The organism is Emergencia sp. 1XD21-10 (genome assembly GCF_009936045.1).
GTDB classification, from domain to species: Bacteria; Bacillota; Clostridia; order Peptostreptococcales; family Anaerovoracaceae; genus Senimuribacter; species Senimuribacter intestinalis.
The window spans coordinates 1-56,096 of the sequence record NZ_QWEQ01000010.1 but is presented as its reverse complement, the minus strand read 5'-3'; the positions used below and the strand labels follow the sequence as shown (position 1 = coordinate 56,096).

Genomic DNA, 56,096 nt, shown 5'->3' with positions numbered 1-56,096 from the left:
CAATCTTAACCATAGTGTATGGCTGTCTGTGACCCTGTTTCTTTCTGTAGTCTTTCTTGGACTTGTATTTGTAGATGATGACTTTCTTAGCTTTGCCATTTTCTACTACTTCTCCAGAAACAACTGCACCTTCTACATACGGTGCACCTACCTTCAGGTCTCCTTCTTCAGCTAAAACCAGTACTTTGTCAAATGCGATTTTCTCGCCAGCTTCTACATTCAGCTTCTCGATGGTTACTACATCGCCTTCCTGAACTCTGTACTGCTTTCCGCCTGTTTCAATTACTGCGTACATTGTGTTCTTACCTCCTCTATCCAGTCTCGCCTTATCGGGTAGCGCTAGATGCGCTTTGCATGAAAAATAAACCCTTTCCGAGCGGTCTAACTCAATTATCATAGCATATCCCAAAGGGATTGTCAAATGTTATTTGCCGGAAAACTTTTAAACTCTTGCCCGCTTTTATCCTCTTATTTGTGTTTCCTATCCTGCACACTTTTTGACAAAATAAACTCAATCTGCCCGTTGATAGAGCGAAAATCCTCTTCCGCCCACCTTGCGATTTCTTCCCAAAGAGACGGCGCAATTCGCAAAATAACCTGTTTCTTGGCTTTTTCAGCCTGCTTCACAGCCTTTTCTTTTGCCTTAATTTCCTGTTCCATCTGCTGAAGCTTAGACAGACGTGTTTCTAATTCTTTTTCCTTTTTTAAAATGTCTTTTTCGCTCGTCATTGCATCCGACCTTTCATCTCTCTAATCCTCTTGCTGTTTCAAATTCATTTCCCCTGCTATTTGAACTTAGTAGATACTGCCGCTGTTGACAATGGGCTGTGTATCTTTATCAGAGCACAGTACTACCATCAGATTGGATACCATAGCTGCCTTTCTCTCCTCATCTAAAAATACTACTTCTTCCTCACCTAATTTGTCAATAGCCATCTTTACCATGCTGACTGCACCGTCAACAATCTTCGCTCTTGCAGAAATCACAGCCTCAGCCTGCTGTCTTCTCAGCATTGCCGCCGCAATTTCTTCTGCATAGGAAAGATGTGTAATGCGAACTTCCTCGATTTCAAGTCCTGCAAAAGCCACCTTATTGTTCAGCTCCGCTTTCATGTTATCTGCGATTTCCTGAGAACTTCCTCTGAGCGTTTTCTCGTTAGCATGCTCATGATCTTCCGTATTTAAGCTGTCGTAAGGATACATTCTTGCAATATTTCTGATGGTAGAATCGGTCTGAATCGACAAAAATTCGGCATAATCTTCTACATTAAATACTGCATTGGTCGGATTTACAACTTTCCAAATTACCACTGCCCCAATGATAATCGGATTACCCATCACATCATTAACCTTCTGTACCCCGTTATTTAAGGTGTTATCTTTCAAAGAAACGGTTTTCTTTGCACTCACTTTAATAGAACCTAGCGAAAACTTTCCGTTCTTTGCCTGCGTTTCGGCTTCTGCTTTTGCTGCAGCAATCTCTTTCGTATAGGTCGGATTGGTATAAGTAGAAAACGGATTCACAAAATAGAAACCCTGCTTCAAAATCGTACCGTGATAATTACCAAACAAAGTCAACACCAGCGCCTCGTTAGGTCCAACTACTCTAAGACCCGCATATAAAAGCGGAAGAATAATTGTTCCCAGTCCTCCTGCGATAATCATTGCAATTCCAACTGCTCCAAGATTGATACAGCCAACTACAATCATTGCAATGGCTGCCAAAATGCCCAAAGTAATGAGTATCAGCATACCCATGCCGTTGATTGGCTTAATCTCTTTCTGTGTAAAATTCGTCTTTTTTTCCATAACGTTACTCCTCTTCTCCCTTTTGGGTTTTATGATATCAATTTGATATCATATTTATATCACATAAAATCATCCATGTCAATAGCACCCAGAAATTTTTTCCGCAAAACAAAACCACCGCACAGGCTTTCCGTGCAGTGGTTGTCTGTTTCTATATTATAACTTTTCTATTACAGATAGCTGACAAGTTCGTCTGCCTCTTTTCTCTTTGGAGCAGCCGGTGCTTCCGCATCCAGCGGATATCCCATCGGAATTAATGCTGCAACAGTCTGTCCCTCCGGCAGATTAATTGCTTCCGCAACCTTTTCATCATCAAAGATACCTAAAATTACAGTACCGATTCCTTTATCATGGGCGGCCAGACAGAAGGTCTGCACTGCGATACCTGTGTCAAAATTCTGCCATCTGTCTTCCTTTCCGGTGGTATAAGAACCGTCTTTCTCAAAGCCGGATCTCCCATTGATATAAGTCGCAACAACAAGCTGCGGCGTATTCTTGATAATCTTTGCATTGTAAGTAAAGCCTAATACGCATTCATCAGCGATTTTTTCCTTTACAGCCTCGTCCTCAACTACAATATATCTTGTAATCTGTGTATTTTTCCAAGACGGCGCAAAAGAAGCAGCTTCTACGATTTCTCTTACAACCTCGTGATCCACAACTTCTGGCTTAAACTTTCTGATACTTCTTCTTTGCTTTATACAAGTAATTGCTTCCATAGTTTCTCCTTACTCAAATTTCCTAAAGTCACTTTAGTATACCTATTTTTTATAGTAAAGTCAATACGAGAAAAGCCTGCTTAGAAAGGTTACGAATATTGGATTTTCGTACCTATGCCGCTTTTCTGCAAAAAAGGTATCAAAAATTAGGAGTCACTTTATACTAACCAAAAGGTTTTAAGCAAATACAACGAAATAGAATTGAAAGTCTTCGTTCTTTTTTCTTTTCTATGGTTCCATTTTCGTACAAACCTTTCATTATACAGAAGTAAATTCCTTATTTTTCATATAATGGATATAAATAATTTGCAGGTTTTCGTACCTTTTTCGCAAAAATCGCTTAAAAGTACTAATGGTGGTTTTCAAACTTTACCATGACAGCCATATGGCTGATTATGAATTGAACAGTGACCAGACACAAACTTTTGTATATGCGTGCCTTGCAGGCGTTGCACTTAATAATATTTTAAAGCAGTCCGGCATAAAATTTGGTATGAAATTAACAAATGGACTCATCAAAAAAATACCCGGTAGAGTTTTAACTAGAATAAACCAAAAAGTAGGATTTAGATTTATAACAAAGTCAGGAACAAAAGGAATTTTTAATTTAACAAAAATGTTTCCAGGCGTTGGCGCTATTGTCGGCGGAGATCTTGATTTTACAGAAACTAAAATTATAGCTAACCGCGCATATAAATGGTTCTTTGATAATGACTTTTCAGTTGACACTGATACCAACTATTTTGATAATGAAATAGATATTCAAGATATCGACTTTAATGCTCCAGTACATGATGATGAAAATGAATTATAAAAAACAGTATTCACAAAAAGCTGTGCGTCTTTCTCTTAAGGAAAAATGCCGCACAGCTTTCGCTTGCTGTAAATAAACTATTCGATTACCACACCGTCTTCATCAACCATCATGCCATCCATAGATACAGGTGCTGCTTCCCCTTGCTGTTCTTGCAGTGTTTCTAAAAGCTGATTCTGAACTTTGTCCAGCATGTCTGGATTCTCCTGCAGCCACTTCTTCACATTCTCACGCCCCTGTCCGATTCTATCACCGGCATAGCTGTACCAGGAGCCTGCCTTGTCAATGATTTTCAATTCTACTGCACTGTCCAGAACATCTCCGGCCTTAGAAATGCCTTCTCCATACATGATATCGAATTCTGCCTGTTTAAACGGCGGAGCAACCTTGTTCTTAACAATCTTGACCTTAGTTCTGTTTCCAAGCATCTGGTCGCCGCTTTTTATAGTTTCTACTCTTCTGACGTCAAAACGCATGGAAGAATAGAATTTAAGAGCGCGTCCGCCTGTGGTAACTTCCGGACTTCCATACATGACCCCGATTTTCTCACGGAGCTGGTTGATGAAAACCACACAAGTGTGAGAACGGTTTACATTACCTGCAATCTTTCTAAGTGCCTGAGACATCAGTCTGGCATGAAGACCCACGTGATTATCTCCCATGTCGCCTTCGATTTCGGCTTTAGGAACTAGCGCTGCAACGGAGTCGATTACGATAACATCCAGCGCACCACTGCGTGCCAGCATATCACAAATCTCTAGTGCCTGTTCTCCTGTATCCGGCTGAGATACTAAAAGCTCATCAATCTTAACGCCCAAATTCTTTGCATAGACAGGATCCAGCGCATGTTCTGCGTCAATAAATGCCGCCTTGCCGCCCTTCTTCTGTGCTTCTGCAACGATATGTAGCGTCAATGTTGTCTTACCGGAAGATTCTGGTCCGTAGATTTCTACGATTCTTCCCTTCGGCACACCGCCTACGCCGGTTGCCAAATCCAAACTGATGGATCCTGTCGAAATGGTCTCTATGTTCATCTTGGTATTGTCGCCAAGCTTCATAATAGCGCCCTGACCGAATTGTTTCTGAATCTGATCCATTGCGTCCTGCAATGCCGCTTCTCTCTGTTCTTTCTCACTCTTCGGGTTCTTTGCATTTTTTTGTTCTTTTGCTGTAGCCATACTTTACCTCCAATAAAGAACGTTTGTTCTTAAATTATAATACCCTATTATTTGCTTTCGGTCAAGGCTTTTTTGCATAAAAATTTTTTACAAATTTTATTTGTTCCTTAAGTCTCTGTCCGTTCATACTCACTATAACATATTTTACATTATATGTCAACAATTGAATTTAATTCCATGTCTGGTCAATCGTCTTATTTATCATGTCAAACATGCTGAGCACAGCGTAATGCCGGTTCCATTTGCGGCTCACATTGCGCATTCTGACTTCTTTTACCTCTGTATGACCATCAAAAACGCAGCCGATATAAATCAGCCCCACTGGTTTTTCAGGGGTTCCGCCACCTGGTCCTGCAATGCCGGTTACAGAGATACAGAGTCTGCTGCCAGTTTTTTTTGCAAGACCCTCAGCCATTTCTTTCGCTACCTGACTGCTTTCCGCCGTATACGCTGCTAACGTTTCTTCTTTCACGCCCAGCTCGTCCATCTTTGCGCCGTAGGTATAAGTCACAAGTCCCCGGTCAAAGACCTTTGAAATCCCGGGCGTATCAGTCAGCGCCCCGGAAAAAAGCCCTCCGGTACAGGATTCACAAGCTGAAACGGAAATATTTCGTTCAAGAAGTTTCTTTGCAACCACATCTGCCAATTCCTCATCGTCAACGCTGTAAATATACTCGCCCACCTTTTCAGAAACCTGTGCAATCATATTTTCCACGGCTTTTACAGCTTCCTCGCAGGTCGCACGCTTGGAAGCGATTCTCACGCTGCACTCGCCTTCCTTTGCGTAGGTGGCAAGGGTCGGATCCGTCTGAGCATCAATCAAGTCCAAAAGCTTGGTTTCCAACAGTGATTCGCCAATGCCGAACATGCGCAGGGTTCTGTAGTAAATCACGCCGGTCTGCAGCTTTTCCAGGTATGGACGCACTCTGTTTTCCCACATCCATGTCATCTCCCGCGGCGGTCCCGGCATACAGATAATCATTTTTTCATCCTCGCAAAGGGCTAGTCCTGGCGCACTGCCCACTTCGTTGCTGAACACCTCTGCCCTGCTAGGCATCATCGCCTGCTTATAATTATTAGGAGTCATCGGCTTTCCGTATGCCTTTGCTCTGGCAACCAGCCTCTCCATACTTGGCTCATGAAGCACCAGTTCATCGTGCAAAACCCTGCAGGCTGTCTCTTTTGTCAAATCATCTTCTGTCGGCCCAAGACCTCCCGTGGTGATTACCAGGTCACAATCGCGAAAAGCCATTTCAATCATCTCAGAAAGGCGTCCTGAATTATCACCCACCGTGTAATGATACATAACGTCAAAACCCAGCAGATTTAACTGCTGGGAAAGATATACAGTATTAGTGTTGGTAATCTGACCAAAGAGAATCTCCGTTCCGACACTTAAAATTGCAGTCCTCATCGCATGCTCCTCCACTTCCATGCAAAATCTTGATTATGCGTAACTCTCACTGGTTTACATAGAGAACACGCTTTTATTCTTCCAAATATATTCTATCCCGGAATATACCGTCATAATCAGGGAACCCCACAGGAATATTTCTCCTGCAAGCCCGCAGTACTCCTGAATCTGCGGCATACTCCCAAGAGCAGAAGTCAGAAGCAAAAGCGGCACTGCAATCATCTGCAGAACAGTTTTGATTTTACCACTCATGCCAGCAGCAATGACCGTTCCTTCAGACGCGGCTACCGTTCTCATACCTGCGATAGCAAATTCTCTCGCCAAAATGACAATCAGCATCCATCCCGGCACTGTCCCGTCCTCTACCATCAGGCAAAAGGCAGAATAAACAAGAATCTTATCTGCCAGCGGATCCATGATCTTCCCAAAATTAGTAACCAGTTGATACTTTCTCGCAATTTTACCATCTAACATGTCTGTAAAAGACGCTACAATGAACAGTACAAAGGCAACGAGATTATATCCCATCATGTATGCTGCAATGAAAAACGGCACAGCAACAATTCTGCCCACAGTCAATTTGTTCGGTAAATTCATTCTTAAACCTCCGTTCCAACTAAATCATAGTCGAATGCATCTTGAATCAAAACTTTTACCATATCGCCCGGCAGAAGGTTCTGTGAAGATGTAAAAATCACTGCATTGTCGATTTCCGGTGCGTCATAGCGGGTTCTGCCGATGAAACTACCTTCTTCCTCCATTTCTTCTACCAAAACTTCCAGCGTCTTTCCGACTTTAGCCTGGTTGCTTTCCAGGGAAATCTCAATCTGCCTGCGCATGATTCCATCGAGGCGCTCTGCCTTGATTTCTTCATCAACCTGATTTTCCATCTCGCCTGCCGGCGTATTTTCCTCCTGCGAATAGGAAAAAACTCCTAGTCTCTCAAATTTTTCTTTTTCAATAAACTCTACTAGAGTCTCATAATCTTCTTCGGTTTCGCCCGGAAATCCTACAATCAGCGTCGTTCTGATGTGAATATCCGGAATTGCTGTGCGGAGTCTTTGTAAGGTGTTTGTGATAGATGCCGATGTCGATCGTCTGTTCATGGCGCGTAAAACACTGTCGCTTCCATGCTGAATAGGAATATCTAAATAATTGCAGATTTTTTCTTCTTCTGCCATTACCCTAATCAACTCGTCTGTAATTCTGTCCTCATAGCAGTACATGAGGCGAATCCACTTAATTCCATCAATTTTGCAAAGCTTTTTCAACAGTTTGGCAAGACGAAGCTCCCCGTAAAGGTCCTTGCCGTAATAGGTCACATCCTGTGCAATGAGAATCAGTTCCTTGCAGCCAGCCGCAGCCAGTTGCTCTGCTTCGTTTAGAATGTCCTCTTCTCTCTTACTTCTATATTTGCCGCGAATTTTCGGGATAATGCAATAAGCACAAATATTATTGCACCCTTCTGCAATTTTTATGGTCGCAGTATAAGGATTTTCGGAAAGCTTTCTCGCCTGAGATTCCAGTACGTCGGAAACGCAGTTGCTGCAAACAACAGCCCGTGTAGAAAGAGACGAGAAAAGTTCTGGCAATTTTTCGTATTCGTTGACACCGACGAACAAATCTACCTCCGGCATTTCCTTGTAAAGATCGTCTGCATAGCGCTGTGACAGACAGCCGGAAACCACCAGTTTTTTGCCGTCAGCCTTGTACTCCGCCATCTCCAAAATCTTTTCGATAGACTCAGTCTTAGCATCATTAATAAATCCACAAGTATTCACCATGATGATATCTGCGTCTTCCGGTTCGTTTACAATAATATGATTCTCGTTTTCCAATATGCCTGCTGCCACCTGCGAATCATTGAAATTCTTAGGGCAGCCCAGGGTTTCTATATAAATTCTCATTCAGTCTCCACTTCGTTTTTCATTTCGTTTAGTTCGTCTTCAGACAGCAGCACCTGCCTCGGTCGGCTTCCGTCCTGCGGTCCTACAATCCCTCTTGCTTCCATCATATCTACAATTCTGGCAGCGCGATTATAGCCGATTCTGAACCGTCTCTGCAACATGGATACAGAAGCTTGTCCTGCCGATACGACACATTCGATTGCTTCCTGTAAAAGCTCGTCGCTCGTCTCGTCCTTTCCACCTGCCTGCGGCAAATTTCCCTTTTCGATGGTGTTCATTACCTCACCAGCATATTCAACGTCTTCAACTTGTCCTTTTACGTGCTGAATGACGTCATGCACCTCGCTGTCAGACACAAAAGTGCCCTGGACTCTAACCGGTTTCCCCATGCCCAGCGGATTAAAGAGCATATCGCCCTTTCCAACCAGCTTTTCGGCGCCAGCCATATCCAGTATGGTTCTTGAGTCAAACTGGGAGGATACTGCAAAAGCAATTCTGGAGGGAATGTTCGCCTTGATAACACCGGTAATAATGTCCACAGACGGTCTTTGGGTAGCTACAATCAGGTGCATGCCCGCAGCTCTTGCCATCTGAGCCAGACGGCAGATGGACTCTTCCACCTGAGACGGTGCAGCCATCATCAAATCGGCAAGCTCGTCGATAATGATGACAATCTGCGGCATTACCTGTTCTTCCTCACCGTTCATCCGCATGGTTTCGTTATAGCTTTCTAAATCGCGAACCTGACTTTCCGCAAACTTCTTATACCTATCTGTCATCTCAGCAACAGCCCAGTTCAGCGCTGCAGCAGCCTTTGCGGGCTCTGTCACCACCGGAATCAAAAGGTGCGGAATGCCATTGTAGTTGCCTAGTTCTACCACCTTCGGGTCAATTAAGACCAGCTTCACCTCGTCAGGGTCAGCCTTGTATAAAATACTAGTGATAATGCTGTTGATACATACACTCTTACCAGAACCTGTCGAACCTGCAATCAAAAGATGCGGCATACCCTTCAGGTCTGCCACAATGGCTTTTCCTGCAATGTCCTTTCCCACTGCAAAGGTGATTTTAGATTTTGCTTCTTTAAACTCCTTGGAGTCAATAATCTCACGCAAAGTGACCATATTGATTTTGTCGTTTTCCACTTCTATTCCCACTGCGGCTTTTCCCGGAATCGGCGCTTCAATACGAATGCTCTTAGCCTCCAGGTTCAGCGCAATGTCGTCAGCAAGTCTTACGATACTGTTAACCTTTACACCTACGTTTGGCTGAATTTCATATCGGGTTACTGCAGGTCCCTGAGTCACCTGGATAACCCTTGCGTCCACGTGAAAGTTCTTTAAGGTTTCCTCCAGCTTTGCCGCTTTCATCTTCAAATCAATATTGATATTGCCTTTGTTTTGAATCTTCGGCTTATTCAGCAAATCGGAAGACGGTTTTTTGTACTTGCCCTTAGGCTTTTGTACCGCAGACATCTCCGACGGATCCAGTGTAATGGAACTTGCCTCTTTTTTCGTAAGCTTTGCAGGTTCTTCTACCACTGCAATGCCGCTGACATCCTCGAGAGCGCTTTTCTTTGGCGCATCGTTGATATCGCTAAGACCATAGGATTTCTTTCCGTCTTTGACTCTGACAAAGCTATTTTCGGAAGTTCCCGTTTCAGATTCTTCCTTTGAAAAAACATCGCCTTCAAGACCGTATCCACTGTAGGATACTTCCCCAGTCAGTCCATATCCAGAAGGCGTAATACTACTTTCCAGACCGTAACTAATCTGGGTTTCCTTCAATACTGCCGGTTCTTCCTTCTTAGGCAATTCCTCTTTTTCGTCCCTGCCAAACAAATTATTGTCTGTCATATATTTTAGTACATTGTTTTTCTTACTTTTTTTCTCTTTCTTTTCCGGATTTTTACCCAGTAATCCAGCGTCGTCAAAAGGCGTAATAATATTGATATCACGTCCATTCTCCGCAAAGAGATCTATCTGCTCTGCGGCTTGCTCCTTCTCCTTTTCCTTCAAAAGCTTTCGTTCTTCTGCTTTATCAGAAATCTTTTCAATTCCTCTGGACACCGGGGTATTGGCAACAAGGAGAATTCCAATAATAATGACAACGATAGAAAATATGAAGAGTCCAACCTTACCGACAAGTTTTGTCAGAAAGGTTCCCAAAACCATGCCAAAAAAGCCGCCGCCTTTGAGACTGACGCCGTCCTCATAAAACTTCCCTAAATCATAAGCCAAAATCTCACTATCAATAAATCTACCACTGTTAAGAATGCACAGCATGAGAAGCATGACAAATATCAGGGCAAATGACTTCCCTGATATATGGGTCAGCTTATTGACAATGAGCATAATTCCCAGCGCCACCAGATACCACGGCACGATAAATCCCACAAGACCAAAAATTCCCTTTAATGCGTCTCCTATGGAATTGCCCAGATTTCCTGCCGCATGAAACTGTTCCGCCGCAAAGAGAAAAATACCAATAGCAATAAAGATTACGCCCCAAATCACGTCGATAACACGCTGGTCAGCCTTTCTCTTCTCCTGCATTTGTCTTATTTCAGCCTTGGCTTTGCTCTTTGCCGGACTTTCAGATTTTTTCTTTGTTGTTTTCTTTTTTTTAGCCTGCGCCACGTTTCTTCCCCCATGCGTTTTGTCTAATTTGTCAATGTGAGCCGCAAATTCGAATTTATGCGAAGAAAAGTCCGTAGCCGATTGTGCATAGACCTAAAATCCACACATAATAAGAGAAATAGCTCAACTTTTTGTTAGATACGATACGAATCATCGTTTTAATGGCAAAATAGCCCGAAACTGCTGCTACCAGCATGCCCGCCAGAATCGGTCCCAAAAGGGCTGTGTCCAGATCACCTTCCAGTGCCTTAGGTGCTTCTAACACTACAGAGCCCAAAATGGACGGAATAGAGATAAGAAATGCAAACTTTACTGCAAACTCTCTCTTTAGTCCTGTAGTCAAACCGCCTACCAGCGTAGATCCAGAACGGGATATACCCGGATAAATGGCAATGCCCTGCAGTACACCGATAAACAGTGCATTTCTGCAGTTCATCTTTCTGATATCACGGTTGGCAGAGCCCATTTTTTCTGCAAGAAACATGAGCACACCGGTAATTAAAAAACCTATGCCTACGGCTACCATGGAGGAGTAAAGCCCTTCGAAAAAGTCGTTGAACAAAAGTCCGATGACCGCCGTAGGAATGGTTGCTACAATAATCATTACGCCGAGTTTGCGAACCGGTCTTTCTTCGAGACGAAGTCCCTTGCCGGTGCACAAGTCCTTAATAGTTACGCAAAGTTCTACGATTAGTTCCCAAATATCTTTCCAATATACGACAAAGACCGCAATCAGAGTACCCAGGTGCAGTAAAACTGCAAAGAGCAACACTTTGTCTGCTTCTACACCGAACAGACTCTGCGCCAAGGCAAGATGTCCGGAACTGCTGATTGGCAGAAACTCTGCAAGCCCCTGCAATAAGCCTAATACGACTGCTTCAAAATATCCCAATCTCATTTACCCCCTATTTGCTTTTGATAAAGCCTTTTTCAGTTAACGCTTCTGCACACAGAACCGCGCCGCCTGCTGCGCCTCTGACAGTATTGTGCGCAAGACCGATAAACTTAAAGTCATAGACTGTATCTTCTCTGAGTCTGCCGATTGATACTCCAAATCCCTTCTCACAGTCCACATCTAGCTTAACCTGCGGTCTGTTTTCTTCTTCCATATAGTGAATAAACTGCTTCGGCGCATTTGGAAGGTCTGATTCCTGCGGAAATCCCTTGAAATTCTGCAGCTTTTCGATGAGCTGTTCTTTGGTCGGTTTCTTGCGGAATTTGACAAACACAGCTGCCGTATGACCGTCCAGCACCGGCACTCTGACGCACTGGCAAGTGATAACAGGCTCCTGTGCCTTAGCAATCACACCGGCTGTATCGTCCACATACCCCAAAATACGCAGAGGTTCCTGTTCACTCTTTTCTTCTTCTCCTCCGATATACGGAATGATATTTTCTACCATCTCCGGCCAGTCTGCAAAGGTCTTTCCAGCGCCGGAAATTGCCTGATAAGTGGTAACAACTACCTCATAAGGCTCAAATTCAGCCCATGCAGCAAGTGCAGGCACATAACCCTGAATGGAACAATTCGGCTTTACTGCAATAAAACCGTTCTTAGTGCCCAGTCTTTCCTTCTGATATTTAATTACATCAAAATGATCAATATTGATTTCCGGTACAACCATCGGCACATCCGGTGTCCATCTATGCGCGCTGTTATTAGAAACAACCGGTGTTTCAGTCTTTGCATAGGCTTCTTCAATTGCCTTAATCTCATCTTTAGACATATCAACTGCACTGAACACAAAGTCCACGCCAGAAGCTACAGCCTCCACATCACTGACATCCATTACCTTAATGTTCTTTACTGCATCCGGCATAGGTGTTGTCATCTTCCATCTTGCTCCTACTGCTTCTTCGTATGTTTTGCCTGCACTTCTTGCGCTGGCGGCAATGGTGGTTACCTCAAACCAAGGATGATTCTCAAGAAGAGAAATAAATCTCTGCCCAACCATTCCAGTACCGCCTAAAATGCCGACTTTCAGTTTCTTCTCTAGCTGTCTCATAAGTACTACCTCTTTCTATCTTAAAATTTTCTTCTTTAGCAAATTGTATCATATTATTTTACCATTTATTCCTTGTGTTTTCAACACGAAAAGTCAGAAAAAGTATAATCAAAAACTGCCGATACAATTCAGGTTCTTGATATCGGCAGTTTTTGATTCTATTATACATTTTATGCAGAATGATTCACGCAACAAATACCAGAAGAATCATTTTTCCGCTCCATTAGTTCGAGAAGCAGACGACCATCGATATTTCCTCCGGAAATAATCAATGCTACATTTTTACCGCCGATTCTCTCCCTATAGTTCTGAACTGCAGCAACAGTAGTACAGCTTCCAGCTTCAGCAACAATTTTTTCTTCCATTGCCATAAAAGCAACAGCCCTCGCAATAGATTTCTCTGAAACTGCAATTAAGTCGTCCATACAGTCAATCATAGGCTGTATTTCTATGACCTGCCTGATATCCTCTTTACTAAGCACTTTGATATGATACATGTCTTTCACCTCTTTATTTATTTGGTATTCCGGAACATATTTGCGATAACGCCTTAAGAAAAAGAGCGCTGAACTTCATCCTCCGCAATAAAGCGGCCCTAGCAGAATGAAGTCCAACGCTCATAACCCTATACCCGGGGGTATAGGAAGCATCATCTTATTGAATTCGCTATTACATTAGCATATCTATTTTTTAATTGCAAGTTTTTTTACAATATTTTTTTAATTAACATTTTCCAGATTGAAAGAATATGATAAAGAAAAAAAGAAAGGAGTACTCCTATGTCAATATTTAAAGGTTCCGGTGTAGCCCTGGTTACGCCTTTTAAAGATGGCAGAATTGATTACGATGCCTTAGAACGCCTCATCGAATGGCATATAGAAGAAGGTACTGACGCCATCATCTCCTGCGGCACTACTGGTGAAGCCTCCACCTTAAGTGCTGTTGAAAAACTTTCCGTCATTGAATTTACAGTACAGAAAGTCTGTGGCCGCATTCCTGTTATTGCCGGCGCAGGTACAAATGATACATCCCATTCCATGTACTTAGCTAAAGAAATACAGTACGCTGGTGCAGACGGACTTTTAGTCGTAACACCTTACTATAATAAAGCAACCCAAAAAGGTCTGATTTCCCACTATAATATGATTGCCGACTACACTGATCTTCCAATCATCCTCTACTCTGTAAAAAGCCGTACCGGTCTCAATATCGAACCAGAAACCGTAAAAGAACTGAGCAAGCACCCTAATATTGTCGGTATCAAAGAAGCCAGCGGTGATATATCCCAAATTTGCCGAATTGCAGCTTTGTGTGGAAAAAACTTCGACCTATACTCCGGCAACGACGACCAGACCATTCCAATCATGTCTATAGGTGGTGTCGGCTGTATTTCCACAGTCGCAAACATCATTCCAAAAGACTATCATCAAATGACTGAAGACTTTCTAAAAGGCAGATATAAATCTGCTGCGAAGTTGCAGCTGAAAATGGTGCCTCTGATTCATGCTCTGTTTGCAGAGGTAAATCCAATTCCTGTTAAGGCAGCGCTGCATATGATGGGACGTATTGAAAAAGAATATCGGCTGCCAATGTGTGAGCCTTCCAATCAAACCCTCTACCAACTCTATGACGAGATGGCAAAATATGGGTTAAAGGTAAAATAGTATCCTCTGTACATTAAAAAAGCGCCTACACACTTTGCATAAAATCTCTCAGAGCTTCGAAACTTTTTAATAAAAAAGAGCAGTCAAAAAACTGCTCTTTTAAACACGTTATGAATCTTAAGCTTCAGCTACGACTTCTTTGCCATCATAGTAATTGCAATTCGGGCATACTCTGTGCGGAAGTTTCGGCTCGTGACACTGCGGACAAATCGAAAGTCCTGGTAATGCTTTCTTCATATTTGGGGATCTTCTCTTGTCTCTTCTAGCTTTAGATGTTTTCCTCTTTGGAACTGCCATTGTCTACACCTCCTCGTTCTTCTGGTTCTATGCTAAACAAATAATTTTCGTCAACTTCTAAAGTATATACTTAAACGCTTTAGATGTCAACATTATTTTGCATATTTCTTTGTAAGATTATAGGTGTCTCTTGCAATCATCAATTCTTCGTTAGTCGGAATCAACAAGAGTTTTACTTTAGAGTCTTCTGTAGAAACGATGGTTTCTTTTCCTCTTACCTTGTTCTTGATGATGTCAAGTTTAATTCCCAGATTTCCTAAATCTGTACAGATTAATTCTCTCATATTCACGTCGTTTTCACCAACGCCTGCAGTAAATACAATTGCATCTACACCGTTCATTTCAGCAATGTAAGCACCGATGTAGAATCTCACTTTTCTAGCGAATACTTTCAGTGCTAATGCTGCTCTTTCGTTTCCTTCTGCAACTGCGTCCTCCAAATCTCTGAAATCGCTGGAAACACCGGAAATACCCAGTACACCGGATTTCTTGTTCAGGATTTCGTTGGTAACACCCTGCGGCAGGTTTTCTTTCTGTCTGATATAAGTTACGATAGCTGGGTCAATGTCTCCGCAGCGAGTACCCATTACCAGACCTTCCAGTGGAGTAAATCCCATAGAAGTATCGATACATCTGCCGTGTTTGATTGCAGATACAGATGCGCCGTTGCCCAGGTGGCATGTGATCAGCTTCAGGTCGTTGATATTTACGTTCAACATAGAAGCTGCTCTCTGTGCTACGTATTTGTGAGAGGTTCCGTGGAAACCATATCTTCTGATACCATGCTTTTCATAGTATTCATAAGGAATTGCATATAAATATGCTTCTGGCGGCATAGTCTGATGGAATGCTGTGTCAAATACACCTACCATCGGTGTATTTGGCATTAACTCTTTGCATGCAGCAATGCCGTATAAGTTCGGTGTGTTGTGCAGCGGCGCTAATTCTACACACTCTTCTAGTGCTGCGATAACAGCATCATCGATGATAACAGAATCAGCAAACTTTTCGCCTGCATGTACAACTCTGTGTCCTACTGCACCAATCTCATCCATAGATGCAATAACACCGTATTCTGGGCTCTGAATTGCGTCCAGAACCTGCTTAATTGCGTCTTTGTGATCGTTCATAGGGACTTCGGTCTTAACCTTGTCCATTCCGATTTTCTCATGTGTAATAACAGAACCATCCATGCCAATTCTCTCAACCAGCCCCTTTGCCAGCAGAGACTCGTTTGTCATGTCTAATACCTGGTATTTTAATGAAGAACTACCACAGTTAATTACTAATACTTTCATTCCAATCCTCCGTGTTTCTCTTGTTGTATAATCGCTCCAAAAATTATACACCTAAAACATTCCAAAATCAAGGAAAATTTAGATTTCGATATATGGTTTCATAATATAATCCGAGTAATCATACAAATCGCTTTTTGTGATAATGTTATACATGTCCGTAGCCAGAATGTCCTTATCTAGCGTATCTGCTATCTGCGGACAGTCTTTCAATTCTTTATTGATATTGGTCAGAATCGGCAGAATTGCACATTCCTTTTTTTTGACCTCTTTGAGAAACTTCGCACCTATATCATCCAACGCTAAAATTCTGATGTACTTGGCACTGCCCAGCACCGCCTGTTCGTCAATGTCCAGCAGAATCTGCGTCAATAGCCTAGACACGCGGCTGTAGGTATAGACCTTGGACTTAATTCGCTCGATGAGCTGCTCCGTAGAAGATACATACCGAATCTCATTTTTCAGCTTGTTGCCCAGTCCTTCACCTGCTGAAAAAATTTCCTCAAGGCGCTTGCTGTCACTTTGCAGAATCTTGGCGCCAACAAGTTCCCAGTAGGAACGGTCAATTCGCTGAAATTTCTCAGGATTTTCCTCTCTCATTTCTTCTCTGATTAAAGTGGCAGACTGATGATATCCATAACCTCTGCGTTTCAGCGTATATGGCTCCATCGTCTTAATCTGTTTCAGATATTCGATTGCCAGAATATTATTGGGCTCCTTAATCAGATTCTCGTCAAACTCCGGACAAAGCTCCTGCACCGCAAGCTGTCTCGCTTTAGGATAGGAATGTCCCTGTTTTGTCAACATCTGAATCTTCTCGTGAATCTCCTCATGATGCGTATTTAAAAGCTCTGCCGCCTCAAGCAGAGCTGAAAGATCTCCGCTTTCACTGCCGAATGCAATCGTGTCAATACAGCCAAAGCCCTCCAGAATCCCTACGCCACCTTCTGCAAAATATTCTGCGCTGTTACCTGCAAAGACAGTGGGAAGTTCAACAACCAAATTAACACCATTTTTGACAGCATTCTCTGCACGGCTCCACTTGTCAGCAACCGCCGGTGTGCCCCGTTGCACAAAATTTCCGCTCATGACTGCTACACATATATCTGAACCGGTATCCTTCATGGCTTTTTCTATCAGATACTGATGTCCCTGGTGAAATGGGTTGAATTCTGCAATGATTCCTAAACTTTTCATTACGTTTACCTCTTAGTCTTTTCAATATACTTTTAGTATACCACAAAACTTCCCAAAGCAAAAGTCAGGATTGCACAAATCACGCCATGACTTAGTTTCATCACAAACAACTGGCGAAATGTTACATTGCAGCCGCGGAGCATGCTCATAGACTGCCCCATGACGGAAAGTCCTCCAAAAGTCACCACAAAAGCCGCCAGCGTAGTTTTGACAAGCGGTGCACACTGACACATGGCAAGACTGTTACAGCCCACCGTCATTTCAAGAAACCCCTTGACTAAAGCTGCAGCCTCGGCAGTCGGCAGAAAGCTCAGTACCCCGGAAAACTGGAGCAAATCAGTACCAATCATAAAAAGGATAATATAAGCCAGGATAATAGCAATTGCCCGAAAGCTGTCAATGATAGCGTCGGTCAGAATATTATAGTAAGTGTCCTGTCTAATAAATGCTTTCCGCCTTGGCGTACTCGCCTTTCCAGTAAGCCCTCCATAAAACAGACTGTTTATCAGAGCACTGACATAGTGACATACCGCAAGGAGCACGCCCAGCCCGTGAGAATGGAGAAACTCCACTCCCACAGCACCGATAAGAAAGGCTGGACCTGTAATCATGCTGTAGCTTAAAATTCTGTAAAGCTGCCTGTCGTCAATCATACCTTCTCTGTAATAATCCCCTGCTACCCTTGCGCCCATAGGATATCCAGATAAAACGCCCATAACAAAAGGATAAACACTGGGTGAAATTCGATTTACAACGCCGGTATGCTTCAAAAAATTTGCCGTAATAAAAAACGGCAGCAGCATTGGAACCACGGAGTTAAGCCACAGATTAATTGCCTCCTTTGACGCCGCCGCAGTAACCTCCGGATTCATAACCATAATTACACAGCACAGCACTGCGCTTCCTATTACAATTCTATTTTTCTCAAAAAATTTAAAACCCATAGTAGAGAGTATTCTCGCCGGCTTCCTTTTATGATATAATATCTTATCAACTTTTTTCAGGAGGGTAAAAATGGAACTTTATATCATCATAGGCGTCATAGTCCTGCTTTTCATCTGCTATATCCTCTGCTTTAACAAGGTGCGCAAGCTCCGTGTTAAGGTTGAAGAAGGCAGCTCCGGTATCGACGTGGCGCTGGAAAAACGCTTCGATCTTTTGAACGAAGAAATCGAAGCAGTCAAAAAATATTTAAACCACGAGCGCGAACTTTATAAAGATATCACGTCTTTGCGGCAAGGTACCGCCTTAGAAGAAAGAAAACTGGACAGACAAGAACATCTGTCAGAAGAAGCCTTAGACGCTATCAATACAGAAATTGACAGTCATGCAAACCGCATGGCGGCGCTTCGCAAGGACATGAAGCGGCAAAATCTATTAAATAAGAAAATCGGTCTGATGTCTGGTATTCACAGGGATCTTTCCGGTATCGGTTCTTCCGTCAATGCCCTTGCAGAGCAGTATCCAGTACTTTACTCCAGCATTTCCATGGAACATTTTCAGAAATCCATTTTCGATGCGGAAGAGCACCTGCAGGCTGCAAGAAGACTTTATAATGCCAATGCTTCGCTATACAATCAGGCACTGTCCGTCATACCTACCCTATGGATTGGAAAAATCCACGGCATGAAGCCAGCGTCCTTCTACGAAGTAGAGGAATCCAAGAAACAATTTACAGTAAATTTTAACTGAGGAGTGAAACGATGGAAAATCACGAAAATCATATTTCAGAAGAAGCACTTGAGAAACTTCGGCGCAAAGCAAAAGTCAGAACTTATGCGACCTACATACTGGCGCTTCTTGTGCTTCTCGGCTCCCTTCCCTGCTTTTACATGTTTTTAGAAGGCGAAGAGGACAGCACAATCCTTCGCATTTTAGAATCCGTATTCGGCTCTGCTGTCCTTTCCTGCGGCGCACTGGGACTCTTTTGGATAGTTCTTGCAAGAAGCGCCTATAACCGTTTTGACGAGACCTTTAAGACCCGTTATGTGCTGCCTCTCATCAAGACGCAAGCAGGCTTTTCCGACCTTCGATATGTGCAAAAAGCTGGCTTTGATTGGGACGAAATCAGAAATGCGGCTGTAGTTGCCTGCGGCGACAAAAAATACTATGAGAGCGAAGATTTACTCATGGGTAATTACGAAGGCATTCCCTTCAAGTTCAGCGATGTCACCACGAAACGAATCGTACACAGAAATAAAAAGAACCGTATTGAAGAAATCTTCAGCGGTCAGGTGTTGGGCTTCAAACAGTATGGCTTAAAAGAAAGCGACGGTCATCTGCAAATTTTCCAGAAAGAATTTCTTTCCAACATCAAAGGCTGGACTGCGGAACACAAAATCGAAACTGACAATGCCCTTTTCAATAAGAAATTTCAAATTTTTGCTGCCGATGAGCACAACGCTTACTATATTCTGACCCCGCAGCTTATGGAAAAAATTATCACTTTTTCTGACGCCATCGGGGAACAAATCGCGATTGCCTTTCGCGGTGGTTACATGTTCATCGCAATCTGCAGAGTAAGAAGCATGTTTAATCCATACGTGGATAAACCTGTCAGTGAACAAACCAAGCTTATTCTAGAGGATATTTCCATCCTGCAAAGAGCAAAGGAAATTCTCATAAAGCCTTCAGAGACTAATGAAAACGAAAGCTAAACAAGATCCCCTCCCTTCCGCGAAGCAAAACTTCAGGTGGGTGTCCGGAAACCTTGTTCTCTCAGACAATAAAAGACGAACCCCTTCATCTTAACTTGATTGGGTTCGTCTTTTAGCTCACTTTTAATTGCTTACGCATCCTGCGGCTCGCTTCTCAGGATGACCTCATCTTCTCCTTTCTGGGTACGATAGGCCATCGATTTTATTTCATCACGGTTGCTCTGCAGCACGCCGCCGATTTCCTCAAAGGTCTTCTCAAGATTTGCATACATCTCGCCGAAATATTTCAGATTCAAATCTTCCATTCTGCCCTGCATATCGTAAAGCATTTTGTCTACGTAGTCATAAGTACGCATTTTCAGCACCCTGGCGTATTCCTCAGACTGCATCCTGATTTCTTCTGCCAGCTTCTGAGCGCGAAGCGTAATATCGTCATGCTCTACAAGATAATCTGCCTGTTTCTTGGCTTCCACGATTACCTTTTCGTACTCGGATTTTGCTTCGCTGAGAATTCTTTCCTTTTCGTCTTTTACCCATTTAGCCTGCTGCACATCATCAGGAAGACTGAGTCTGATTTCCCGCACAATTTCCAACAACTCGTTGGCGTCTACCATAATTTTGCCTGTCAGCGGCAAACCAGGGGCAGTATCGACGATATCTTCAATCTCTTCTAATAATTCTAATACTGTCATATAATCCTCCTAATTACTTGCTGTATTTTTCTTTTATCCTTTTCAAAATAATTTCCGGAACCAATCCGTCTACACATCCATTCAGCGAAACTACTTCTTTTATCATGCTGGAGCTGATAAAAGAATACCTCGGACTTGTCATCAGAAATATCGATTCAATTCCTTTGTCGAAAAGACAGGCATTCATTTGCGCCATCTGAATCTCATACTCGAAGTCTGATGTTGCTCTAAGACCTCTAACCACTGCATCAAACTGATTTTTATTGACATAATCTGCTAGAAGCCCTTCAAATGAATCCACCCGGACATTATCAAGTTGTGCGGTCACCTCTTTAATCATAGCAACTCGCTCTTCTCTTGTAAAAAGCGGATTCTTATTAGGATTTACAATCACTCCCACTACCAGCTCATCAAACATCTTGGATGCTCTTGTAATGATATCCAGATGTCCGTTTGTCATCGGGTCAAAGGAACCCGTATACAAAGCTTTCTTTGTCATTATGCCTGTTCCTCCCCGTCATTGGCTTGCACAGCTTCTACAAAAGCGGCATGTCTGTAAATACTTACCATAATCTTGCCATATTTCTTTTCTTTTACTTTTATTAGATTGCCTGCCTGCTGCGGCACAGGGTCATGAACACCGTGTTCTGTTATTATTATACCTTCTTCGTCCAATAAATCAAGTTCATCTATCTGATTCAGGCATTTTTCATAAAGACCATCTTTGTAAGGCGGATCGATTAAAAATACCTGCACCTTTTCTTTTATTCTGCCGAGGGCTTTGCTGTAGTCTCCAGCAAGAACCACGGATTTATCTTGGGCAGTGCACTTTGCAATATTTACTTTTATCAAATTTAGGCTTTCTCTGGAATTGTCGCAAAAATAGCAGCGCTTTGCACCTCTAGACAGCGCCTCAAGCCCCAGATTGCCTGTTCCTGCAAAAAGATCCACGACCACAGCGTCCCAAATATCATTCATCAAAAGATTAAAAATCGCTTCTTTTACTTTATCGGTTGTAGGCCTTACATCGTAGCCGATTGGCGACTCAAGTCTGCGTCCCCTGTATTCACCGGTGATAATTCTCATATGTAATCCTTTCTGATTTTACAATCAGTCATAATGGTACTTTTCATGTTAACTATGAAATTATATCACAACTTCGCGCTCAGGGCAAACGTTTCTATCAATTAGAAGAAAAAGCAACGAAAAAGGACCATCTCAAAATAATTGAGATAGCCCCTTCTCCAGTGTGAGTTACAACGTAATCGTTATTTTCCAGCTAACTGCTGTTCAGCCATTTCTACAAGCTTCTTAGTCATATAGCCACCTACATAACCATTCTGTCTTGCAGTCATGTTACCCTTGTCAGCCTGTTCGTAGTTGGACAGACCCAGTTCGTTTGCAACCTCAGTTTTCAGGTTGTTTAATGCCGGTTTTACGTTGGCACTGTTTGTTTTCTGCTGTAAATTCATATCTTTCACCTCCTGTTTACGTTATTAATTTAACCCGTCAGGAGATTTATATGTCTTGTAATTTTTGGATAAATTACAGTTCCAGTTTTATGTCCTCGCCGAACATTTTCTGTATGCGCTGTTTCAGCTTTTGCAGTTCGCCCGCCTCAAGATTCGGATCGCTGTCAATGATTTTCTTCGCAGCGTCTTTCGCTTTTTCCAAGACATCTGCATGACGCACAAGGTCGCTTAAGTGCATTTCCGGAAGTCCGTGTTGTCTGGTTCCAAAGAGCTCGCCCGGACCTCTAAGCCGCAAATCCGCTTCTGCAATTTCAAAACCGTCAGTCGTGCTGCACATAATCTGATTTCTCTCTTTTGCTACTTCGCTGTCAGAGCCGCTTATAAGGAAGCAATAAGACTGATCGTCACCTCTGCCGACTCTGCCCCTTAGCTGGTGCAGCTGAGCAAGTCCAAAACGCTCTGCATTTTCGATGACCATAACCGTAGCATTGGGCACATTGATACCGACTTCGATAACAACTGTAGAAACCAGCACATCAATATATCCCTTTGCAAATTCCTGCATAATGAAATCTTTTTCTTCCTGTTTCATAGCGCCATGCACAAGCGCCACCTGAAAGCCCTTCAATTTGGCAGAAAGTTCCGTGTGAAGTTCCTCGGCAGATTTTGCGTCCACCTTCTCTGATTCTTCAATTAGAGGCGCCACCACATAAGCCTGTTTGCCGGCTGCCAGCTGCTTTTTCACAAAGCCGTAGACTCTGCCTCGTTCATCGCCATGAAACAGAGTGGTCTTGATGGCTTTTCGTCCTTTCGGCATAGTTCTAATCTGAGAAATGTCCAAATCTCCATAAAGAATCACCGCAAGAGTTCTGGGAATCGGCGTCGCTGTCATGACAAGAATATTAGGATTTTCCCCTTTTTTTGACAGTAAACTTCTCTGATTAACACCAAATCTATGCTGCTCATCTGTTATTACCATGCCCAAATTTTTAAATTTTACGTCAGGCTGAATCACCGCATGGGTACCAACCAGTACCTGAATCTCTCCTCTGCAAAGTTTTTCCAGCGTCAACCGCTTTTCTGCCGCTTTCATAGAACTGCATAAAAGACCTGTTTCTATACCGTAAGGCGCAAAATCCTTCGTCAGAGACTGTAAATGCTGCTTAGCAAGGAGTTCCGTCGGCGCCATCATAACGCTTTGGAATCCGCATTTTGCTGCTGCAAACATTACCATCTCCGCCACCACGGTTTTTCCGCTTCCTACATCGCCCTGTATCAGCCGGTTCATTACTTTCTCGGAAACTAAATCTTTCTTCATATCTTCCCAAACGGATTTCTGCCCCTCCGTAAGCGTAAAAGGCAGGTTTTCGATAAACGGCTCAGCCTTCCCGCCGTCGATAACGATACCGCCGGTGTCCTTTCGAGTTTCATTTTTAATATAGAAAAGACCTGTTTCCAGCGTCAAAAGTTCATCAAAAATTAGTCTGAACTTCCCTTGCAGCATACGTTTTGCATCCTTTGGAAAGTGAATATTTTCCAGAGCAAAGGCTTCGCTTGCCAGTCTGTTTTCCTGAATAATTTCTTCTGGCAGCCATTCTGTCATATTCTCGTAAAGCACCGAAATCTGCTTCTGCAGTTTTCGGATCTCATTCTGAGAAATGCCGGAAATTATTGGATAGACCGGAATAATCCCTCGAACATCTGAAGGATCTCCTTTCTTGTGGAATTCCGGGTGTACCATCTGCATTCTGTCATAATTAGCAGTCACCCTGCCGTAAAAGGTATATTCCTGATTGATATTGAAAAGATTCGCAATATATCTGCCATTAAAAAAGACTACTTCAACAGTGCCAGTTTCATCGGCAACCAGCAAGGTCAACGGCGTATTTTTTTTGTATGGATTTCCTGAATAGCGTCTTGAAAGAATTTTGCCGCAGACCAGCGCATCTTTGCCTGTCTGCAAAGATTCCATCGGAATCACTTCTCTTCTATCCTCGTATTTTCTTGGAAAAAAGCATAGCAAATCTTCTAAGTTTTGAATGCCTGCCTTGACAAAGCTCTGCGCTTTTTTGGGACCGATGCCTTTTAAAGTATCTATTTTATCAGTGAGCTGCATATCGTTTAATTACCTCTAAATTTCTTCTTGCAATTTGTCTGGATTTTACGCCAGTAATACGAATGACAATCTGTCTCGGCTTCTGCCCCAGTTTCTTCTCAAGCTGATTTGCAATATCATCACCCAGCGCATCGGTCAGACTGCGAATACTGGTTCCAAATTTAACAATCACCGAAAACGCCAAATCCACACTTTCTCCGTCAAAACTTTTCTCAGTCTCGATATGACCCGCAAATTCGCTAATACTGTATTTCTGGTCATTACCAATCTGTCGTCCTTTTTTGGTTGCAGGAAAAACACGACCCGAACAAATTTCACTTTTAAAACATTCCGATATCACCTGAGCAAACATGATATTAGAAAGGGAAATATCACCTAATTCTGTTTCTTTTAATATAGTCAATGGAGCACCTCTTTAAATTTCTCTACCTATTTCCTGTTTTTTCATATACTCTGCCATTTTGTTACATAATGGCTCTTTTTCATATAATGCATAGTATGCGTCATCAAATTCGTCAAAAGGCTGACGTTGCAACTGCTCTGCATAATCTTCCAATCTCTCAATAGAATAGGAATCTAATTCTGTAAGATCTATTTGGTTTTCTTCGCAAAAAGAATGGTACAAGTTATAATATTCGTCTGCACCGATTTCCTTTAAAGCTTCTCCAACATAAGGTGCAACTGCCCGACTGGAATTCACAAAAAACTGGCACAATCCCCCGTTCTGCATTTCCATATCGAAATAATCCAGAATATAGAAAGTACGTAATGCGCCTCCGATGGATTCTAAACATTCCTCCGGTTCTAAACAAATAGTTTCCGCATAAATGATTGCTTGCACACCTTCATAGAACATATCGTCATCTAAAGCATAAAATTCTTCTTCTGTCATCTCTTTGTATTTCTTTGCTTCAGCTTCTGCTTCTTTGATCATCCTTCTTGCAGCTAAAATATTTCTAATAATGCCCATGTTACTTTCCTTTCCTGCATATTTGCATGTTATGTATAGTTTACCCTCCCAAAGAAACTATCGCAAGTATTTTCTGTCGCCAGCATGGCTTTCGGATTGTACCTTCCCGGAAAACTGGAATTTATCGCATTACATTGGTGTCCCTACCTCAATCAAATTACCGTCCAAATCATAAAAACGAATCACCTTTTGTCCCCAGCTATGCGTCATAAGTCGATTAACATATTGAACCTCTGGGTATAGTTTTTCCAATTTTTCAACAAATGCTTCTATATTTTGTTCCTCAAAATACAATTCACAAGAATTGCTTTTCGAAATAATATCTTTTCCCAAAAATGTTTCCCAAATTTTTTCATCTTGGAGCACAAGACCTTCAGTTAAAATCATATTGCCATCATTATCGAGCACCATGTCAAGACCGAATAGGTCATGATAAAACTGTTTCGATTTTTCAATATCCTTGACAACAATCAATATATTCTTTAACTTCATTATTCACACACCTCAAATTCCGATATATCGATTTCTCCTTGCTAAAGCATAACACAAAGTCAATCGCCATTCAACTCTTGCTGCAGTTTCCTGCCGTCTCTGTGTAAATGCATAAAAAATCTGTCACCAGTTTCCTCTCTTTCGCATAAAATAAAGTCAGGTGAATTTTATGGGAAATTATCATAACTGCAATAAAAAAAGAAAGGCTTTCTGCCATTATAAAGAAGCTAGGGATATTGGATTTATTCTGATTGTATTTGGCGTAATCACAGTCTTCGCCTTTTTTCTTCCGCCAAAAGCCTGGATTCTGCTCCTCGGTGCGGTTCTTGTTATCTGTGGTATCAGTCTTCTAAGAAAATGATACAAGTCGCAAATTGGGTTAGATATCGCCGTAGCTTCTTGCTGCTCAGCCTTCGCCTTCGGCTCGTCTTTACAGAGAAGCCTCGCGTTTACGCACCTATCCCAATTCGATACACGAATTGTTGGAAGGTGCTATACAGGAATTGCCCAGCTTTAGCTGGTATGCAATTCTTCAGTTGACCTACCATCAATTTGCGTTGCAAATTGGGTTAGGTATCGCCGTAGCTTCTTGCTGCTCAGCCTTCGCCTTTGGCTCGTCTTTACAGAGAAGCCTCGCGTTTGACCTACCATCAATTTGCGTTGCAAATTGGGTTAGGTCATAAACAAAAAACCCACTGAATTCAGTGGGTTTCTCATCGCCTCATTAGATGGCACGGTTAATCTTGTTTGATCTGATGCATCTTGTACATACATTGGCTCTTCTTACTGTACCATTGTCATTGATTCTTACAGTCTGAATGTTTGCATTCCACTTTCTTCTAGTGTGTCTGTTGGAATGGGAAACAGCGTTTCCAGAAACCTGACCTTTTCCGCAAATTTCGCATTTTCTTGACATCTACCGCACCTCCTTATAATATGTTAAGCATGTCTTGCATTTCTTCATTTTAAATCTGTTCACATCGAACAAGCGATATTATATCACAGTTTCTATAGTAATTACAAGTATTTTTTCACAAATACCTTAGAAATTTTCCAAGATTACTGCCCTGCCTGCAAATAATGAAGCTGTAAGATCAATAACCCGCTGATTTCTGCTGCCTCGAAACAGTAGTGTCAAGTCTCGCAGGCTTTCCTCATACTTTCCATCAATAAGGATGTCCACTGCAGCAAGGAGTTCTGAAAGCGGCAAGTGTGCCTTTGCCATTTCAAGGAGCTCCTCAAAAGTATAGCCGGAATACATGATAATGGAAAGGTTTCTCTTTTTAATTTCCCTGGCAAGTATGAGAAATCCTTCCGGCTGACAAACAGGCTCTCCTCCACTGAAAGTCACGCCGTCCAAAAGAGGATTGGCATCGATTTCTGCTAAGATTCGCTCTATGCTGCAGTCGTAGCCGCCCTCAAAGTCATGGGTAACTGCATTGTGACAGCCTGGACAGTGATGTGGACAGCCCTGACTGAAAACGACGAACCGGATACCCGGTCCGTCAACAATTGATTCTTTTACGACCCCTGCAATGCGCAGAGTTTGTTCATTGTTATGTTCCATAGCTTATTAGATTCTTTCAAACCCTTCTCCGATTCCATGTTTTACACGATCCTTTTCCTCGGAGGTTTTTGCATCATTCCAGTGATCCATGGTTCCTACCAGATATCCAGTGATTCTTCTGATTCTTTCAAAATCAGGATTGCCATCCCCTTCTCTGCGTCCGCATGCCGGGCATTCATTATCAATAATGCCCGTATAGCCGCATACAGGATCTCTATCTACTGGATGGTTGATAGAACCATAGCCTACACCACTTTCTTTCATACATCTTACAACCTTTTCAAAGGCATCCACATTTTTCAGCGGATCTCCATCCAGTTCAATGTAAGAAATATGACCGCCGTTGGTCAGGGCATGGAACGGTGCTTCCTTTTTGATTTTATCGAAAGCATTAATATCATAGTAAACCGGTACATGGAAACTATTGGTATAATAATCTCTATCAGTTACACCCGGAATCACACCGTATTTTTCTTTATCAATTCTAACAAATCTGCCGGAAAGTCCCTCCGCAGGAGTTGCAATCAGAGACCAGTTGAGACCAGTCTTTCTTGCTTCTTCATCCATACGCTTTCTCATATATGCCACAATTTCAAGCCCCAGCCTCTCAGCTTCCTCAGATTCTCCGTGATGTACGCCGAGCAATGCTTTTAACGCTTCTGCAAGACCAATAAAGCCTATGGTTAAAGTGCCGTGTTTCAGTACTTCTTCCACTGTATCGTCCGGCTTTAAGCCTTTGGAGTCAATCCAAACGCCCTGTCCCATGAGGAATGGGAAGTTCTTGACTTTCTTCAGGCACTGAATCTTGTATCTTTCATTAAGCTGGCCGATGGCAGTGTCAATCATATGATCAAGACCGTCAAAGAAAATATCTATATCGCCCTTTGCCTTAATAGCAAGTCTCGGCAAGTTGATAGAGGTGAAAGAAAGATTGCCTCTTCCGTATACGATTTCCCTGGACGGGTCATGCACATTTCCGATAACCCGAGTTCTGCAACCCATATATGCACATTCAGTCTCTGGCCGTCCTTCTTTGTAGTACTGTAGGTTAAACGGAGCATCCAAGAAAGAAAAATTTGGAAACAGTCTCTTTGCAGATACCCTGCACGCCAATTTAAACAGGTCGTAGTTCGGATCTTCTGGATTATAGCTAACGCCCTCTTTTACCTTGAAAATCTGAATCGGGAAAATCGGAGTTTCACCGTTGCCAAGACCAGCTTCTGTCGCCTTCATGATGCACTCCATGACAAGACGTCCCTCCGGAGAAGTATCGGTCCCGTAGTTCAAAGAACTGAACGGCACCTGTGCCCCTGCTCTGGAATGCATAGTGTTCAGGTTATGAATCAATGCTTCCATCGCCTGATAGGTTTTTCTTCTGATTTCTTTGTCTGTAAATTTCTTCGCCATCTTCTGCAGCTTTACAATCTCCTCAGAAGAAGCATATTCTTTCAAAGATTCTGCCTCAAGTTCCAGATAATTGTTGTCCCATGCCATGCAAGGGGCAACGCCGTACTTTTCTTTGATAGTTGCAGTAATAGCCTTTGTCTTGGCTGCCCCGTCCTCTATATCGCAAATTCCCTCAAGGAGCTTTCCTAAATTTCTGTAGTAAAGCTTTATGAAAGATTTACGAACGCCCGGTGCCATGCCATAGTCAAAGTTTGGCACAGACTGACCGCCGTGCTGGTCATTCTGATCCGACTGAATCGCGATACATGCCAAAGCCGCATAGCTTTCAATGCTGTTTGGCTCTCTCAGATGACCGTGACCTGTGGAAAAACCGTCCTTTAACAGCTCTACAAGGTCAATCTGACAGCATGTCATAGTGAGCGTATAAAAATCCATATCATGAATATGAATATCACCATTTTCGTGTGCCTTTACGTATTTCGGATCAATGACGTACATCTTGTAGAATTCCTTGGAACCTTCGGAACCGTATTTGAGCATAGTTCCCATCGCGGTATTTCCGTCGATATTAGCATTCTCACGCTTTACGTCATTATCCTTTGCTTCTTTAAAAGTCAAATCTTCATAAACGCGCATCAGTTTGGTGTTCATATCACGAACCCTGGTACGTTCTGCTCTATAAAGAATATATTCCTTTGCTGTTCTGGCATGCCCTGCTTCAATCAAAACCTTTTCGACAGCGTCCTGAATCTGCTCTACAGTAGGCGTTGCATTGTGACAGATTTCCAGAAGATAAAGTTCCACCTGTCTGGCAAGATATGCTGCCATATCTCTGTCCTTACCACCCAGTACCTGAGCCGCTTTAAAAATAGCTTCTGTTATTTTCTCTACATCAAAATTGACTGTTCTGCCGTCTCTCTTGACAATTTTCATGATGCTTTCCATTTCGCAATTTCTCCTTAACATCCACAATATCTAGTACTTTTTTCAATTTTTCCCAAAGTGATTATACTATTGTTACCACGGAAGGTCAACCTCTAAACAGCAATAATTAAAAAAAATACAAAGCAGTTAAAAAGCACATCATTCTCGATGTGCTCATTTCAATCAGTTCAACCTGCTACTTATTTATGAAGTTTCTCGTAGTACTCTGCTCTCAGCATGGACTTTAACTGAAGATTGATATATTTTCCATTTTTCTTACCGGCATTCCTCATGAGACCCTCGTTTTTAAATCCTACTTTCTCGTACAAAGAAGCGGCAATCTTATTTGCTTCAAAGTGGTCAATAGTGACCCTTTCCATATGCAGGTTGATAAAAGCATACTCCAAAATCAGGCGAAGTGCTTCTTCCCCATATCCCTTTCCGCGTTTAGACGGATCTGCAATATAAATTCTGGTGACATCCAGCGAGTCATCATGCGTGTCAATTCTGGAAAGATAAATTTTTCCGATAGGTTTATCCTCTGGTTTTTCTGTAATAGTAAACTGCATCTTCGTGGGATCCAGATTATATTTGACATACTCCGTAACGATCTCTTCATAAGACCTGCCTTCATCTATGGTAAAAAACTCCGTCACTTCCGGAAGCGTCTCCCACTCCGCAAAATACTGGCAGTCATCAAATACCGTTTCCCTAATGATTAAACTCTTTGATTCCATCTTTTATCTCCCGTTAATTCTTAAGATTGTGTGAAGTTTTTCAAAAAAACTACTAATTTGTCCTTATTTATGGTATCATTATATATGATTTTTTATGTAAAATAAATGATTATTTCAAAAAAAAACAAAAATAAATAAATACAATGACACAAAGGAGATTTACTAATGAAGAAGCTGGTACCATTCATACTGCTGCTCTCTTTGATTGGAACATCTCTTTTTTCACTCAGTGGCTGTGCTGAGGAAGAAGAAGATTTATCAGTCAAAATTCAAGAAAAGATTGTCGCTTACCGGACCGATTTAGAAGACTCTGCAGCAACGCTGACTTCAGATGAAGCGATTCGCGACTATCTTTTAAGCTGGGCAAAGCAAAAAGGTATTAATTGCACTACAGACAGTAGTCAGAACGTTATCATGAGTGTGAAATCAAGTAAAGAATATAAAGAAGCAAACCCTACTGTTATCCTCTGCTCCTATGATGCAAAGCAGTTTGAGGACTGCATCATCCCTATGGCATGTGCATTATATCTTGCAAAAAATAACGAAAATACAGGAAAACTTCGTATTATTTTTACTAACGATTCCGGTCACAGCTACGACGGAATCAAGGCCTTAAGCAAAAATTACTTTACCGATAATACTAGCGTATTCTGTCTCAACTACAGTGACAGAAACATGTGGTCCACTAACACCGGTGGCAGATCCACCTACCGCTTTACTACTAAGGTTTCCTATACAGAGCCTTCCAATGACAAAGCCTATCGCATTAAAATCGGCGGTCTTCCGGGCGGTATACCAAGCTCCCGCATTTCCTCCTATCCAAATGCAATCAAGGAACTTGGAAATCTTCTGGCATATTTTAAAACCAACGCCCTGATTTATGAACTTTCCAAGGTCAGCGGAGGTAGCAACGCAAACACTTATCCAAAATCTGTCTCTGCCACTATCGTCATTGACGAGGATGATACCGACAAGTTTGAAGCTAGAATGGAAACTGCCATTGAAAACTTTAACGATGATTATCTGGAAGATTACCCAGAAGCGACTTACACTTACGAAGAAGTCGACCTTCCAAAGCGCGTCATGACGGAAGAAAGTCTTAACGATACCATTAGTCTTTTGTATACCCTCATTGACGGCGTATACTATAAAGACGAAGATGATAATCTCATCTCTATCTCCAGTATCGGCTCCATGAAAGAAAAAGACGGCGTGTACACCATTTCAGCAACAGCTAACAGCCTGTCTGAATCCGTTCTATCTGAGATAGATAATCAGTATCAGATTATCTGCGGGCTTGCCAATGCCAACTACAAGAAAGTCTCTTCACAAGACGGCTGGCAGTCAGACGCTGATTCTGATTTTGCCCGAGCAATTATTAAGGCATTCCGGGATTACGCTAACGCACAGATGGAATTTAAGGACTGTGTTCCTTCTACGAACACCTCTTACGTATACGAAAAGAACAAAAATTGCAATATCATTAATATATCTTTCAACGAAGACAAACTGGAACGATATACAGGTACCATTCTCACCTTCCTTCTGAATCAGCCACACACAGAAGAAAGCGAATCGTAACATTAGAAACAACATATATAAAAGGCATGCCGAAAGTGAATACACTGCCGAGCATGCCTTTTATATATATGTGAGGGATTATCTTATTTTTTTCTTTTGCCTGCAATATCCGCGGCTGCAGTAAACAACACATCTGTAGACGAATTCAGAGCTGTTTCGCAAGAATCCTGAATGACACCTACGATGAAACCAACACCTACCACCTGCATAGCCAACTCATTTGGAATACCAAAAAGCGAACATGCCAGTGGAATCAAAAGCAGCGAGCCGCCTGCAACGCCGGAGGCACCACACGCACTGACAGCAGACAAAATGCACAGAATCAAAGCTGTAACAAAATCCACTTCTACACCCAAGGTATGGGTTGCAGCTAAGGTCAGAATAGAGATAGTAATCGCCGCACCACCCATATTAATAGTTGCACCCAGCGGAATAGAAATAGAATAAGTGTCTTTATCCAGCTTAAGCTCCTCGCAAAGCTTCATGTTTACCGGAATATTGGCAGCAGAACTTCTTGTGAAAAAAGCGGTAATACCGCTGTCTTTCAGGCACTTCAGTACCAGCGGATATGGATTTTTTCCCGTCATTACGTACACAATGATTGGGTTGACAACCAGAGCCACAAAAAACATGGTTCCAACCAGCAACAGAATCAACTGACCGTAGCTGAGCAGCGTCTTAATTCCACTGGTAGCAATCGCGTTAAATACTAAGCCCATCACGCCTAGAGGCGCAAACTTGATGATCCATCTGACAAGCTGAGAGATAGCATCTGCCACATTAGAAATCATTTCCTTAGTTGAACCGCTCGCCCCGCGCAGCGCAATGCCAAGGAGCAAAGACCAAGTTAAAATACCAATATAGTTGGCATTGAGCAATGCATCCACCGGATTTGCGACAATGTTAAAAACTAAATTCTTCAGCACTTCTGAAATACCGCCTGGAGGCGCTACATCGCTGGTAGTGTCAGTCAGTACCAGTTGTACTTTAAAAATAAAGCTTGCAACAGCAGCCACAGTACCAGCTAAAAAAGTGCCCACAAGATACAGTCCAATAATGGATTTCATATTCGTCTTCTGTCCTGTCTTATGCTGAGAAATTGCTGCCATTACCAGAAAGAATACCAATATCGGCGCTACAGCTTTTAGTGCTCCAACGAACAAATCTCCTAAGACGGCAATCCCGGAAACCTGATTTGGAAGCGAGAGAGACAGGATGATTCCGATTACTAGCCCAATGATAATCTGCTGTACCAGGCTGATTTTATTCCAGCCCTGCAATAATCTTTTCATTTGTTCCTCCTAATCCGACATGTATGTCCTTTATATTTAAAAAACGCCTTTCGCCACATTGGCAGAATCAGTTGCGTCTTTTACATAGTAGTCTGCGCCAATTTCCAAAGCGTAATCTTTTGTTAAAACAGCGCCTCCAACCATAATCTTACAGTCCGGTGTAGTCTCCTTTATCAGGCGAATACTTTCTTTCATGGAAGGAAGTGTCGTGGTCATCAGTGCTGACAGCCCAACTAGCTTAATTCCTTTGTCTGCTACGGTCTTTGCAATCAGCTTGGGATCTACATCCTTACCAAGATCGATAATATCATAACCATAATTTTCCAAAATAACCTTGACAATATTTTTTCCGATATCATGAATATCGCCCTGCACCGTCGCAATAACAATAGCTCCCTTGGACATCTGCTGTGTTCCGCTGCTTACAATTCGCTCTTTGATTACCTCAAAAGCGCTCTGCGCAGTCGAAGCGCACAGCATGAGCTGCGGAATAAAGATTCTGCCTGTTTCAAATTCCTTTCCTGCCCTGTCCAAAATTGGAATCAGAGTATTATTGATAATATCTATAGGTTCTCTTGTCCTCAGTTCTTCCAAAATGAGCTGCTTACAATTCGCTGCAAGACCATTATTAATCGCATATTCGATTCCGCTGACTTCTTCAGCGGCTTTGGACTGTTTTGCTGCAGGTGCAGCAGTTGGTGCCGCCGTTCCAATTTCTTCACTATACTTAGCGATATAGTCCTTTGCGCCTTTGTCCACGTTCATAATCAGCTTATGGACCGCCACAGCCCTCATCATATCCGGAGCACCCGGATTCATAATTGGAAGGTCAAGACCAGCGGTCAGCGCCATCTGCAGGAAGTTATGGTTAATCAGGGCACGATTCGGCAGTCCAAAGGAAATATTAGAAACGCCCAGAACAGTTTTCAATCCCATGGTTTCTTTGATATATCTGATTGCAGTAAGCGTATTTGCAGCGTTTTCCTGCTCTGCAGAAACGGTCAGGGTCAGACAGTCTATATAAATATCTCTTTTCGGAATACCCAGCGCCAAAGCCCTGTCCAAAATTCTCTGCGCAATTTCAATACGCTTTTCACAAGTCTTTGGAATTCCATCCTCGTCTAAAGTCAATCCCACTACAGCAGCGCCATATTTCTTTACAAGAGGAAGAATCTGTGCCATGGACTTTTCTTCGCCGTTGACAGAATTTACAATCGCCTTGCCACTATAGACTCTTAAAGCCGCTTCAATGACTGCAGGATTTCCTGAGTCAATCTGCAGCGGTGCATCAGTGATACCCTGCAGAGCTTTCACAATGTTTACAATAACCTTTTTCTCGTCTATTCCAGGTACGCCAGCATTGACATCAAGAATTTCTGCGCCATCACGAATCTGGTCAGCTGCCTGCGACAGCACATAGTCCATATCCCCTGCTTTCAGTGCTTCTTTCAGCTTCTTTTTGCCGGTCGGATTGATTCTCTCTCCGATGACTCTCGGCTGATTGATGATGACAGTCTTTTCCGGGGTGCAGACTGCCGGTGGTATATCCGGATCCTGCAGGCAGTATTTCCTATCCGCCAAAGCAGTTTTCAAAGCTTTGATAAAGTCCGGCGTCGTGCCGCAGCATCCGCCGACCAGCTTTACGCCGTACGGAATCAGCGCCGCAGTAGATAAAGCAAATTCCTCTGCTGACACGTGATAGGCACCAGTTGCTGGATCAGGAAGTCCCGCATTTGCCTTTGAAACAATCGGAAGAGTCGTCCACTTAGAAAGCTCCTCAATCAGCGGCCTAAACTCATCCGGTCCAAGGGAGCAGTTCATACCGATTGCATCCGCGCCAAGCCCCTGCAAAGTCATTGCCATCGCCCGCACTTCCGTTCCCGTAAAAGTTCTCTGATTGGCTTCAAAAGTCATAGTACAGATGACAGGAAGGTCCGTGTTTTCTTTCGCTGCAAGAAGTGCGGCCTTTGCCTCGTAAAGGTCGGTCATTGTTTCTATGATAATTAAATCCGTGCCGACGCCTGCCAGAATCTGCCGCTTGAACATATCGTATGCTTCCTCAAAGGACAGGTTTCCGTTAGGCTCCAGCATTCTGCCGATTGGTCCGATATCCAGCGCAACCTTTGCGCCAGTTCCTGCTGCCGCTGCTTTCGCATTCTTGACAGCCTCCGCCATCAGTTCCTCCACAGAATAGCCACAGCCAGCAATTTTATGCTCGCTGATGCCAAAGGTACAGGTACAGATCACGTCAGATCCCGCCTCAATATAGGAACGCTGAATCTTTTGAATCAGCTCAGGATGCGTGAAATTCAAAACCTCCGGCACCTTGCCAATTTCAATCCCCTGCTGCTGCAGAAGTGTTCCGGTTCCCCCATCTAAAAATATAAATTCTTTTCCTTCAAATAACTGTAGTAATTTATTCAATGATTTGCCTCTCTTCTCTCGTTAAAACAAAGATTTTACGCTTTCGCTGATTCGCTTTGCAACGTACGGATTGTTCATGGTGTAAAGATGTACGCCGTCCACACCCTGAGACACCAAATCTACAATCTGATTTACAGCATAAGCAATGCCCGCATCTCTCATAGCCTCAGGCTTATTTTCATATCTGGACATCATCTTAGTGAATTTTCTCGGCAAGCTGGCACCGCATAAAGATACCATTCTTTCAATCTGCTTTTTATTGGTGACCGGCATAATTCCCGCTTCAATCGGTACATTAATCCCAGCGATTCTTGCCTTGTCCACAAAATCGTAAAACACCTCATTGTCAAAGAACAGTTGAGAAATCAAATGCTGCGCACCAGCATCAACTTTCTTCTTTAAATTAAGAATATCCTCTACCTGATTTCTGCTGTCCAAATGTCCCTCCGGATAGCATGCGCCGGAAATGCCAAAATCATAATCCTTGGTTTCCTTAATAAAGGTAATTAATTCGCTGGCATGCTTAAATTCCTTTTTAGGCGGCACATCCGGCACTAAATCACCGCGAAGCGCCAAAATGTTTTCTACGCCGTTGTCTGCCAATCTGCGGAGAACTTCAGATACCTCTTCTTTGGTAGAGTTTACGCAGGTCAGATGTGCTGCCGACTCAATACCGTACTTCTGCTTAATTGCTGAGGCAATTTCGCAGGTAGAATTATCCGCAAGGCTTCCGCTTGCACCGTATGTAACACTGATGAAGTCCGGTTTAATTTCTTGCAGTTCATCTAAGGTCTGATAAATGGTTTCTATTGGATTATTTCTCTTTGGAGGGAAAACCTCAAAAGAGAAGATTGTCTTTTCCTGATTAAATAATTCTGCTAATTTCACATCTTTACCTTCCTATTCGTATATTTTTACTCTTTATTGTATACCCACAAACTATATTTTTCAATACTTTTAAAACAGAATCGGTTTTAAAACTGAATCTGCTTCCATTCATTTACTAAATCTGTCAGTGAAAATCTTGCATTGGCTGGACTGGTTGATGGAAGCTGCACAGCTGCAACACCTGTTTTTTCTGCGAGAAACCTGTCATAAAGCTTCTTTGCCAGTCCACCGTTTGCATAAACTTTCGTTATTCCTGTTTCTTGTAATAGACTTGCCACATCAGCAGCTGTCACATTTTTGATAGAACTGTCAGAAGATCCGATGATATCGCAGCTCTCTACCACATCCCAAATCGCCACTCTGTTTCTAAGAAGCAGTCCCTTCTTTTCATCAATTGTCTGAGGAACCGGTTCCTCAAAAATTTCTGCAAGAACTTTCCAAAAACGGTTCTGTGGGTGTCCGTAGTAGAAGCAGGATTCTCTGGATTTTACAGAGGGCAGCGTGCCTAAAATCAGCACCGTGGAGTCTTTATCGTATACTGGTGCAAAAGTCTGCACCACATGTTCATAATCTGCCATAAAGTCAGTTCCTTTCTTCTATTTTCTCTATTTATTTTTCCTTAAACATCAGGTTCAAATCTACTTTTCCTTTAATGCCTTTCACTTTGCCGCTGTCTGTATACTGCCAAAATTTGAATTTGCCGGCATAATCCGTCTCATCGGTGTAGTGAGCCAGCCAAATGTCATAACGGGTCAGATAGCGCAAATCCAGATTTTCCAAAAGCCATGTTGGATTCCCATAAATCATCGGCGTATAGCCGTTTCTCTCAATAATCTGGCAAAATGCGTCGGCAATTTCAGTTTTATCCAGCACGCTTAAATCGTCGATTCTATGGGCGCCGGAAATTGGCTCCATATCAAAGACCACCGGATAGGTCACGCCTCTTCCTCTGATGTGGCGAATCACATACTTGGCTTCCTCTACCGCTTCCTCTACGGTCACCGCCTGCGAAAAGAAATATACGCCCACGTGGATATCCGCCTTTTTCGCACCGGAAAGATTTTCTTTAAAGCGGCTGTCCAGCGTCAAATCTCCGCCTTCATAGCCTCTGTATCCCAATCTAATCATGGCAAAATCAATACCATCCGCCTTAACCTTTTTCCAATCGATTTTTTTCTGATAATAGGAAACATCTATACCCGCCACCGTTTTGAAGTTGTCGTCTTCATAGGAAAGTCTTCCCTTTTCTTTTGAGATACCGCTCAGTTGATAATCATGCTCCGGCATAGATCTTGGCAGTCCAAGTCCGTCGTAACTTCCAAGAACCACATAAAATATGGAAAATGTACACACAAACATAAAAACCGCTGCTGCCGCTATGATAAGTTTTGCGGTCTTTGAAAGGGTCGGCATATTTTTCTTTAATTTTTTTCCAACTTTCTTCTTTTTTTTCATAAATCTATTTTACCATAATTCTCCCATTTAGTAAAAGAACATTTGACTATATCCCACTTCTACATTATTATAAATAGGACGGAGGTATACCAATGACAGATTTCGACCAATTATCCCAAGAGATTATTACATACAGAAGAGACCTTCACCAGATTCCGGAGCTGGGGTTCTACGTTTATAAAACCAGTGCTTATGTAAAGAATATTTTGTCTGCCCTTTCCTGTCAAGTAGATGAGATTGTGAAGACCGGTCTTGTTGCATACTTTGATTTCGGACAGGAACAGACCATCGCATTCCGCGCAGACATGGACGCGCTTCCGATTCAGGAAGAGACCGGTGCCCCTTACACTTCTCTTCACGAGGGCTGTATGCATGCGTGCGGTCATGATGGACACATGGCAATCATGCTGGGTTTTGCAAAACTTTTAGACAGCTACATCAAAGAAGGTCGGAAAATGACCTGCAATGCGCTGCTGCTCTTCCAGCCTGCTGAAGAAACTATCGATGGCGCACTTCGCATTTGCGGCACTCATCTGTTTGACCATTACAATATAAAAGCTATTTTCGGTCTGCATCTTTGGCCTATGCTTTCCAAAGGCGAAATCGCTTCCCGCCCTGGTCCTATGATGGCAAAGTCCACTTCCGTAGAGGTGGAAATTGAAGGCGTCAGCGCCCACTGCGGCGAACCTGAAAAAGGTCGAGATGCCCTGGAGGCCGCCTGCAAATTTATCAGCGACATCTATATGTTCAAGTCTCTCTTCGTAAAGGAACGCTGCGTTCTGAAGTTTGGAAAAATGGAAAGCGGCACTGTTCGTAATGCAATTTCCCCTTACAGCCGACTAGACGGTACTATGCGAACCTTCACCGAGGAAACGTGGAACACATTGGTTAATGCCATGAAAAATCTCGGCGAAGAGTTGGAGCATCATTATGGTATCAAATTCAAGCTGGATGTCAGCAAAAGCCACCCTGCTGTAATCAACACAGAAGATTTGTACCAGCGGGCTAAACCTCTTTTGCTGAATTTAAACTACGTGGAACTTCGTAGACCTGTCATGATTGCAGAAGACTTTTCTTTCTTTGAACAGCAAATGCCAGGCATTTTCTTCTTCCTTGGAACTGGCAGCGGCATTCCGCTCCACAGCGACAACTATGATTTTGATGACACCGTCCTCATTGAGGGCGTCAAACTGTTTGATACATTAATCAAAGGTGCCGAGCGCTAATACGCTCGGCACCTTTTCAGTTCCACTCAAAGTTTCCTGTTCAGCCATTGTTTCTTATCTATTTTCTACCATTACTTTTTTGTAATCCACAAAATTTCCGGCGGATTTTTCTTCTGGTTGGGAAAGTCTACATGTGCCGTATGAAAACGAGACGTAGATAACTGCTCTGCAAATTTCAATAATGCGTCTTTTTCTCTCGCCCCTTCTTCATGTCCCGGGTACAGGACCAGCGTCACGATTCCGCCTGGCGCAATGATGGAAAGCGCCTGCTGCACCGCAAGCAATGTATCTTCCGTTTTGGTGGTCATTTTCTTATCGCCGCCAGGCAAATAGCCCAAGTTAAAAACTATCGCTTTGGGTTCCAACGCAACCTCAGCTGCCACATTCTGCTCATTTCTTTCCTTCCATGCACGCCAGTACGTTTCCAAATTCACAAAACTGCCGCAGATAAATTCCGTATTCTCAATCTGGTTTGCGGATAAAAGCTCCCGGCTTGCATGAATGGCTTCTTCCTGCAAGTCTATGGCCAGAATTCTCCCGCTCATACCTGTCGCTTGTGCCAGCGTCAGTGTATCGTTCCCATTGCCGCAAGTAGCATCAATAGCAGTATCTCCCTCGCGAAGATAGGAACGAGTGATCGTCATAGCAACAGCAACAGTTTGTGTCAAAAGATTTTCATTCATAACTCCTCCAAAAGCTGTTTTCTACAGTATAGCATATTCCTCTCCGTCTGCAAGAAAAACTACTCTGTTTTGCATACTGCCCAGCTTGATTTTTTCCGGCTGCTCTGTATGAATGGGAATTACTTTTTTCGGCGCCACATGCCGGACACAAGTCCAGATTGCTTCTTCTGAAGCATGCCCGGATGTATGTAGTTTAACCGCATAACGAAAACCGCCAAACATCTTTTCTAAGTTCTGCTTATGTTTTTTCAAGTATCCCTCTGACATGGAATAAATCATCAGCGATTTTTCATTGTGCCTTTCTATATACGGTTTTACCGCCTCCGCAAAGGATTTTTCGCCCCGCACCGCCATGCAGAAACCGCCTTCCTGCTGCACCTGCTGTGCCAACGCCTCCAAATACACTTTGCTGTTTTCAAACTGGTATTCCTTTGAGTTCGTTGTATCAAACTCTCGTACTGTTTCGAGAAGCTTCATCTGATAAGGGTCGCAAAAAAATGCGCCTTTGGAAAGAGCCGCCTTGTGAAACACCGCCAGCCTGTCAAAATCGGTTGGACTGCACAAGACAAAAGTATAGGCAAACCGCTCCATCAGTACTCTGGCCGCCTCTCCCAGCTCTCGCTCCGCTGTTGTGACAGGGTTGTGATAAGACAAGTTTGTGCCCTCTGTAATCATCAGATCCACTGTTTCAGAAAGTGGCGCAAGCCTTTGTTCCATCTGCGCACCTTTGAGACCATGCAGCCTGTAATCTCCTGTATGCAGCACCCTTTTGCCATCTGCTTCAATCAGAAGCATATAAGCGTCAAAAGCGGAATGATCCGCTAAAATCGGCGTAATCTTTATGTCTCCGATTGTAAAGGTTTTTCCCTCCTGATAGGTATGCATCTTGTTAATCCTGTCTGTCAGCGGGCTCTCCGCCTGTTCTTTCTCTAAAAAAAGTATTTCTTTTGCCGCCTGCCCGATGTACAGCGGAATATTCTTCGCAATGTATTCTAAAAGACCTACATGGTCGTTGTGATAATGGGTAAAAACAACTGCGTCATAAGGATCATCAATGGACAGATTTTCCGCCGGCATATTCCCCTTCGTATCTGGAAGCTGTTTTCCCATATCGATCAAAATTCTCGTCTGCCGTGTTGAAATCCCCACGATACAGCCGCCAATCTGATGAGTTCCACGATAAATTTTTATGTTCAAGATGCACACCCCCTGCTTCATTGTAAGCGGAGAGGTAAAGGGTTATGTCTGTTTTCGGGAAAAAGGATAAGAAAGTCGGCTACGCCGATTCTACTCAAAGGTAGACTTTCTTGATATTCCGGAAATATCAAAAATCGATATTTCCTACATAATAAGAAAAAGACTGCCGTAACAGGCAGTCTCTTCGTTCCGTTCTTTACTTTGCTTCAAAGGTTTCGTTGTAAATTTCACTGTCATCGCCGTTGAGGTAAAGCACTTGTACGGTGATACCGTCAATTTCGGTCTGTTCCTGACAGCTCTTTGCGATGTTTTCGAATACGGAGCCCATGGACTCCATCGCACCGTCAAAGTAAGACTTCATCTGTTCTACAGCATCTTCATCAAAGGTTTCATCATACTTGAAAGAATAGATAATGGTATTTTCTTTGATCTGTAAATCAACAGCCATGCCATCCTGCTTATAAGAAGCAACTGCATCGTCCATCGCCTTCTGTTCGTCTGGATGATCTGCCATATACTTTTCTAAAGTGTTCGGTTCATCACTGCCGCAACCAGTCAGCACTGCTGTAACGCCCATAATCATCACTAGGGATAACAGGACTGCAAAAATTTTAGATGTTTTTTTCATTTTTCTTTCTCCTTTAACTAATATCAAAGTATTCTGCTTTCATTTCTCCATGCCTGACCACACAAAGAAACAAACGAAAGTATTTTTATTATACTACAAACATCGACAAGATTCAAGATAAATTGATTTGCTAAAAGCTGGCAATTCGCTTGTTGTAAATTCTGCCAGTACCAGAATTAGAATTACGTTGCCTTTTCTTCTTTGTTTCTGTTTTTCAGCTGACAGATACCCTGTGTCATCGTACCCATCGGGCAAAAGGTACACCAAGTTCTCGGTTTATAAAGTACCATGACGATCAGTCCCAGTAAAAGGGAGGTCAGCATTAGGCTGTAGAGTCCAAAGCTGTACTGGGCAATCCAGTCGGAAACTGTTCCCTGGCTATATGTCCAGCCCCACGGCACCCGAAACGTCCAGAAAGGTTTAATAGTTTCTTTCAGCGAACCTGCACCGGCAGCCACCAGATAGGTCTGAAACAGCATATTGCCAAACATAGTCATAAAAAACGTCAAAAATCCGTAGCGAAACCATTTAGAATACATCCAATTGGGCGTCGGTCTGTTGCGGGAACAATGGCATCCTGCACCTAATTTCTGATATAATTGTCCCCTGCCGCAATACCGGTTGCAGAACCCTTTGGTACCGCCAAAAATGGCAAAGCCTAGCGGCAGCAGAAAATCAATCATGCCCAGCCACGCGAACAAGATATTAAAAAATCCAAGTGAAAAATAAACGATGGACCAAATCCACAGCCATGTGTACCACGGTTTTTTCATTGCACCTCACCTCTTTCGATCACGGTAATACAGCCTGTCGGACAAACCTTTGCACATCTTCCGCAGCCAACGCAGGTTTCGCTGCCGCAGAACGCGTAACACCCTTTGACAATAGAAATCGCGCCTTTAGGACACTCCAGCATACAAGTACCGCAGGCGACGCACCTGCTGCTGTCCACCACAGCATATTTCTTAGATTTCATGGAAACTCCCCTCTCTTATTATCTTATCACCAGGATAGCAAAAATTCTGCTTTCGTTCCGTGATCAAAGTCACCGAAAAAATACAGAACCTGTCATCTCGCCAGGTTCCGCAGTTTTTTCATATCAAGAATCCGTATCCCTTTCCTGGATACTTCGACAACGCCATCCCCGGCAAACCGTTTCAGCATTCTTGAAACCACTTCTCTTGCCGTGCCCAGATGCCGCGCAATCTGTTCATGGGTCATAGTGATCAGCATTTGATCGTTAATTCCTGCATCTTCCAGCAGAAAGAGCGCCAGACGCTGATCCATACTCATAAAGACAACCTGCTGCATAATCCACATCACGTCTGAAAATCTGCCGACTGCTGTTTCCAGTGCATAAATCTTTGCTGCCGGCACCCTGGCGCTGATTTCACCAAATGCGGATGCTGCAATCATATAGCAGTCACTGGGAACCTCTGCCTCTACAAATACATCAAATGTAATACTTTCAAGCACGCAGGACGCTGAAAGCATGCAGATTTCGCCGGGAAGCAGCCTGTACAGCGTAATCTCTTTTCCTTCCTCTGAGAGCATATATAAGCGGAGCCGCCCGCTTTTTACAATAAACAGACCTGTGCATCCAATGTTGTCATGAACCATCTGGGCTTTCTCAAACCGTACAAGGGAGGACTGCTGGCAGAGAAACGCGCGGTCTGCTGCTGTCAGCTCCTCCCAAAATGGAAAGTAGGATTGATATGCTGTTTCAAACTCGTTCAAAATCATTTACCTCCAGAATTTTTTATCATACTATCCCAGGTAATCATTGTCAATGTTTCTTTTTTTAGGATTGATCGCTTTTCCATACATCTGGCTTAACTGCTTTGCAATACGTCTTGCTCCTGCTGACATACGACTTGCAAGAAATAGTTCCAATACATCATGATAAATCATCTGATTTTCTTGTTCACAGGTTGAGGCTTCTCGTCCCAGCCAATCATAGTATCCGCTTTTTGAAACCTGTAGTACTTCAGCCATCTTCTTAACACTGAATGCATCTTTGTGTTCTTGAAAATCAGAACTCTGTCAATCCTGTTAATATCAAAGGGTAAAATGATGAAAAAATCACTGTCCTGACGCATATTTGTTGACAAAAATACAAAAAAATAAGTTTTTTGTCAATGTTACAGTTCTCACAATCTTCCGCGCGTTTACCCTGAACAATTCCCAAAGTTTACTCGCGTTTATTTGTTATTTTATCGCAAATATATCTGCCTACTTTCCTTTTGGCTTTTTGATTGTGCCTTGCAGCACTTCTGCACCCCTAAAATATGCGTAAATCCCATCTATTTTTCTCCCAGAATAGAAATTCTTATCGTTTACCCTCATAAGCGAGTAGGTAGCATCAAATCCGTTATCCTTCAGTTGTTCCATAAAGATAATATCCTTTACAAAAGAATACATCTGTTCCGGGTATTGCCCATTCATCGGATATTTAAGTTCAATCGCATATTTTTCTGTTTCATTATATACTGCAATGTCTATTTCATGTTTAATAGTTCCTGCTATCCCAAATAACTTTGTATTGCGTTCAAATTGCACCCTATAATCCTGTAGCTGTTTTCTTAAAGAAATCCCAATTCATGCTAAAGACTAGATTCATTATATATCTCAATCTGGTCATCTTCAACCATACTGATAAATTCATATAGTAATTTTTTAATCATATCCCCTTTTCCATCTTATACACCAAAGAATACAATCATCTATGTTTTTATATTTGTATTGTACCAACAACATTATTATATTTCCAAAATTGAATACTTTCAATAACATTCTTCAAAATTTCACAAGATTCACCTTTCGTCTATCTGCTGCAATTGCAGCAGATGTTAAAGATTCTATTAATACCCTCTCTTGTTATAATAGTGCTGACAAATGCGCATTTCCAACTCACTCGCATCGTCGCTATTTTCCTTTTCATCCTCTTTATGCTTTGCAATATTGCTTGCATTTACTTGTATTTTTCTGCAATCATTGATATAATATAGACAAAGGAGTGTGATCACTATGGCAAACACAACAGCTGTCTATGCCCGCATTGATACTGATTTAAAAGAAAACGCTGAAAATATTCTTCGGCAGTTAGGAATTTCTCCTTCCAGCGCGATTCAAATGCTTTACAGCCAAATTGTTCTCACAAGAGGAATGCCTTTGAATTTACAGTTACCATCCAGAAAACCAACTTCTATTGACGGTATGAGTCGTGCGGAACTCGACCTTGAACTTATGAAAGGCATCGAATCCTTAAAGTCCGGCAGCCTTACCGCTGATGAAGTGGATGCCGAACTGATGAAAGAGTTTGGTATATGAGCGAGCAGTACAAAGTCATCTACTCTCCACAAGCAGCAGATGACTTAAAAGATATTTATTCTTATATTGCATTTGAACTTTTAGTTCCAGATACTGCAAAAAAATCAAGTGAACCGTATCCGAAAGCAAATCCGTTCACTTGATTTTATGCCCGCCAGATTTCCCATTGTTGACTGGGAACCCTGGCAAAGCATGAAAATGCATAAAATACCCATAGATAACTTTATAGTTTTTTACCTCATTGATTCCGATCATCTTTGCGTCACAATTATCCGTATTGTCTATGGCGGAAGAGATATCGAATTTATTGCACAGTCAGATAAAATATGAGTTTAAAGAATAGTAATTTTTTGATTCATAATAAATGTTGAATAGAATTTCAAGAAACTTTATCATTGACCAGAAACAAGCTGAAGTTATAAAAAAATCTGCCATAAATATTGAAGTTTACAGCATGGATAAATAGATGCATGACTTGAAACAGATGGTATTCTCACCGGTGCCGGTGGAAAAAAATAACATACAAGCACCATCAATAAGATTCCCGAAATGAAAAACACATCGGTAATGTCTTACTTCAAAAAACCTGTACCACAGACTTTCTTAACAAAATCGGAGCTAAGAATAACGGTTCTGTTCAGCAATACTATGTAGAAGACAATCATGAAGCTATTATTCCGAAAGAAATCTTTATGTGAGTTCAAGGAGAATTGGTGCGCAGACAAATTGTTAAGACCAGCACCAACGGGAAGAAACACAGCTACAGCTGTAACCAACGCTTCTCACAAATTATCATTTGCGGAGACTGCGGTGAGATGTTCAGAAGAATCCACTGGACTGAAATGCCACGCCCGAACCATCAACAAGCTGATTCTTGAGGACGCCGTCGTCAAAGCCGTCAATCAAATGCTTGGTGATAAAAACAACTATCAAACGTAACGGCAACTCAACATTGCCACAGTTATCTGCGCTTCTCAGGCAACTGCCATAGACAGTATTAACGAAAAACTGACGACCTTGCAGCAAGAACTCATTCAAAAGACCAATAGCAAAGAGAATCTGGATGAAATAGCAGATGAGATTTTCAGAATCCGAGAACTCCACCAAACGATTTGTCAGCAAAAGAGCAGATGATCTTAGCCAATTCGAGAAGAAACTCAAAGGGCTGGGTATCGAGCATAAGCTGATTAAACCTTTTACCCCAAGACATAATGGAAAGGTAGAACCCTCACATAGAAAAGACAACGAATACTTCTATGCAACCCATACGTTCTACTCCTTTGCAGACTTTGCCGCCCAGCTAAAAGTCCATAACCGAAAGTACAACAACTTTCCTATGCGTCCACTAAAGTGAATTTCTCCTAAGGACACTTTATTTAATTTTTTGCATGACGGTGTAACATATGGTTGACAAACCTTCATCCGGTGCTACTGCCCATGTAGTTAATCCCTTGTGTGGCTTATCTGCATCTGCACGCTCGTAAATCAACTCTGCTGCTGTATGTCCATGCACCGCATAATGCATTTTATTCTGCACCTTTGCAAAGAACTGTTTGGTTGTTTTCGCAGTTCGGCCATAGTCAAGTGCCGTTGCATAGATGTCCGTTATCTTTTGATAAAATCTTCGCTCCGACAAACGGATTTCCCGAATCTGCTCCAGCAGACGGTCGAAGTATTCTACTGTAAGCGCAGAGCCACCATTTTTCAGACGTTCATCATCCTGACCCAGCCTTTGATAGTGTAGTCCTTTGCAATCTGATTTACCCATTTACGAAACTGAACTGCACGCTCAGAATTGACCTTAAAACCTACTGCAATAATCATTTGAAGATTGTAATGCTTCGTATCACGAGTAACCTGACGGGAACCTTCGGTTTGAACTATCCGGAAATTCCGGATAGTTGCATCTTCCTCAAGTTCAGAATTGGAATATATCTTTTTAATGTGCTCATTGATTGTACGAACATCCACATCATACAATGTAGCCATCATTTTCTGCGTCAACCATATATTCTCATCCTTATAGCGCATTTCAATACTGTCTTGTTGTCCACCAACAGAGGCAACATAAGTTAAGTATTCTGACGCACTAGAACGGATAGTTATTTCATCTTTCTTCTTTTTCACAAATGTTTCCTCATTATTTCCGCTCCAGCATCACAATACACTCCGTATGTTTCGTCCAAGGGAAATTGTCAAAGGGCTTCGCATACTTCACCACATACCCGCTATAAACAAACTGCTGCAGATTCAGCGCCAGGCTCTTTGGGTTGCAGCTGATATAGACAATCTGCGGCACGCCGTAACTGATAATCTTTTCCACAGCGTCCATGGACATTCCCACCCGCGGCGGGTCAACCACGATGACCTCCGGCTTTTCGTTGATACTGCTGAGCACCTTGAACACGTCGCCGGCAATAAACTTGCAATTGGAAAGTGCATTGAGCTCTGCGTTTACTTTGGCTGCCTCCACGGCTTCCTCCACCAGTTCCACGCCGGTGACTTCTTTGGCTTTCAGCGCAAGCACCTGGCTGATGGTGCCGGTACCGCAGTACAGGTCAAAGGCTTTCTTTCCCGAAAAGTCGTCAATCAAAGCCAGGGCTTCACTGTACAGCCGTTCCACCGCCTCCACATTGGTCTGGAAAAACGAAAAAGCGCTGACCTTAAACTTTAGACCCAGAATTTCTTCCATATAGTAATCCCTGCCCCACAGAACTTTCAGCTCCTCGCAGGTGACTTTGTCCGCAATGTTGTCGTTTAGGGTGCGCAAAATGCCGACAATCTGATTTTGTAGCGACAGTCCTTGCAGCCCCTTTACATAATCTTCCTCGTCAAAGCTCGCTTCCCTGCTCGTCACCAAATTGATCAAAAGCTCTCCAGTGCGAATGCCTTTACGAATCACCAGATTGCGCAAAAGACCCTTGTGGGATTTTTTATTATAATGCGAATAACCATGTTTCTCCGCAAAGTCCAGATGGAAGCGCAGCACTTTGTTAAAGTCCTCGTCGACAAGCTGGCATTGATCCACGGTGATGATAGACATGAAATTCTTTTTCTTGTGCATCCCCAGGCAAATCGGACCATCCTTGACAAAATCCCCAAAGGTATACTCCATCTTGTTTCTGTATCTATATTTGTGTGCCGCCGGGCAGCCCTCGATGGGATCGAACACCTCCGGCTTAATGCCCCTGTACGAAAAAAACTGACGAACTTCCCCTTCCTTCAAAGCCAGCTGCTCCTCATACGTCATACCCTGATAGACACAACCGCCGCAAAATTCGTCGTGGACACAAACAGCCAGACAATCCTTGTTAAAATCTTCCATATTTATCATAAAACTCCTTCTTGTATTCTAAGAATCTATCCTCTTCGATAGCAATCCGAATATTTTCCATCATCTTCAAGAGAAAGTGGATATTGTGATTAGACAGCAGCATAGCAGAAAGCATCTCATCCGCCTTAAACAAATGACGCAAATACGCCTTAGAGTAATTTCTGCAGGTATAGCAGTCACATTCCACATCCAGCGGTGTGAAATCACGCTCATATTTTGCATTCTTGATATTGACCCGTCCGTGGCTGGTCATGCAGAGACCATGACGGGCAATTCTGGTCGGAAGCACGCAGTCAAACATATCGACACCCCGCTCTACCCCTTCAAAGAGATAGTCCGGTGTACCGACCCCCATCAGATAACGAGCCTTTTCCTGCGGCAAATAGTCCACACAGTCATCCAAAATGTCAAGCATCAGTTCCTTTGGTTCCCCTACCGAAAGCCCTCCAATGGCGTAGCCTGGCAAATCCAACGCAACAATTTCTTCCGCACTTTGCTTTCTCAAATCCTTATACATGCCGCCCTGCATAATGCCAAACAAGGACTGTCTTTCGATATCCTTATGAGCATCTTTACAGCGCTTCAGCCACCTGGTAGTTCGTTCCAGAGAATTCTTTACGTAAGTTCTATCCGCAGGGTAAGGCGCACACTCGTCGAACGCCATCATAATATCAGATCCCAGCGCATTCTGAATTTCTACCGCCTTTTCCGGTGTCAGCATATGGCGGGATCCATCAATATGACTCTGAAATTTCACACCCTCTTCGGTAATTTTCCGAAGCTTGCCCAGAGAAAATACCTGAAAGCCACCGCTGTCGGTAAGAATCGCTCTGTCCCAGTTCATAAACTTGTGCAGACCTCCCGCTTCTTTGACGATATCGTGTCCCGGTCTTAGATAGAGGTGGTAAGTGTTAGACAGTATGATATTAGCTCCCATATCTGCCACCTGCTCCGGACGCATTGCCTTAACCGTTGCCTGGGTGCCAACCGGCATAAAAACAGGAGTCTGTATATCTCCATGAGGCGTATGTACAATCCCTCTTCGAGCCTTAGTTCTCGAGTCAGACTTTAATAATTCATAAGTAACTGCATGTTTCATATTTGATATAATTCCTTTCTTTTCGTTGCAGTAATTCTTTACTATTATACACTACTTTCTTCTTTTTCCATAGCTTGAATTTTTTATTTTTTAGTGATATGATAATTGCAGAATAAATGCAATTGAAGGGAGCTAATTATCATGATTAAAGAAAACGTAGCACAACTTTTAAACGACCAGATTAACAAGGAACTTTATTCAGCCTATTTGTATCTGGAATTCTCTAACTTTTATAACGATCAGGGCTTAAACGGCTTCGCCAACTGGTACATGATTCAGGCGCAGGAGGAACGCGATCACGCTATGCTGTTTATGCAGTACATGCAGAACAACGACTTGAAAGTTACTTTAGACGCTATCGCAAAGCCAGATGCGGAACTTAAAACCAACATGGACCCGCTGACAGCAGGTCTTAAGCACGAAAAATACGTGACTGAGCTGATTCACACCATTTACGATGCAGCTTACGAAAATAAAGATTTCCGCACCATGCAGTTCCTTGACTGGTTTGTTAAAGAACAGGGTGAAGAAGAAACCAACGCAAACGACATGATTAAGAAAATGGAACTGTTCGGCAACGATCCTAAGAGTCTATACCTTTTAGATCAGGAAATGGCAGCACGTACTTACAGCGCACCGTCCCTTACTTTATAAAGATAAAATCGCTTGCACTTAAAATGCGACTTATGCGCACTGCAAGCGGTTTCTTTGTCTTATTATTTATTCTATCAGCATTGCATCACCGTAGCTAAAAAAACGGTACTTTTCGGCTACAGCAATTTCGTATGCTTTTAAAATCTGTTCTCGATTATACAGCGCTGAAATCAGCATAAGCAGCGTGGACTTCGGCAGATGAAAATTAGTAATCAATGCTTCAACCACTTTGAACTGGTAGCCGGGATAGATGAAAATACCCGTACTTCCTGCCCCAGCCTTCACTAGGAACTTCCCGCTGGCTTCATCCGTATAAGCTGCGCTTTCCAAGGTTCTAGTAGAGGTTGTACCTACAGATACAATTCGTCCACCTGCCAGAATGGTATCGTTAATCGTCTGTGCAGTTTCTTCATCTACTTCATATTCCTCAAAGTGCATGTGATGATCTTCTACATTCTCACACTTCACTGGTCTAAAAGTGCCAATTCCTACATGAAGGGTCACATAAGCCAGCCTAACACCCTTTGCTTCGGCTTTTTTAAGCAATTCTTCTGTAAAATGCAGACCAGCAGTCGGCGCAGCTACAGACCCCTCTTCCTTACAGTAAACTGTCTGATACATATCCCTGTCTTCTACTGTACTTTCCCGTTCGATGTATGGAGGCAGCGGCATTTTCCCCAGTTCTTCAAGCCGCTCCATAAAAATGCCCTCATAAAAAAACTCCACAATACGGGTGCCGTCTTCACCATAATCCAGAATTTTGGCACTGAAATTTTCTCCAAAAGAAACGCTGTCACCAGGCTTCAGCCGTTTCCCTGGCTTTACCATAGTCTCCCAGCGGTCACCGTCAAGACGCTTAATCAGCAAAAATTCAATCTTTGCCCCAGTTTTCTCTTTCTCTCCAAAGAGCCTTGCCGGAAGAACTTTGGAGTTATTCATAACCAAGCAATCCCCTGGCTGCAAATAATCCAGGATATCATAAAAATGTTTATGGTCTACCGACCCTTTTTCTCTATTTAATACCATAAGCCTGCAGACGTCTCGCTGCTCAGAAGGTCTCTGCGCAATCAACTCCTGCGGCAGGGTATAATCAAAATCATCTATTCTCATATTCTATCTGCTCCAATTAAAATAAAGTTTCCTGAGATTCTTCGCCTTCATCTTCATCTGCACTTTTAGCAGCATTCTCAGGTGTCTCGCCCGGATACTCCAGTCCCATGTGTTTATATCCCAGCTGAGATACCATTCTACCCTTCTGGGTACGGTACAAAAGTCCCGACTGAATCAGATAAGGCTCGTAAGCATCTTCTATGGTGACTCGTTCCTCACCGATGGATGCCGCAATAGTGTCAATGCCTACAGGACCACCATTAAAACGTTCGATGATAGCCGACAGAATTTCCCTATCCAGACGCTCTAAGCCTAACTTATCAACCCCCAGCGCCTGCAGCGCCATTTGGGTAATCTCTTCTGTAATCATGCCCTGTCCCCGCACCTGTGAGAAGTCCCTGATTCGTTTCAGTAAACGATTAGCTACACGAGGCGTGCCTCGTGAACATCTTGCCATCTCCAGCAGCGAAGTCTCGTCTGTATCGACACCGAGAAGTCCCGCAGAACGTTTAATAATCTCTGCCAGCTCGTCGTTGGTGTAAAGTTCAAACTTACTGATGACACCAAATCTGTCGCGCAGCGGCGCCGATAAGCTCCCCGCTCTGGTTGTTGCTCCAATCAGCGTAAACTTTGCAATATCCAGTCTGATAGAACGAGCTGACGGCCCCTTTCCGATAATAATATCAAGCGCATAGTCCTCCATAGCGGAATAAAGCACTTCTTCTACCGATCGGTTCAATCTATGAATTTCGTCAATAAATAAAACATCGTTCTCATTGAGATTCGTTAAAATGGCTGCCAAATCTCCTGCCCGTTCAATAGCAGGTCCTGAGGTAATCTTAATATCCACTTCTAGTTCATTGGCAATAATCCCCGCCAGTGTTGTCTTTCCTAAACCTGGCGGACCATAAAACAGCACATGGTCGAGAGGTTCTCCTCTCAGTTTCGCTGCTTCAATAAAAATCTTTAAGTTTTCTTTTGCAGTCCTCTGTCCGATAAAATCATCTAAATGCTGCGGACGCAGGGTTGTCTCCTGCCGCTCTTCCATAAATCCCATGGCACCCGACTGGGTAATTCTCTCTTCCATCATCTAGCCTCAATCTATCCTTATCTATCTTAATTTTATCCTTTAAAACAAATACTTCAGCGCATGTTTGATATAATCCTCGCAGGTCAGATCATTTTCTTTTACCTTGCCGATCGCTTCCATCGCCTCATTCTTGCTGTATCCCAGTGCAACCAGCGCAGCAATAGCCTCACTTCTCTCGTCAGTAACAGGCACATACACATCTCCTGCAGCCATGGCTGCGTCGTCCTCAAAGGTTCCAACCTTATCCTTTAGTTCCAGAATCAAGCGTTCTGCAGTCTTCTTGCCCACACCATTTGCAGACGAAATCGCCTTGACATCACCAGAGGCAATAGCCCGCCTAAGTTCCGACGGCGGCAGTGCACTCATCAGCGCCATCCCTGCCTTTGCTCCCACGCCGTTTACCGTAATCAAAAGTTCAAAAAGCTCCAGACTCTCCTTATCGGAAAAGCCGTAAAGACTAACATCATCTTCCTTCACAATCATGGAAGTAAACACCTTCACCTGCTCTCCCTCTGTATGCTTATATAATACGGAGTTTGCTGGAATGCTCACCTCAAAACCAAGACCGCTGGCAGACTCTATGATAACTGAACTGTTCAGTCCCGGATGAAATATACCTTTTATAAATCTAATCATGGATTCTCCTTATCTCCCACTCAATTTAAAATTTCTAACTCTGTTGCCGGCTGCATGACCATGACAAATTGCCGCAGCCACCGCATCTGCCGTATCGTCGGGCTTCGGTACTTCCTTTAGGTTCAAAATCGCCTTAACCATAGCCTGTACTTGTTTCTTGTCTGCCCTTCCATAACCTACCAAAGCCTGCTTAATCTGCAGCGGCGTGTATTCATTAATCTCAAGACCTCCATTAACACAGGCAAGGACTGCAACGCCTCTGGCTTGTCCCACCATAATAGCTGTCTTAGCATTATTATTGAAAAAAAGTTCTTCTATCGATGCTACCTCTGGCTTGTATTCTGCTATGATTGCAGATAGTTGCGTATATAAATGCTGCAGACGCAGAGGCATTTCCATCTTAGCATCTGTGGTTACCGCGCCGTAATCCACAACAGAAAAATGATTGCCTTTCATATCTAAAACACCCCAGCCTAAAATCGCGTAACCAGGGTCAATTCCTAAAATTCTCATAGCCTTATTTCCTCAGTTGAATCAATCTATTTTATTTATTATAACATAAGAACATACGTTTGTCTACAGCGTTCCCTTTAATTTCTTCAAATAATACGGCTTTCTTTTCCGAAAAAAATCTGTTATAATACGATTAGGAATAGGATTCGGAACAAAAAGGAGATTATTATGCGTTATTCAAGACAAAACAAGATTTTGGAGCTCATTGCAAATAACGAGATCGAAACTCAGGATAAACTGGCATCTATGTTGAAGGAAGAAGGTTTTGAAGTAACACAGGCTACGATATCTCGAGATATCAAGGAACTTCAGCTGATTAAAGTGCTTTCCGGCAGCGGCAAATACAAATATGCCGTCAGCGCACGCCAGGATGCGCCTATTTCCGATCGCTTTGTAAAAATTTTCAGAGAAACTATCACATCTTTTGCTTCAGCACAGAACTTAATTGTCATTAAGACGTTATCCGGCTGCGGACCTGCTGCTGGTGAAGCGGTTGACTGCATCGGGCTTCCTCATGTTGTCGGTTCTGTAGCTGGTGACAATACCCTGCTGATGGTCATCGACAAAGAAGAACACGTGGAAGAGATTCTCTCTATTTTCAACGATATGCTAATTATGAGGTCTAAAGGACAATGATCAATCACATCAGTATTCAAAATTTCGCAATTATAGAAAATACAGAAATCGATTTTGAAGAAGGACTGAATATCATTACAGGAGAAACCGGCAGCGGCAAATCCATTGTAATAGAAGCAATTAGCCTTGCTCTCGGGAGCAGGGCTGATTCTGCTTTTGTCCGTCATGGTGCGCAAAAAGCCGTTGTACAGCTTGCTGGCGAACTGTATGGAGAAGATATCGTCATCACCAGAGAAGTATCTGCTGCCGGCAAAAATCTATGCAAACTCAACGGACAGCTGGTCACTTTGGGAGAACTTTCCGAAACCTGCCGCCGTCTTGCTGATATCCACGGTCAGTACGATAACCAGTCCCTGCTCAACCCCGATAACCACATCAAGCTGGTAGACAGCTTCCATGGTGAACAAATCACTCCAATAAAAGAAGCCTATCAGGTCGCCTACGCTTCCTATCAAGACACAAAATCACGACTGACCAAGCTGCTTTCTGCAGAACAGGACAACCTGAAAAAACTGGATTTTTATCGTTTTGAACAGAGTGAAATCGAAAATGCCCATCTAACACCTGGCGAAGACGAAAGCCTATCAGAGAGAATTTCTATCCTGCAAAACAGTGAAAAAATCTTTGATGCCATTGAAACCGCTTACGGACTTCTCAGCGATGGCGACCGCGATGTGCTCTCTTCTATGGGTACCGGACTTCATGCACTGCAGAGTATCAGCGAATATTCCAAGGAAATTCAAACTTTGACAGAAGAGTTCGCAGACATCTATTATCGCCTGGAAGACCTTTCTTCCGAACTTCGCAGAATTCGTGATGACGTCACTTTCTCCCCTGAGGAGCTGGATGATTCTATCACAAGAATCTCCCAAATCGACGGTCTCAAGAAAAAATACGGCTCCACCATTGAGGAGATTTTAACATATTACGACACTATTTCTGAAGAACTAAATCAGATTGAGAATTTTGATGACGTAAAAGCGCAGCTTCAAGCCGAAGCAGATGCGGCATACAAGGCCCTGTCCGAAAAAGCTGCGCAGCTTACCGAGGTTCGTAAAGCCAGTGCAAAAGAGCTGGAAACTGCTATCGAAAGTGAGCTTCACGATCTGAACTTTGGCAGCGCCAAGCTTTCCATCGACTTCCAGTGTTCTGAAACCTTCGGTCCTGATGGAAACGATGATGTGGAATTCCTGATTTCTACAAACAAAGGTGAGCCGCTGAAGCCTCTGGTAAAAATCGCATCCGGTGGTGAAATTTCAAGAATCATGCTGGCAATCAAAAATATTACCGGCACCTATGACAATATTCCAACTATGATTTTCGATGAAATCGACGCCGGTATTAGTGGAATTACCGCAAGTATCGTTGGACGCAAGCTTCACCAGATTGCAAAAAATCATCAAATTATCTGTATCACCCACCTGCCGCAGATTGCTGCAAGTGGAGATACGCACTATCGTATCTATAAAGAAGAAAACGACAGCAACACCTTTACTACTGTCGAAAAGCTCTCCGATACAGAGACCATCGATGAAATTGCAAGACTTTTGGGCGGTGAAAACATTACCGAAACCACCAGAAAAAGCGCAGTGGAGTTGATGGAACTGACTAAACAAAAAATCTAAGAATCTAAATCATATTTTAAAAAACGCGGCAGTCTCAAGATTTTTGAAACTGCCGCATTTTTGTATGATTATATTTCTACCTCACTACCTGCTTTCGCCGAAAACCCATCCTGCAACGGATCATCCTCCTCCAGCAGAATGCTACCCTTTCCCATCAGGTACGCCCTGCTGTGAATGGTCGGTATCACCTGCCCTCTTTCTGTCTCTTCGATGGTCACGATAAACGGTATACCGGAAATCCCCCGGTTTTCAAGACTCTTCCCCTCATGCAGTCTCCCTTTTCCATGGAGCACCGCTGCCAATGCTGAGGTTCCCGTTCCTGTAGGCGAGCGGTCAAACTGCCGCTTTCCAAATACTGTAAACGTCCTCGTGCTGATTACTCTTTCGCTCTCCCCATCTTCTGCAAAGAGTATCATGCAGATGCCGTTTTCCTTTGCGTTCAGCGCCGGATTTTCTGGATGTACCATCGAAATCTGATCGATGGCGCAGCGTCCGCATTCCATGGCGATATCCAGCATAACTTGGATGTTTTCTGCTCTTATTTCGATTCCAAACTGTCCGATGTCTGCAAAGACCATAAAGGCGCCGCCATAGCCCACATCTACTCTGACTTTTCCATAGGACGGTGTCTGCACCGATTCATCCAGGGCATATGCAAAGGAAAGGTCGTTTTTCAGCGCTATGTCGCTGATTTTCCCTCCTTCTGTCTGTACTGCAAGCTG

Annotated in this window: 64 protein-coding genes and 1 pseudogene (1 of these 65 running past the window's edge); 15 read left to right on the top strand and 50 right to left on the bottom strand. The window is 42.9% G+C overall.

Translation table 11 applies throughout. The annotated features are described in order from the left end of the window. The 4 genes and pseudogenes from rplU to D1151_RS07310 all read right to left on the bottom strand — a co-directional run. A pseudogene (gene rplU / locus D1151_RS16880) lies at positions 1-295 on the bottom strand (50S ribosomal protein L21) (its annotated part extends 8 nt beyond the left edge of the window); the annotation flags it as partial. A gap of 173 nt (positions 296-468) precedes the next feature. Beyond that, on the bottom strand, positions 469-729 hold the full coding sequence (locus tag D1151_RS07320) for a hypothetical protein (protein WP_306770869.1): 261 nt from the start codon (positions 727-729) through the stop codon (positions 469-471). A 66-nt stretch (positions 730-795) separates the two neighbouring features. Beyond that, positions 796-1,809 (bottom strand): SPFH domain-containing protein, encoded by a 1,014-nt coding sequence (locus D1151_RS07315; protein WP_161908464.1) that lies wholly within the window; start codon positions 1,807-1,809, stop codon positions 796-798. 170 nt (positions 1,810-1,979) lie between these two features. Continuing rightward, positions 1,980-2,528: a nitroreductase family protein gene (locus D1151_RS07310; protein WP_161908462.1), complete on the bottom strand. Its 549-nt coding sequence runs from the start codon at positions 2,526-2,528 to the stop codon at positions 1,980-1,982. Between the two features lie 385 nt (positions 2,529-2,913). On the opposite strand from D1151_RS07310, the gene D1151_RS07305 reads away from it, so the two are divergent. Next, a complete protein-coding gene (locus D1151_RS07305; RefSeq protein ID WP_202620397.1) occupies positions 2,914-3,342 on the top strand; it encodes a hypothetical protein in 429 nt (142 codons plus the stop codon). A 77-nt stretch (positions 3,343-3,419) separates the two neighbouring features. Here the strand turns inward: D1151_RS07305 and recA are convergent, their stop codons facing one another. The 8 genes from recA to D1151_RS07265 all read right to left on the bottom strand — a co-directional run bounded on the left by recA (position 3,420) and on the right by D1151_RS07265 (position 12,983). After that, positions 3,420-4,520 carry a recombinase RecA gene (gene recA / locus D1151_RS07300; protein ID WP_160201369.1) on the bottom strand — a complete coding sequence of 367 codons (1,101 nt, stop codon included), beginning with the start codon at positions 4,518-4,520 and terminating at the stop codon, positions 3,420-3,422. Between the two features lie 169 nt (positions 4,521-4,689). Next, positions 4,690-5,934: a competence/damage-inducible protein A gene (locus tag D1151_RS07295; RefSeq protein WP_161908461.1), complete on the bottom strand. Its 1,245-nt coding sequence runs from the start codon at positions 5,932-5,934 to the stop codon at positions 4,690-4,692. 54 nt (positions 5,935-5,988) lie between these two features. Continuing rightward, positions 5,989-6,531 carry a CDP-diacylglycerol--glycerol-3-phosphate 3-phosphatidyltransferase gene (pgsA, locus tag D1151_RS07290; RefSeq protein WP_160201367.1) on the bottom strand — a complete coding sequence of 181 codons (543 nt, stop codon included), beginning with the start codon at positions 6,529-6,531 and terminating at the stop codon, positions 5,989-5,991. Between the two features lie 2 nt (positions 6,532-6,533). Beyond that, the gene (gene rimO, locus D1151_RS07285; RefSeq protein ID WP_161908460.1) at positions 6,534-7,841 is read right to left on the bottom strand and encodes a 30S ribosomal protein S12 methylthiotransferase RimO; all 1,308 of its coding nucleotides are present in this window, start codon (positions 7,839-7,841) and stop codon (positions 6,534-6,536) included. Next, the gene (locus D1151_RS17055; RefSeq protein WP_161908459.1) at positions 7,838-10,480 is read right to left on the bottom strand and encodes a DNA translocase FtsK; all 2,643 of its coding nucleotides are present in this window, start codon (positions 10,478-10,480) and stop codon (positions 7,838-7,840) included. Before D1151_RS17055 ends, rimO begins: the two co-directional genes overlap by 4 nt. 55 nt (positions 10,481-10,535) lie before the next feature. Next, a complete protein-coding gene (locus D1151_RS07275; protein WP_161908457.1) occupies positions 10,536-11,372 on the bottom strand; it encodes an undecaprenyl-diphosphate phosphatase in 837 nt (278 codons plus the stop codon). 13 nt (positions 11,373-11,385) lie between these two features. Then, positions 11,386-12,486 carry an aspartate-semialdehyde dehydrogenase gene (gene asd / locus D1151_RS07270; RefSeq protein WP_160201363.1) on the bottom strand — a complete coding sequence of 367 codons (1,101 nt, stop codon included), beginning with the start codon at positions 12,484-12,486 and terminating at the stop codon, positions 11,386-11,388. A gap of 170 nt (positions 12,487-12,656) precedes the next feature. Continuing rightward, positions 12,657-12,983, bottom strand: coding sequence for a hypothetical protein (locus tag D1151_RS07265; protein WP_161908456.1), 327 nt, complete (start codon positions 12,981-12,983; stop codon positions 12,657-12,659). A 282-nt stretch (positions 12,984-13,265) separates the two neighbouring features. Between D1151_RS07265 and dapA the strand changes: the two genes are divergently transcribed. Next, positions 13,266-14,150, top strand: a complete 885-nt coding sequence (dapA, locus tag D1151_RS07260; RefSeq protein WP_161908454.1) for a 4-hydroxy-tetrahydrodipicolinate synthase — start codon at positions 13,266-13,268, stop codon at positions 14,148-14,150. Positions 14,151-14,267: 117 nt separating this feature from the next. On the opposite strand, the gene rpmF is transcribed toward dapA, so the two are convergent. The 4 genes from rpmF to D1151_RS07240 all read right to left on the bottom strand — a co-directional run bounded on the left by rpmF (position 14,268) and on the right by D1151_RS07240 (position 17,883). Next, on the bottom strand, positions 14,268-14,447 hold the full coding sequence (gene rpmF, locus D1151_RS07255) for a 50S ribosomal protein L32 (RefSeq protein ID WP_160201360.1): 180 nt from the start codon (positions 14,445-14,447) through the stop codon (positions 14,268-14,270). A 92-nt stretch (positions 14,448-14,539) separates the two neighbouring features. Beyond that, positions 14,540-15,745 carry an acetate/propionate family kinase gene (locus D1151_RS07250; RefSeq protein ID WP_160201359.1) on the bottom strand — a complete coding sequence of 402 codons (1,206 nt, stop codon included), beginning with the start codon at positions 15,743-15,745 and terminating at the stop codon, positions 14,540-14,542. A 78-nt stretch (positions 15,746-15,823) separates the two neighbouring features. Next, positions 15,824-16,939 carry a nucleotidyltransferase family protein gene (locus D1151_RS07245; protein ID WP_161908453.1) on the bottom strand — a complete coding sequence of 372 codons (1,116 nt, stop codon included), beginning with the start codon at positions 16,937-16,939 and terminating at the stop codon, positions 15,824-15,826. A 32-nt stretch (positions 16,940-16,971) separates the two neighbouring features. Beyond that, positions 16,972-17,883, bottom strand: a complete 912-nt coding sequence (locus D1151_RS07240; RefSeq protein ID WP_161908451.1) for a hypothetical protein — start codon at positions 17,881-17,883, stop codon at positions 16,972-16,974. A gap of 70 nt (positions 17,884-17,953) precedes the next feature. On the opposite strand from D1151_RS07240, the gene D1151_RS07235 reads away from it, so the two are divergent. Further along, positions 17,954-18,631, top strand: coding sequence for a LemA family protein (locus tag D1151_RS07235; RefSeq protein ID WP_160201356.1), 678 nt, complete (start codon positions 17,954-17,956; stop codon positions 18,629-18,631). Between the two features lie 11 nt (positions 18,632-18,642). After that, positions 18,643-19,596, top strand: coding sequence for a DUF3137 domain-containing protein (locus D1151_RS07230; RefSeq protein WP_161908449.1), 954 nt, complete (start codon positions 18,643-18,645; stop codon positions 19,594-19,596). A gap of 131 nt (positions 19,597-19,727) precedes the next feature. On the opposite strand, the gene D1151_RS07225 is transcribed toward D1151_RS07230, so the two are convergent. The 8 genes from D1151_RS07225 to D1151_RS07190 all read right to left on the bottom strand — a co-directional run bounded on the left by D1151_RS07225 (position 19,728) and on the right by D1151_RS07190 (position 25,338). Further along, positions 19,728-20,288, bottom strand: a complete 561-nt coding sequence (locus D1151_RS07225) for a hypothetical protein (RefSeq protein ID WP_160201354.1) — start codon at positions 20,286-20,288, stop codon at positions 19,728-19,730. 13 nt (positions 20,289-20,301) lie between these two features. Then, a complete protein-coding gene (gene coaD, locus D1151_RS07220) occupies positions 20,302-20,787 on the bottom strand; it encodes a pantetheine-phosphate adenylyltransferase (RefSeq protein ID WP_160201353.1) in 486 nt (161 codons plus the stop codon). Continuing rightward, positions 20,787-21,374: a 16S rRNA (guanine(966)-N(2))-methyltransferase RsmD gene (rsmD, locus tag D1151_RS07215; RefSeq protein ID WP_160201352.1), complete on the bottom strand. Its 588-nt coding sequence runs from the start codon at positions 21,372-21,374 to the stop codon at positions 20,787-20,789. Before rsmD ends, coaD begins: the two co-directional genes overlap by 1 nt. A gap of 182 nt (positions 21,375-21,556) precedes the next feature. Further along, positions 21,557-21,760 (bottom strand): alpha/beta-type small acid-soluble spore protein, encoded by a 204-nt coding sequence (locus D1151_RS07210; protein ID WP_160201351.1) that lies wholly within the window; start codon positions 21,758-21,760, stop codon positions 21,557-21,559. Positions 21,761-21,833: 73 nt separating this feature from the next. Beyond that, positions 21,834-23,876 carry an ATP-dependent DNA helicase RecG gene (recG, locus tag D1151_RS07205; protein WP_161908448.1) on the bottom strand — a complete coding sequence of 681 codons (2,043 nt, stop codon included), beginning with the start codon at positions 23,874-23,876 and terminating at the stop codon, positions 21,834-21,836. After that, positions 23,863-24,279, bottom strand: a complete 417-nt coding sequence (locus D1151_RS07200) for a hypothetical protein (RefSeq protein ID WP_160201349.1) — start codon at positions 24,277-24,279, stop codon at positions 23,863-23,865. The genes recG and D1151_RS07200 overlap by 14 nt, the downstream gene beginning before the upstream one ends. 12 nt (positions 24,280-24,291) lie before the next feature. Then, the gene (locus D1151_RS07195) at positions 24,292-24,846 is read right to left on the bottom strand and encodes a DUF4375 domain-containing protein (protein ID WP_161908446.1); all 555 of its coding nucleotides are present in this window, start codon (positions 24,844-24,846) and stop codon (positions 24,292-24,294) included. A gap of 129 nt (positions 24,847-24,975) precedes the next feature. Continuing rightward, complete coding sequence (locus tag D1151_RS07190) at positions 24,976-25,338, bottom strand: VOC family protein (protein WP_161908445.1); 363 nt, start codon at positions 25,336-25,338, stop codon at positions 24,976-24,978. 169 nt (positions 25,339-25,507) lie between these two features. On the opposite strand from D1151_RS07190, the gene D1151_RS07185 reads away from it, so the two are divergent. Continuing rightward, the gene (locus tag D1151_RS07185; RefSeq protein ID WP_160201346.1) at positions 25,508-25,699 is read left to right on the top strand and encodes a hypothetical protein; all 192 of its coding nucleotides are present in this window, start codon (positions 25,508-25,510) and stop codon (positions 25,697-25,699) included. A 363-nt stretch (positions 25,700-26,062) separates the two neighbouring features. Here the strand turns inward: D1151_RS07185 and rpmB are convergent, their stop codons facing one another. The 4 genes from rpmB to D1151_RS07165 all read right to left on the bottom strand — a co-directional run bounded on the left by rpmB (position 26,063) and on the right by D1151_RS07165 (position 29,973). Continuing rightward, entirely contained in the window at positions 26,063-26,254 is a 192-nt protein-coding gene (rpmB, locus tag D1151_RS07180) for a 50S ribosomal protein L28 (protein WP_160201345.1), read from the bottom strand. 126 nt (positions 26,255-26,380) lie between these two features. Beyond that, positions 26,381-26,905 (bottom strand): anaerobic ribonucleoside-triphosphate reductase activating protein, encoded by a 525-nt coding sequence (gene nrdG, locus D1151_RS07175; protein ID WP_160201344.1) that lies wholly within the window; start codon positions 26,903-26,905, stop codon positions 26,381-26,383. 6 nt (positions 26,906-26,911) lie between these two features. Beyond that, a complete protein-coding gene (locus D1151_RS07170; protein ID WP_160201343.1) occupies positions 26,912-29,257 on the bottom strand; it encodes an anaerobic ribonucleoside triphosphate reductase in 2,346 nt (781 codons plus the stop codon). A gap of 179 nt (positions 29,258-29,436) precedes the next feature. Next, positions 29,437-29,973: a GNAT family N-acetyltransferase gene (locus D1151_RS07165; protein ID WP_160201342.1), complete on the bottom strand. Its 537-nt coding sequence runs from the start codon at positions 29,971-29,973 to the stop codon at positions 29,437-29,439. Positions 29,974-30,138: 165 nt separating this feature from the next. Here D1151_RS07165 and D1151_RS07160 point away from each other — a divergent pair, with 165 nt between their 5' ends. Continuing rightward, positions 30,139-31,554 (top strand): aminoacyl-histidine dipeptidase, encoded by a 1,416-nt coding sequence (locus D1151_RS07160; RefSeq protein WP_161908444.1) that lies wholly within the window; start codon positions 30,139-30,141, stop codon positions 31,552-31,554. Between the two features lie 83 nt (positions 31,555-31,637). On the opposite strand, the gene sstT is transcribed toward D1151_RS07160, so the two are convergent. From sstT to D1151_RS07135, 5 genes are all read right to left on the bottom strand, one after another. Next, positions 31,638-32,846: a serine/threonine transporter SstT gene (gene sstT / locus D1151_RS07155; RefSeq protein WP_160201340.1), complete on the bottom strand. Its 1,209-nt coding sequence runs from the start codon at positions 32,844-32,846 to the stop codon at positions 31,638-31,640. 36 nt (positions 32,847-32,882) lie between these two features. Next, entirely contained in the window at positions 32,883-35,270 is a 2,388-nt protein-coding gene (locus D1151_RS07150) for a homocysteine S-methyltransferase family protein (RefSeq protein ID WP_161908443.1), read from the bottom strand. A 21-nt stretch (positions 35,271-35,291) separates the two neighbouring features. Continuing rightward, a complete protein-coding gene (gene metF, locus D1151_RS07145; protein ID WP_160201338.1) occupies positions 35,292-36,158 on the bottom strand; it encodes a methylenetetrahydrofolate reductase [NAD(P)H] in 867 nt (288 codons plus the stop codon). A gap of 86 nt (positions 36,159-36,244) precedes the next feature. Continuing rightward, complete coding sequence (locus D1151_RS07140) at positions 36,245-36,736, bottom strand: DNA-deoxyinosine glycosylase (protein ID WP_161908441.1); 492 nt, start codon at positions 36,734-36,736, stop codon at positions 36,245-36,247. Between the two features lie 31 nt (positions 36,737-36,767). Beyond that, entirely contained in the window at positions 36,768-37,613 is an 846-nt protein-coding gene (locus D1151_RS07135; RefSeq protein ID WP_161908440.1) for a glycoside hydrolase family 25 protein, read from the bottom strand. 92 nt (positions 37,614-37,705) lie between these two features. On the opposite strand from D1151_RS07135, the gene D1151_RS07130 reads away from it, so the two are divergent. Then, entirely contained in the window at positions 37,706-38,839 is a 1,134-nt protein-coding gene (locus D1151_RS07130) for a M20 family metallopeptidase (RefSeq protein WP_161908438.1), read from the top strand. A gap of 71 nt (positions 38,840-38,910) precedes the next feature. Here D1151_RS07130 and D1151_RS07125 read toward each other — a convergent pair whose 3' ends face one another. From D1151_RS07125 to D1151_RS07090, 8 genes are all read right to left on the bottom strand, one after another. Beyond that, a complete protein-coding gene (locus tag D1151_RS07125) occupies positions 38,911-39,522 on the bottom strand; it encodes a class I SAM-dependent methyltransferase (RefSeq protein ID WP_161908437.1) in 612 nt (203 codons plus the stop codon). A 21-nt stretch (positions 39,523-39,543) separates the two neighbouring features. Beyond that, a complete protein-coding gene (locus D1151_RS07120; RefSeq protein WP_161908436.1) occupies positions 39,544-40,719 on the bottom strand; it encodes an MBL fold metallo-hydrolase in 1,176 nt (391 codons plus the stop codon). Between the two features lie 196 nt (positions 40,720-40,915). Further along, the gene (locus tag D1151_RS07115; protein ID WP_160201332.1) at positions 40,916-41,347 is read right to left on the bottom strand and encodes a DUF4854 domain-containing protein; all 432 of its coding nucleotides are present in this window, start codon (positions 41,345-41,347) and stop codon (positions 40,916-40,918) included. Positions 41,348-41,529: 182 nt separating this feature from the next. Further along, positions 41,530-42,120 (bottom strand): 4Fe-4S binding protein, encoded by a 591-nt coding sequence (locus tag D1151_RS07110; protein ID WP_161908434.1) that lies wholly within the window; start codon positions 42,118-42,120, stop codon positions 41,530-41,532. After that, positions 42,117-42,323: a 4Fe-4S binding protein gene (locus D1151_RS07105; protein ID WP_160201330.1), complete on the bottom strand. Its 207-nt coding sequence runs from the start codon at positions 42,321-42,323 to the stop codon at positions 42,117-42,119. Before D1151_RS07105 ends, D1151_RS07110 begins: the two co-directional genes overlap by 4 nt. Before the next feature lie 92 nt (positions 42,324-42,415). Then, on the bottom strand, positions 42,416-43,084 hold the full coding sequence (locus D1151_RS07100) for a Crp/Fnr family transcriptional regulator (protein WP_243151179.1): 669 nt from the start codon (positions 43,082-43,084) through the stop codon (positions 42,416-42,418). A 30-nt stretch (positions 43,085-43,114) separates the two neighbouring features. After that, positions 43,115-43,342: a transposase gene (locus tag D1151_RS07095; protein ID WP_160201328.1), complete on the bottom strand. Its 228-nt coding sequence runs from the start codon at positions 43,340-43,342 to the stop codon at positions 43,115-43,117. A 237-nt stretch (positions 43,343-43,579) separates the two neighbouring features. Then, positions 43,580-43,738 carry a hypothetical protein gene (locus tag D1151_RS07090; RefSeq protein ID WP_161908432.1) on the bottom strand — a complete coding sequence of 53 codons (159 nt, stop codon included), beginning with the start codon at positions 43,736-43,738 and terminating at the stop codon, positions 43,580-43,582. Between the two features lie 636 nt (positions 43,739-44,374). On the opposite strand from D1151_RS07090, the gene D1151_RS07085 reads away from it, so the two are divergent. The 5 genes from D1151_RS07085 to D1151_RS07070 all read left to right on the top strand — a co-directional run bounded on the left by D1151_RS07085 (position 44,375) and on the right by D1151_RS07070 (position 46,031). Further along, positions 44,375-44,677, top strand: a complete 303-nt coding sequence (locus tag D1151_RS07085; RefSeq protein WP_161908431.1) for a type II toxin-antitoxin system RelB/DinJ family antitoxin — start codon at positions 44,375-44,377, stop codon at positions 44,675-44,677. Then, on the top strand, positions 44,674-44,820 hold the full coding sequence (locus D1151_RS17165) for a type II toxin-antitoxin system RelE/ParE family toxin (RefSeq protein ID WP_330588312.1): 147 nt from the start codon (positions 44,674-44,676) through the stop codon (positions 44,818-44,820). Before D1151_RS07085 ends, D1151_RS17165 begins: the two co-directional genes overlap by 4 nt. A gap of 4 nt (positions 44,821-44,824) precedes the next feature. Further along, positions 44,825-45,007 (top strand): type II toxin-antitoxin system RelE/ParE family toxin, encoded by a 183-nt coding sequence (locus D1151_RS17160; protein ID WP_330588315.1) that lies wholly within the window; start codon positions 44,825-44,827, stop codon positions 45,005-45,007. Positions 45,008-45,340: 333 nt separating this feature from the next. After that, complete coding sequence (locus D1151_RS16865) at positions 45,341-45,616, top strand: hypothetical protein (protein WP_243151178.1); 276 nt, start codon at positions 45,341-45,343, stop codon at positions 45,614-45,616. Between the two features lie 136 nt (positions 45,617-45,752). After that, the gene (locus D1151_RS07070; RefSeq protein WP_243151177.1) at positions 45,753-46,031 is read left to right on the top strand and encodes an integrase core domain-containing protein; all 279 of its coding nucleotides are present in this window, start codon (positions 45,753-45,755) and stop codon (positions 46,029-46,031) included. An 18-nt stretch (positions 46,032-46,049) separates the two neighbouring features. On the opposite strand, the gene rhuM is transcribed toward D1151_RS07070, so the two are convergent. Genes rhuM through tgt form a run of 4 tightly spaced genes read right to left on the bottom strand, consistent with a single transcriptional unit; the run spans position 46,050 to position 49,110 of the window. Further along, positions 46,050-46,445: a RhuM family protein gene (rhuM, locus tag D1151_RS17155; RefSeq protein WP_330588311.1), complete on the bottom strand. Its 396-nt coding sequence runs from the start codon at positions 46,443-46,445 to the stop codon at positions 46,050-46,052. After that, positions 46,382-46,804, bottom strand: coding sequence for a RhuM family protein (locus D1151_RS17150; protein WP_330588310.1), 423 nt, complete (start codon positions 46,802-46,804; stop codon positions 46,382-46,384). The genes rhuM and D1151_RS17150 overlap by 64 nt, the downstream gene beginning before the upstream one ends. Positions 46,805-46,817: 13 nt before the next feature. Continuing rightward, positions 46,818-48,011, bottom strand: coding sequence for a 23S rRNA (uracil(1939)-C(5))-methyltransferase RlmD (gene rlmD, locus D1151_RS07060; protein WP_243151176.1), 1,194 nt, complete (start codon positions 48,009-48,011; stop codon positions 46,818-46,820). Beyond that, a complete protein-coding gene (tgt, locus tag D1151_RS07055) occupies positions 47,989-49,110 on the bottom strand; it encodes a tRNA guanosine(34) transglycosylase Tgt (protein ID WP_161908429.1) in 1,122 nt (373 codons plus the stop codon). Before tgt ends, rlmD begins: the two co-directional genes overlap by 23 nt. Positions 49,111-49,251: 141 nt before the next feature. On the opposite strand from tgt, the gene D1151_RS07050 reads away from it, so the two are divergent. After that, on the top strand, positions 49,252-49,764 hold the full coding sequence (locus D1151_RS07050) for a ferritin (RefSeq protein WP_161908428.1): 513 nt from the start codon (positions 49,252-49,254) through the stop codon (positions 49,762-49,764). Between the two features lie 66 nt (positions 49,765-49,830). Here the strand turns inward: D1151_RS07050 and queA are convergent, their stop codons facing one another. The 4 genes from queA to ruvC are packed head-to-tail and all read right to left on the bottom strand — an operon-like array spanning position 49,831 to position 53,113. Then, positions 49,831-50,874: a tRNA preQ1(34) S-adenosylmethionine ribosyltransferase-isomerase QueA gene (gene queA, locus D1151_RS07045; protein WP_161908427.1), complete on the bottom strand. Its 1,044-nt coding sequence runs from the start codon at positions 50,872-50,874 to the stop codon at positions 49,831-49,833. A 16-nt stretch (positions 50,875-50,890) separates the two neighbouring features. After that, complete coding sequence (ruvB, locus tag D1151_RS07040; protein WP_330588309.1) at positions 50,891-51,964, bottom strand: Holliday junction branch migration DNA helicase RuvB; 1,074 nt, start codon at positions 51,962-51,964, stop codon at positions 50,891-50,893. A gap of 39 nt (positions 51,965-52,003) precedes the next feature. After that, positions 52,004-52,600 carry a Holliday junction branch migration protein RuvA gene (ruvA, locus tag D1151_RS07035; protein WP_160201320.1) on the bottom strand — a complete coding sequence of 199 codons (597 nt, stop codon included), beginning with the start codon at positions 52,598-52,600 and terminating at the stop codon, positions 52,004-52,006. A 9-nt stretch (positions 52,601-52,609) separates the two neighbouring features. Continuing rightward, positions 52,610-53,113: a crossover junction endodeoxyribonuclease RuvC gene (gene ruvC / locus D1151_RS07030; protein WP_160201319.1), complete on the bottom strand. Its 504-nt coding sequence runs from the start codon at positions 53,111-53,113 to the stop codon at positions 52,610-52,612. Between the two features lie 168 nt (positions 53,114-53,281). Between ruvC and D1151_RS07025 the strand changes: the two genes are divergently transcribed. Both D1151_RS07025 and recN read left to right on the top strand, forming a co-directional pair. Continuing rightward, complete coding sequence (locus D1151_RS07025) at positions 53,282-53,749, top strand: arginine repressor (protein ID WP_160201318.1); 468 nt, start codon at positions 53,282-53,284, stop codon at positions 53,747-53,749. Next, positions 53,746-55,374 carry a DNA repair protein RecN gene (gene recN, locus D1151_RS07020; protein WP_161908426.1) on the top strand — a complete coding sequence of 543 codons (1,629 nt, stop codon included), beginning with the start codon at positions 53,746-53,748 and terminating at the stop codon, positions 55,372-55,374. The genes D1151_RS07025 and recN overlap by 4 nt, the downstream gene beginning before the upstream one ends. Positions 55,375-55,442: 68 nt before the next feature. On the opposite strand, the gene D1151_RS07015 is transcribed toward recN, so the two are convergent. Beyond that, on the bottom strand, positions 55,443-56,096 hold a 654-nt coding region (locus D1151_RS07015), incomplete at its 5' end, for a proline racemase family protein (protein WP_161908425.1).

Bases quoted from the DNA above. Each gene is read 5' to 3' on its own strand.
- sstT (WP_160201340.1), bottom strand. From the start codon at position 32,846: ATGAAAAGATTATTGCAGGGCTGGAATAAAATCAGCCTGGTACAGCAG.
- ruvB (WP_330588309.1), bottom strand. From the start codon at position 51,964: ATGATGGAAGAGAGAATTACCCAGTCGGGTGCCATGGGATTTATGGAA.
- D1151_RS07160 (WP_161908444.1), top strand. From the start codon at position 30,139: ATGAAGAAGCTGGTACCATTCATACTGCTGCTCTCTTTGATTGGAACA.
- D1151_RS07025 (WP_160201318.1), top strand. From the start codon at position 53,282: ATGCGTTATTCAAGACAAAACAAGATTTTGGAGCTCATTGCAAATAAC.
- D1151_RS07310 (WP_161908462.1), bottom strand. From the start codon at position 2,528: ATGGAAGCAATTACTTGTATAAAGCAAAGAAGAAGTATCAGAAAGTTT.
- D1151_RS07130 (WP_161908438.1), top strand. From the start codon at position 37,706: ATGACAGATTTCGACCAATTATCCCAAGAGATTATTACATACAGAAGA.
- D1151_RS07190 (WP_161908445.1), bottom strand. From the start codon at position 25,338: ATGAAGTTAAAGAATATATTGATTGTTGTCAAGGATATTGAAAAATCG.
- D1151_RS07095 (WP_160201328.1), bottom strand. From the start codon at position 43,342: ATGGCTGAAGTACTACAGGTTTCAAAAAGCGGATACTATGATTGGCTG.
- D1151_RS17160 (WP_330588315.1), top strand. From the start codon at position 44,825: ATGCCCGCCAGATTTCCCATTGTTGACTGGGAACCCTGGCAAAGCATG.
- D1151_RS07210 (WP_160201351.1), bottom strand. From the start codon at position 21,760: ATGAATTTACAGCAGAAAACAAACAGTGCCAACGTAAAACCGGCATTA.
- D1151_RS07135 (WP_161908440.1), bottom strand. From the start codon at position 37,613: ATGAAAAAAAAGAAGAAAGTTGGAAAAAAATTAAAGAAAAATATGCCG.
- D1151_RS07230 (WP_161908449.1), top strand. From the start codon at position 18,643: ATGGAAAATCACGAAAATCATATTTCAGAAGAAGCACTTGAGAAACTT.
- queA (WP_161908427.1), bottom strand. From the start codon at position 50,874: ATGAGAATAGATGATTTTGATTATACCCTGCCGCAGGAGTTGATTGCG.
- rpmF (WP_160201360.1), bottom strand. From the start codon at position 14,447: ATGGCAGTTCCAAAGAGGAAAACATCTAAAGCTAGAAGAGACAAGAGA.
- D1151_RS07115 (WP_160201332.1), bottom strand. From the start codon at position 41,347: ATGAAAAAAACATCTAAAATTTTTGCAGTCCTGTTATCCCTAGTGATG.
- D1151_RS07090 (WP_161908432.1), bottom strand. From the start codon at position 43,738: ATGGAACAACTGAAGGATAACGGATTTGATGCTACCTACTCGCTTATG.
- nrdG (WP_160201344.1), bottom strand. From the start codon at position 26,905: ATGGAACATAACAATGAACAAACTCTGCGCATTGCAGGGGTCGTAAAA.
- D1151_RS07170 (WP_160201343.1), bottom strand. From the start codon at position 29,257: ATGGAAAGCATCATGAAAATTGTCAAGAGAGACGGCAGAACAGTCAAT.
- recG (WP_161908448.1), bottom strand. From the start codon at position 23,876: ATGCAGCTCACTGATAAAATAGATACTTTAAAAGGCATCGGTCCCAAA.
- D1151_RS07305 (WP_202620397.1), top strand. From the start codon at position 2,914: ATGGCTGATTATGAATTGAACAGTGACCAGACACAAACTTTTGTATAT.
- rlmD (WP_243151176.1), bottom strand. From the start codon at position 48,011: ATGATAAATATGGAAGATTTTAACAAGGATTGTCTGGCTGTTTGTGTC.
- D1151_RS07315 (WP_161908464.1), bottom strand. From the start codon at position 1,809: ATGGAAAAAAAGACGAATTTTACACAGAAAGAGATTAAGCCAATCAAC.
- D1151_RS07320 (WP_306770869.1), bottom strand. From the start codon at position 729: ATGACGAGCGAAAAAGACATTTTAAAAAAGGAAAAAGAATTAGAAACA.
- D1151_RS07125 (WP_161908437.1), bottom strand. From the start codon at position 39,522: ATGAATGAAAATCTTTTGACACAAACTGTTGCTGTTGCTATGACGATC.
- D1151_RS07240 (WP_161908451.1), bottom strand. From the start codon at position 17,883: ATGGGTTTTAAATTTTTTGAGAAAAATAGAATTGTAATAGGAAGCGCA.
- recA (WP_160201369.1), bottom strand. From the start codon at position 4,520: ATGGCTACAGCAAAAGAACAAAAAAATGCAAAGAACCCGAAGAGTGAG.
- D1151_RS07235 (WP_160201356.1), top strand. From the start codon at position 17,954: ATGGAACTTTATATCATCATAGGCGTCATAGTCCTGCTTTTCATCTGC.
- D1151_RS07140 (WP_161908441.1), bottom strand. From the start codon at position 36,736: ATGGCAGATTATGAACATGTGGTGCAGACTTTTGCACCAGTATACGAT.
- asd (WP_160201363.1), bottom strand. From the start codon at position 12,486: ATGAGACAGCTAGAGAAGAAACTGAAAGTCGGCATTTTAGGCGGTACT.
- D1151_RS07105 (WP_160201330.1), bottom strand. From the start codon at position 42,323: ATGAAATCTAAGAAATATGCTGTGGTGGACAGCAGCAGGTGCGTCGCC.
- D1151_RS07165 (WP_160201342.1), bottom strand. From the start codon at position 29,973: ATGGAATCAAAGAGTTTAATCATTAGGGAAACGGTATTTGATGACTGC.
- D1151_RS07295 (WP_161908461.1), bottom strand. From the start codon at position 5,934: ATGAGGACTGCAATTTTAAGTGTCGGAACGGAGATTCTCTTTGGTCAG.
- D1151_RS07225 (WP_160201354.1), bottom strand. From the start codon at position 20,288: ATGACAGTATTAGAATTATTAGAAGAGATTGAAGATATCGTCGATACT.
- D1151_RS07250 (WP_160201359.1), bottom strand. From the start codon at position 15,745: ATGAAAGTATTAGTAATTAACTGTGGTAGTTCTTCATTAAAATACCAG.
- tgt (WP_161908429.1), bottom strand. From the start codon at position 49,110: ATGAAACATGCAGTTACTTATGAATTATTAAAGTCTGACTCGAGAACT.
- rimO (WP_161908460.1), bottom strand. From the start codon at position 7,841: ATGAGAATTTATATAGAAACCCTGGGCTGCCCTAAGAATTTCAATGAT.
- D1151_RS07070 (WP_243151177.1), top strand. From the start codon at position 45,753: ATGAGATTTTCAGAATCCGAGAACTCCACCAAACGATTTGTCAGCAAA.
- ruvA (WP_160201320.1), bottom strand. From the start codon at position 52,600: ATGATTAGATTTATAAAAGGTATATTTCATCCGGGACTGAACAGTTCA.
- recN (WP_161908426.1), top strand. From the start codon at position 53,746: ATGATCAATCACATCAGTATTCAAAATTTCGCAATTATAGAAAATACA.
- D1151_RS07245 (WP_161908453.1), bottom strand. From the start codon at position 16,939: ATGAAAAGTTTAGGAATCATTGCAGAATTCAACCCATTTCACCAGGGA.
- dapA (WP_161908454.1), top strand. From the start codon at position 13,266: ATGTCAATATTTAAAGGTTCCGGTGTAGCCCTGGTTACGCCTTTTAAA.
- pgsA (WP_160201367.1), bottom strand. From the start codon at position 6,531: ATGAATTTACCGAACAAATTGACTGTGGGCAGAATTGTTGCTGTGCCG.
- D1151_RS07085 (WP_161908431.1), top strand. From the start codon at position 44,375: ATGGCAAACACAACAGCTGTCTATGCCCGCATTGATACTGATTTAAAA.
- D1151_RS07110 (WP_161908434.1), bottom strand. From the start codon at position 42,120: ATGAAAAAACCGTGGTACACATGGCTGTGGATTTGGTCCATCGTTTAT.
- rpmB (WP_160201345.1), bottom strand. From the start codon at position 26,254: ATGTCAAGAAAATGCGAAATTTGCGGAAAAGGTCAGGTTTCTGGAAAC.
- D1151_RS07195 (WP_161908446.1), bottom strand. From the start codon at position 24,846: ATGGGCATTATTAGAAATATTTTAGCTGCAAGAAGGATGATCAAAGAA.
- D1151_RS07050 (WP_161908428.1), top strand. From the start codon at position 49,252: ATGATTAAAGAAAACGTAGCACAACTTTTAAACGACCAGATTAACAAG.
- D1151_RS17165 (WP_330588312.1), top strand. From the start codon at position 44,674: ATGAGCGAGCAGTACAAAGTCATCTACTCTCCACAAGCAGCAGATGAC.
- rhuM (WP_330588311.1), bottom strand. From the start codon at position 46,445: ATGGGTAAATCAGATTGCAAAGGACTACACTATCAAAGGCTGGGTCAG.
- ruvC (WP_160201319.1), bottom strand. From the start codon at position 53,113: ATGAGAATTTTAGGAATTGACCCTGGTTACGCGATTTTAGGCTGGGGT.
- coaD (WP_160201353.1), bottom strand. From the start codon at position 20,787: ATGACAAAGAAAGCTTTGTATACGGGTTCCTTTGACCCGATGACAAAC.
- rsmD (WP_160201352.1), bottom strand. From the start codon at position 21,374: ATGAGAATTATCACCGGTGAATACAGGGGACGCAGACTTGAGTCGCCA.
- D1151_RS07265 (WP_161908456.1), bottom strand. From the start codon at position 12,983: ATGTATCATATCAAAGTGCTTAGTAAAGAGGATATCAGGCAGGTCATA.
- D1151_RS16865 (WP_243151178.1), top strand. From the start codon at position 45,341: ATGAAGCTATTATTCCGAAAGAAATCTTTATGTGAGTTCAAGGAGAAT.
- D1151_RS07185 (WP_160201346.1), top strand. From the start codon at position 25,508: ATGGGAAATTATCATAACTGCAATAAAAAAAGAAAGGCTTTCTGCCAT.